This window comes from Vibrio sp. 1S139, from assembly GCF_041439475.1.
In the GTDB taxonomy this organism is placed as follows: Bacteria; Pseudomonadota; Gammaproteobacteria; order Enterobacterales; family Vibrionaceae; genus Vibrio; species Vibrio crassostreae_C.
This window is the reverse complement of the sequence record NZ_JBGOOD010000037.1, coordinates 1-49519: the sequence shown is the minus strand read 5'-3', so window position 1 is coordinate 49519 and position 49519 is coordinate 1. Positions and strand designations below refer to the sequence as shown.

Below are 49519 nucleotides of genomic sequence, written 5' to 3'. Positions count from 1 at the left end.
GCGCGATGCTTTACAGCATCATCGAGACCGCGAAAGCCAACGGTCTTATCCTCTAAGACTACATGGTCAAGTGCATGAAAGAGCTGGCGAAAGCAGAGCCTGATATCGACGCACTTCTACCTTGGACCTCTTCGGGTCAAGTCAAAACAGACCTCAACAATATTGGCTTTGGCCTCGAAACTTACGTTTGGTGCTAACTATGCCATCAGACTCTAATAACATATTTGGGTTCTTTGATGAGTTTGAAGCTTCAGAAGGAGAGTCACAGCAACCCCCTATAGAGCTGTTTCAAGAATCCGTTGAAATTTTATCAACCCTAGATAGTCAGCCAAATAAGGTACAACAAGAAGTCTTTGTGATAAATAAAAAGCGACATCCACTCACGGTAGTGAATATATGTAGGGTCACGTCCTGCATAAGCGATTTATTCAAATTTAAAGAGTGAATTAATATCGCACCTTAAAGAAAAAATACTTCAAATACTCCAGAAATGAGCATGGCTGAGCATAGGGATTCTCAGGTTTGATTATACCAATATCAGGTCAGATGGCCGAACACATTTATGGGTACAACCATGAATTTAACGCATCGCTCACTCATGGTTATCGCTATCACTGTTGCTCTTTCTGCGTGGGGTAGTGATGAAACCAGCTCACGTCCTATTAAGCCAGAACCGCTTCAGACATTACCAACAGAGCAGGTTTCAGTATCCATCGGGGACGCGACTCTTTTCGCAAATAGAGAGTCTGTTGTGATCAATACCTTAGCAGGTGACGAGCAACGCGTATCCATTGAAGTGTTTAAAGGAATCACTTACGCCGATCAACAACGTTTTCAGCACAGTCACTCCGTCAATTAGAAGACAATGCTGATAGCGCTATAGATGCGACACAATTTGGCGCCGTGTGCCCACAGCTTAAAATAACCCAGCAAGAGCAATCTGAAGATTGCTTTAATCTTAATATTTGGCGTCCTTCGGAGATCAATGGTTCAGAGTCATTACCCGTGTATGTCTTTATTCATGGTGGGGACTTTGAATATGGCGCAGGTTCTGATACCGACATTAACGGTGATACCGTCGTGGCTAAAAGATACCATTCGATATACGGGTGGCGTTGGCGCTGGAAAGGCGAACCTCGATATTTTCAAAGAGTTCAGTATAGGTGCGTCGTACAACAAAACGATTCAATTCGGCACAAAAAACTCGGGAGTCGCTGCGCTTCAGCAGCTCCAGTTTCGAGTGGCAAACACACCATTGATGCTGGGTGTGAAACAGATTATTGGCCAGAGCTCGGTAGAGTTTGAGACCAGTAATGAAGATGTGAATAACGCTATCAATGGCGTTATTCAATATTTTATGGGCGAAAGCTCGGTGACCTCTGGGCTGGGTGTTGTCGCGGAATACGATAATGCGATTGATAATCGTTGGACCGTTTCTGCGTTTTATGGCCTGGGTAAAGCGACAGTAGAGGGCAGTCTGTCAGACGATGAAAGTGTCGATGCGTATGGTGCTGGATTTCGCTATCAGATAGCTTGCCGATATGGGTTACACATGGGGGTAGACCTCGCTTTTAGTGACGTTGACAGCGCGTTTTATATAACGGTTGGCAGTGGATTCTAATGATGGAAAGGTGGGTGTTAGTCAATCGATTGATTTTTCTACATGCAGCATAGTTTTCATAGCAATCATGAACTAGTATTTTTTTACAACAAACATAACAGGTATCAATATGAAAAATTACGACCCAAATGAATTGGACGCTACGCAAGTATTACTTGATGGTGTCGATACAGATAAACGTTCGACTTTGACTAAGTTAGCGGTTGGGGCTGCGGCACTGCCTTTTGCCTCTGTTTTACATGCAGCCCCTGAAAAACTGGTTGGCCAAAACATCAAACTGATGCCTAACGAGAAAGGGCCATTTGATATCGTTATCGAAAATGGCCGTGTTGTTGATCCTGAAACTGGACTCGACGCAATTCGTCACGTCGGTATTAAAGGTAAGCGTATTGCTGCAATCTCAGACAAAAAGCTGCAAGGCAAAACAATCATCGATGCTGAAGGTCTCGTGGTTGCACCTGGCTTTATCGATATGCACGCTCACGGACAACAACTTCCTGCTGCCCGTGCTCAAGCATTCGATGGCGTAACCACCGCTCTTGAGATGGAATCTGGTCTATTCCCAATCGGAACGTACTACGATATTACTGCTGCTGAAGGTCGCCCGATTAATTACGGCGCTTCTGTAGCATGGACTTACGCTCGTATTCAAGCAAAAGAACCTACGATGCCTGCTCCTGATGGTACGATTGTTTGGTTCCAGAAAGCTTTTTCTAAAAACAATTGGCAAAATACCCTAGCAACCCCAGATGAATTAAAACAAATTCTGGGCTCGGTTGAGCAAGGTCTTAAAGAGGGGGGCTTAGGCATTGGTATTAACGCGGGTTACGCACCAGGTTATGGCCACAAAGAGTACTATGATCTTGCTAAACTAGCAAAACGCTATGAAGTACCAACCTACACTCACGTTCGTTACCTAAACAGCGCAGAGCCACAATCAAGCTTTGAAGCATACCAAGAACTCATTAGCCTGTCGGCGACAACGGGTGCACACATGCACATTTGTCACCTCAACAGCACGTCAGTACAAGATATCGAAGATTGTGCCGATTTAGTTCAATCCGCCATTGATCAAGGTTTAGCCGTTACTACTGAAGCTTATCCTTATGGTGCTGGCTCTTCCGTTATTGGCGCAGAAGTTTTCCGTGGTGACGATTGGTTACAACGTTGGGGTGTACCAAGCGCTAGCTACATGGAAGCGAATGGTAAAGCACTAAACCAAGAAAAAGTCACTGAACTACAAGCATCAGCGCCCGGTACCGTGGTTGTCATGCACTTCTTAAAACCCGATGAGAACAAAGAAGATCGCGCTAAAATGGACCGTTCAGTATTGTTCCCAGGTGCAGCTATCGCTTCAGATGCAATGCCTTGGATGGATGATAAAGGCGTATTAATTGAAGGTGATGTATGGCCACTTCCAAGCAACGCAATAGCTCACCCTCGCTCACTTGCTTGTTTCTCTCGTTTTATTGAAAAATATGTCGAGGAATACAAAGCGGTAACACTAGTAGAAGCGATGGAAAGAACTAGCTTAAACGCATGTCGTATTCTTGAGGATGCTGTGCCACAAATGGCAAATAAAGGTCGTATTCAAGTAGGTAAAGATGCTGATTTAGCTATTTTCAAACTTGATGAAGTAAAAGCCGTTGCAACATTTGATAAACCAAATGCCCTTTCTACAGGCATGAAATACGTACTTGTAAACGGGACACCTATCATTGAAGCTGGTGAAATGTTGTTAGATTCAAACCCAGGTGAAGCGGTTCGCAACAAAGTTACTGGCTAAGTTATCCTGACTTAAAAGGTTGGGCATTAGCTCAACCTTTTTTATTGCTTACCGAGTAAATATAGACAACGAAAATCGAAAGAGAGCATGCTATGAGCAAGAAGCCTATTCCAGTAACAATTTTAGCCGGATTTTTAGGAGCAGGGAAAACGACCCTACTAAACCATATATTAACCAATGCAAATGGAATGCGCATGGCTGTGATCGTCAATGATTTTGGATCAATCAATGTTGATGCGGAGTTAGTTAAATCTGAAAGTGAAAATATGATCAGCCTAGAGAATGGCTGTATCTGTTGTAACCTTGCAGAAGGACTAGTCGTTTCGGTAATGCGTTTACTCGCATTAGAGGAACGCCCAGACCATATTATTGTTGAAACTTCAGGTATCGCAGAACCCAAAGAAGTGGCACTTCAATTTGAAGATCCGGAACTGCAAGCACACGCACCTTTAAATGCAATCGTGACGACGATCGATGCGGAAAACATTTTAGGGCTAGAAGGCCCAATGGAGACGTTGTCGAAGCAGCAAATTCAAGTGGCTGACATTGTTCTGGTTAATAAAGTTGACCTAGTCGATGCTGATAAACTAGAGCAAGTCAAAGCATGGTGCCGAGTACAAGCTCCGTTTGCTAAATTGATTGATATTTCATTCGGCGAAGTGGATTTACCTATCTTATTTGATGCCCCTGAAAGTACGCGCTTTGTCACTAACAAAATAGCGGGTGATCAAAGGGAATGCCAGCACCATGATTGTCATGATGAGCACTGTCATCACGTGAACCATGATTTCGAAACATTCAGCTTTGAAACTGATCAACCGCTTAATCTACAAAGTTTGTATCCTCTATTGCAACAGTTTTCAATTGATGCTTATCGCATGAAAGGTATTTTAAATTTAACCGATCGTCCTGATCATCGCTGTGTATTTCAGTGCACGGGCCAGCGAGCCAATGTGACGGTTGGAGATGCATGGGAAGATGATGAATCTCGTTCGTCACGGTTAGTCTTCATTGGACCTAAAGGTGGCCTTGATAAAGAGAGTATGCGTAAAAAACTGAACGCACTGGTGGCGTAGTTAGAACGGAAATGGAGTAGATGGCAAGCCTATCAACCTAGCGCTTGCCTACACCTAGCTTACCTCTGCCTAGTTTGCATTGACTCATCCTAAGCATCCTTATCTTATTGAATTATTGGCTACTTTCGATTCTATTCGGTTTTTCCAAATCCATATTGCTCATTCCCCTCGCCATCTGAAACAAAATAGTCTTATCGATTTTCGAGACTCTGTTCATCAGTACCTTCTCAGAATCGGTTAACGTCAAAAAGCAGATAAAGACTCAATCGTGGGTTATTGGGGCGTGTTGATCAGCTATTGTTAGATCGATGGTTATTCCTCAATGATGGAATCAAAATGACGACTAAATATAGAATAAACCATGATTTGTCCCGCCATAATCGCGCCAAACATCAGCAAGGCGGACAGACCAATATTCGGAATGGGTAAAATGGAGGTCGCAAAGAAGGACTCACTTGCTCCGACAATGATTCGACTACCGGGGACAAGAATGATGATCCCTTGAATAATGTATATGAGTGGTGGAACGTGACGCAATTTTCCCATCCCCAACCCGTAAAGCGTAATGAGTATTGTGCTTACCCATGTACCTACAACCCAATCGGAAGTAAACCAATGTGGCCCCCACATGCCAATTGCCGCGACAGGAAGGCCTAAGAGAATTTCTGTCATACTTGCGTTGAAAATAAGGCCAATAGCGACAGAAATCCCGATCAGTGCGGTGACATGAAGAACGAATGGGATTTCATCAATAAATACCGGTACCGATAATGGTTGATTGATTATGTTGGCTAAGCCTAACCCCATAACAATGCCGATGAATATTTTCATTACTATGAGTGCGCTTTGTGCAAGCAGTTCGATACCTGACCGAAAGTCATTGAGAGCAAGACTGGCTAAGCCGTTGGTGACGGTTAACCCAGGAATAAAAAGGACAATGGAAGAAATGCACAGTGCCAATGTTGGTAAGCCGGGAACCTGTGCCGCTATCATACCGGTTAAAAAACTGGCTACTAAGGCGACAAAGAACTCGACAAGAATGCTTCTTGGTCCAGTCAGGAAAATTTGTGCTAGCCAGGCTATAGCGCCCAGAATAATGGATAAACCGACCGCCAGATAAGTACTGCCAACTAACATTAAATAACATGGCGGAAGCAATAAATTGGCAAAGCACAAGGTACGATTCGAGTAGGTTTCTGAACCTTCGTAATGGGAATGAGTCGAAAACCCTTTAAGCGTTGCGACTAAATCACGTAAGTTAACCGAGGGTGGTTTTTTGTTTTCCATCACGACTTTTTGCGTGGGTTGCTCAAAAATAGTGATGACTTTTGTCGGGGTCACATCAATAGAGACTTCAATGTTCTGGCGTTTTGCATAAGCTTGAGTGTATTGAGCTACCGAGTAAGGCGCACAACCAGATTGATGTAATCGGTCAGAAAAGCTCAAAATTTCTTGCTGGCATTGTTCGATATGATTTGTTTGTTTCATTCTGTTTGTTTCTCAATCAACAAGGCGATATATGTTTGAGGGGCATTCTAATTCAATAGTATCCTCATTCAAGCGTAACCAATAGTCGTGTATAGAGGACGGGCCCCTACAAACGAACAAGGCAATGGTTAAAAAGATAGGATTCATTGAATGAGAGGTTATCAGTTTATCGTTGAGGTAAATCAGTCATTGTTGAAGCTGCAACCTCAAAAATAGATCCGCTCACGCAGCTATTTGAAGGCGTAAAACTCCAAATCCATGAGGTGATTGATTTAACTCTGAGGCTTTTAGAAAAGCTCGGTAATGAGTAAAGGAAACTAATATTTAGGAAATGGAAGCCTAAATAAGATTGATGATGAGCGTTAGAATCACAACTAGAATGGAACCGACATAAGCAATTTCAATAATGTTTGAATCAATCCAGTTGCAGTATGCTTGAATTGCTAAACTCAGTTTGTTTTTCATAATGGCCTTTGGAAAATTAACCGAAATCTACTGTAAATAATAGCTTATTATGAGTGAGCTTTGATGACGGTTTCAAAGGTTCCTTAGCGCTAACAGTGTGATTGCGGCGCTCACGTATTAACAATATCGTCCCGTGGGTTCATGGGGCGGATACAGTCGATAAGGTTTAAGAGCAGAAAGTTGGGCTAAAAAAGAGGTTCATCGCGGCTTTCCGGGGAAAGCCGCTTTTATCTTCAAGAAGAAGTAGTCGGTATCTCGATACCCATACCCGATTCGCTTGATTAGCTTTATCTTGTTGTTTATCCCTTCTAGGGTGCAGGTGTTTAGCGGATAACTTGCCGATGCGATAATACCGTGAAGATAAGGACTCAGTTTTCGTGCGAACTCTTTCAATGGCTTAATTCCACTCTCTTGTACTTGTGCCCACCAAGCCTCCCAGAGCCCTTTAGCATGTGCTTCTGATTCACAATACCAAAGCTCTTTGAGTTGTGCCCCGAGTATATAAGTGGTCATTAAGTCCTTATTGATATTCAATATTTCTGTAAGATAGCTGTCTTGCCGTGGATTTAAGTTGCCTCTATTTTTCAACAACACCCAGCGTGAGCGCTTGACCCATTGCCTCGCTTTTTTATCTTGCTTGAGTTTGTTGGCTTGGTCGACTCTGACTCTATCCATGACCTCACGACCGAACTTAGCGACAACATGGAATAAGTCGTAAACGATTTTTGCGTTCGGGCAATGCGCTTGAACTTCAAGGTCAAAAGCCGTATTCATGTCCATCGTGACCGCTTCGATATTATTGCCATGCTTGCCTAACAGCTCGAAGAACGGTCGTATGTCCTTGCGGCTACGGCCTAACCCTATCCAAATAACTTGGTGAGTCTTAGCGTCAGCGATGACCGTGGCATACCGATGTCCTTTAAAGATAGCGAACTCATCCATGACGAGTTGCCTTAGCCCCTCCCATTTCACTGACGGTACCACTTGGCGAAGTCGGCGTTTATCTATCTCTTTAATGGTGTGCCAATGTACGCTTGTTAACTGGGAGATATGCTTAATGGGAAGAAGAGGCAGCAGTTGTTCTATATAACTTTTTAAGCGCTTCGTGATGCGAGCATAAGGCTCTAGCCAAGATAGAGACTCTGTTTTTATGCCGCAGTCACGACACTTGATTCTTCGTGTTTGAACGGAAAGTTCAACAGGAACACCGAGCAACATGGCCTCTTTTACATGACGCCATTGATACTCATGAATAGCCTCGGCCTCGAGACCACAAAGGCACTTAGCCTCAGAGTTAGGTTTAAGAGTCAGGGTAATAAGTGATGCTGTCTGGTGAGACTTTACTATTTGAAAGCCTTCCCAGAATGAAGATAGGAAAGTATGATTCGGCATGAAAACGGTAGTTTGTGTATGATTTTTGTTTGGCGACTAAACCATATCACTTACTACCGTTTTTGTTTTTAGTTCCCGCTAATCCGCGATGAACCTTTTTTTTACGTGTTTTAGATAGCAACACAGTGTATTAGCACAGAAACGTCCAACCGACTAAGCCTAACTTAGCAAGCGACAAACAAGCGCACCCGGCTCCCTTAACGCATCCACGTTGTAGCTAAGGACACGTCCAGCAGACGGCGCGTGATAACGGCGACACTCATTACCAAAAGCGTCATATTGAATAGCCAATAAATCATCTTGTTCTACGCTCTGCAGAAGCTCAACCTGCGGCAATACGAAACCACCAATATCAGCGCGGATAGAAACCACATCATTACCCTCTATCCAATCCATACTCGGCAGCTGCATTTTCTCGGGATGATTTATTTCAACCTCGAACATTTCATAATAAGACAGCATGTTAAAAACACCGTCTACCGCTCGTTGAATCATGTCAGGCTGAGTAAATTTCCCCATCCCAACTTCCACCGTGATGCTCGGAATTCCACTTCGATTCCAAACCGTTTCCAAAATACCTGGGTCACCAGGGTCATTCAGAACACAATCGGGCTGCATCAGCCTCGCCATCTCCAAACATTGTTCTATGCGGTAATCAGCAAACACATAAAGTGGATAAACTGCGCCACGAGTTTGAGTGTGGAGGTCAACGGCGAAGGTGGCATTATGCTTAAGCAAACGCTCCCACAAAGACGCAACAAAGCGCTCTGCCGCTAAGCCATTCGCATCACCCGGAAAGAGTCGATTAAGGTTGGCAGGGCAAGAGCCCGGATCCGAAGAGATAAAATCGCGGCTGTGGTTAAGCAAACCCGACAAGTTCACAGTAGGCACTATCGTGACCGTGCCTTTGAGAGTTTTACCGACTAAGTCTCTGATAATTTGCTGAGCAGCCAACACACCGTTGAGCTCATCACCGTGGATACCAGCGGTGATCATCAACTTAGGACCTGCTTGACTGCCTTTGAAAACAGAAACCGGCATGTTCTTGGGTTGCCCTAGCCCATCACTGGTTACTTGAAACCAAAACTGGTGCTCTCCAACGGGTAGGTCTTCAACATTCAAGGAGCCAATAACCTGCCTACCTTGTAAAACATCGCCTAAGTACTCTGTTTTCATCCAACGTCTCCATCTTGTTGAGCAAAATCTATTCTCTTCTAAGTTTTTGCATCATAGAGGATATCTTAATCAGTACAAACAGTTAATAAGATGAACAAGCTCTGACTTTCCCATAATACTCACGCATATCATCATCACTTCCCCTAAATAAAAGCTTGTGAAAGTCTGCACTTAAGAACCGATAAGTTATATAACCATTCACAAACCACTCAGTCTATTGAAATGAAAGTGCAATAAAATCAACACTTAAAAAGTTTCCTATTCACGAAAATGTAATTTTATAGAAATGAAAGCTTAATTTAGCTGCTCTAAATTAGCTTCATATCGAAACGGAGAGCACATTGCTCACGGATTTTAAAATACAAGGTAAGTGATTATGAAAAAGGCAGTTCTAGCTTCTGCAGTGGTAGCGGCACTAGTTTCAGGTTCTTCTCTAGCAGCAACAGTTTACAGCTCTGATGGTACAGAACTTAAAATTGGCGGTCGTGCGGAGGCTCGTTTCAACGTATCTGACAACAACGAAAGCGCATCTGACAGTTCTTTCAAAGACAAGTCACGAGCTCGTGTGAATATTTCAGGTAAATCTGAACTTTCTGATGGTTTATATGGATTCGGTAAGTATGAAGCAGAGTTCACTAGCGCATCAACAACAGAGTTCGAAGACGGAAGTGGCAATACTGTAAAAATTGAAAATGAATCTCTTACCAATCGCTACTACTACGCAGGTTTAGGAACCAAATTCGGTGAGTTCTCATACGGTAAGCAAGATTCTTCACAGGTAATGCTGACTGACATTACAGATACAATGGCAACATTTGGTGCAGATGCTGCTGATGCCGTTGATGGCAACAAAGATAAGCGTGAGAATAACTTCCTTTACTCTGGCGAGTTTGACGCGTTGACGGTACAAGCTAACTACATCGCTGCAAATGAAAAAGATGCAGATAGTTTTGGCCTTGCTGCTATGTATAACCTAGGCGCTTTTGACCTTGGTGCGGGTTATGTTTCTCAAAAGAATGGTAACTTCGATGACGATCAAATCAACCTTGTAGCTCAATTTTCTATGGATGCGTTTACGGTTGGTGGTCTATACACAATGGCTTCAGTTGCAGATAAAGATTACACAGGCTACGAGCTTTCAGCTATCTTCAAAGCAACTAAACAGCTATCACTAATTGGCGTATACAACTACGGCGAGTTCGATAAAGCGGCTGACGAAGAAGCAAATAACTTTGCTATTGAAGCGGTGTACAAGTTTAACGGCCACATTCGCACATATGCTGGTTACAAGTTTGAACAGCGAGACAATAAAGATGACCAACTACAAGCGGGCATCCGTTACGACTTCTAATCTAAATCGACTTTAGATACAGACTAAAAGGTTGGGCAATAGCTCAACCTTTTTTCATATTCAAATATTCTGACTGACTTCATCAATGCTTTTTCTGGTTAAGTGGTGCTAAATCCGTATCATAGGTGTACCACATCAAATAATTAGAAGCATCATGTCACAACACCATCCGATCCAAGGCGCTAGCTGGATGCTAACCGCAGGCCTAGCCTTTGCCGTTATTAACAGCCTAACTCAAATTGCTAGCATTCATTTCGGACTTACTTCTACCACCGTCGCCGTCATTCAATACGCTATCGCGTTGTTCGCTATTCTTCCTTATCTGACAACGCTGGGCATTCGTCGCGCGCTAAAAACCGACAACCTCAAATTGCACGTATTTCGTGTCTTCTTGTCTGTTATTGGTATTCAACTTTGGATATGGGCACTGGCTTACCCAGTACCAATTTGGCAAGGCATTGCCCTTCTCATGACGTCGCCACTATTTGCAACCATAGGTTCAGGGCTTTTCCTCAAGGAGAAAGTTGGAGCTGCTCGCTGGAGCGCGACCTTAGCCGGTTTCGTAGGTGCGATGGTGATTCTAGAGCCGTGGGCTGAAGATTTTAACTGGGCAACGTTATTACCAGTCGGTGCCGCTTTCTTCTGGGCATGCTACTCACTGATGGTGAAAAAGCTCTCTTCACAAGACAGCCCTTCAACCATGGTGGTTTACCTGCTGCTATTAATCACACCATTTAACATCCTGCTTGCCGCGCCAGATTGGCAGACGCCAAGCGGCGGCACAATTTGGGCTATCTTGATTGTTATCGGCGTTATGACGGCACTCGCTCAATGGGCGATTGTAAAAGCCTACTCAGTCGCTGATGCTTCGTTTGTGCAACCTTTTGACCACGCCAAATTACCGCTAAACGTTTTAGCAGGTTGGATTGTGTTTAGTTGGGTTCCACCGGGTCGTTTATGGCTAGGGGCTGCTATTATTATTGCGTCAGTTGCATTTATAACGCACTGGGAAACTAAAAAACCTTCAAAAGTGAAGAAAGTTTAAGGTTGGTGAAATAAATAGTTCAACAGTCCGTTCTATATAGATAAGAGAATTCAAACGAGGCCGTAACCATGAAGAAACCAGTCAAGATTACACTATACCGTTGGGCAGGCAGCTGGGGTCCATTTAAAGTTAACATCCCATGTGGAGAATGTACCCTTACCAAAGACATTCTGAAGGATACTTTTGAGAATGAGTTGGCCGATGTCGATGTCGAACTGGAAGTGAAAGATTGGTTGTCTCACTGGTGGGAGCCGCTAAAACTAGGCTCTTGGCATGCTCCAATCCTTGTTGTTGAAGGCAAAGTGGTCAGCCAAGGTGAAGCGCTGAATCGCGGTGTGTTAATCCAATCGGTGATCAAAGAGTGGACCAAACGAGACAGCCTAAAAGGCAACATCGTTTATGGTAAGGCGACCTGCCCATTCTGTGTTAAAGCGAAGAAAATGCTGGATGAAGCGGGTGTTGAATACCAATACCACGATGTCGTAAAAGACAGCGCCGCTTTGTACCGTATGATTCCAGAGGTAAAAGCACACATTGGTGAGAAAACACCGGTCACCGTCCCGCAGATCTGGCTTGATGGTAAGTACATCGGTGGTGCCGATAACTTAGAAGCGTGGATGAAAGAGAATGGCTTAGATAGCATCCCTAATAATGTGGTCGACTTATCCAATCAATCTGCTGGCTGAGTTCATTAAAAGCCATTAGTCAGAAGCTTAATTGGTATTTTTTGTGTCCATCCACAACAAAACAAAGCGATAACTTTCACCAATCGCTAAAACGAAAAAGGCCTTAAACTTCATCGAGTTTAAGGCCTTTTAAAATTCCGTTTTTGAAAATGCTTATTTAGCCATTTTCTTCATCATTCGCTTAAAGAACGATGGTTTCTTTGGCTTTGAAGTGCCGTACAATGCTTCGTGCATCATGTTTTTTGCTGCCATTTGACCAAGGTATGCGTGGTCTAGTTCGTAATTCATGCTTATCTCCGCACATAATCAACTTTCTTTAGCGCGGATTCCACACTTAAAACGCCCAAAAACAAGATCTAAATCACACTTTAATGCAATATTAAGCATTCATTTGCAATTAGCCTAATTTTGTCTCTGTGCTAATCAGCATTGTTTTTGTATATCAATGAGTTAACCTAAATTCTGGTTTGAGCTTAATGCTCCATTCCTAATAACAACCCAAGACATTGATTTAGACACTGATAAAAAAAGCAGCTCAATAGAGCTGCTTTCTAAAATGCTTTACTGAGAAACCTAGCTGCGCTTTGGCTGTCTGTAAGTTTTACCGGCAATTTGGTATGTGTCTTTTTGCTTCAATTCAAACATCGTTTCAAAGAACCAAGCTGCAAATTTGATTAAGTCATCGCCTTCATTCATGACATGTTCGATGTACTCTTGCTCTTCGCCTTGTTCATTTTCTTGAAGCGTCACGTGGTAAATACGCTTTTCGCCTTCCACTTCAGCAAGTGCAAATTGACCAGTCAGTGATGCAGCAGCCTCAGCGACTTCTGTATCCTCATTGGATTTCAATAGCTCAAGCGCTTGAGGCAGGCCATCTAGTGCGCAGATAGCTTTTACCAGTACTTCAAATTCATTTTGCTGCATTTTGTTCTTACCTATTCAATGGACCGAAGCATTGTAGAAAACCATCAGCACAAATACAACGTATTAACGATGGTGCGTTAAACGATAGTGAATTTAGTGTTTAGCTATATTCCACTTCAACAGTATCGCCTTTGTTGTTCATTTCGGTTGAAGACCAAAGCACTCCGCCCATGGCTGCGCCAATAATGAGGTAGAACACGCCTAACTGTAGATGAGTCGTGACCCAACTTTCTACCAGATACCCACCCAATAAACCCGCTAAACACATCTGAATTGAGCCAGACAATGCCGACACTGCGCCCGCTTGTTTCTTATGAGGTTCTAATAACATGCTGATTGATAATGGGAACGAGATGCCTTGTGCTATCGCCAACCAAGTAAACGCCCAAACTAAGTTAAAGATGGATAACTCATGAGTAAGAAGCCAAGTTCCCGATGCCAAGATAATCAAAATAGCTAGGCTCATCAGTTGGGGCGTACTAAACCTACGATTGAGTAAGTTTAAAGCGACGCTACCTATCAGTAAGCCTGCCGAAGGGACAATCATTAATGAACCATATTCAGCGGCGGTCAGCCCCAATTGCTCTTGCATTAAGAATGGAAACAACGATAGCGATACCAAACTCGCCATGTAGCTCATCCAGTTGTAACTGGCACTGGTCAACACTTGGCGATTGGTCAACAAGCGTCCGTAGTTCTTCACCACTTGGCACGCATCAAAGCGGCTCTTTCCGTATGGCAAAGTTTCATGCAGAACAAAGTAACCCAGTGTGAATATCGCTAGTAGATACAATAAAACGAACAGGAACACCGCCTGCCAACCGAGGTGAAATGAAATCCAACCACCGAATACCGGCGCAATGATCGGCATGATCGAAGCGGTCAGAGAAATATAAGACAAGGCTTTAGTTAGCTGAGGGCCATCATAACTGTCACGAAGCACACTTCGCCCAAGAACCGAGGCACTACCCGCCCCTAAACCTTGTAGCAAGCGACCAACTTCTAGCGCCGTCATATTGTCAGAAAACACAACACAAACGACTGTACCAATCAAATAAACACCCTGACCTAACAAGAAAATAGGTCTTCTTCCCACCGCATCGGACATCGGTCCGTAAAATAGCTGAGACAAGCCAAAACCCACCAGAAACAGCGTGACGAGCAGCTGTACATCTACTTGAGTAGCACTTAAGTCAGAAGCAATTAACGGCAATGCTGGCAAGTAGATGCTCACACCCACCTGCCCCGTAGCAATAATCATCATTGCTAAGAGTAACGGCGTTTTTTTAAAGGTCGATTGGCTCAAAAAATTCCCTATTCGTTTGATATTTGTTCATTAGATGAGTTTACATTCAAAACCAATAATTGATAATTAGCTAAATTGGAATTTTATTAAGTCCTAACAGGAAATAATATGGATTGGATTCTTAACGTAAAAAGCTATGTCAGAGTAGTGGAAGAAGGTAGCTTCAATGGTGCTGCTCGAAAACTTAACACCACCAGCTCGGCGATCAGCAAAAGAGTGAACTGGCTAGAAGAGCGCATAGGCACCCAACTGTTAAAGCGCACCACGCGATCAATTAGCCAAACCGAAGCAGGTGCGCTCTTTTACCTGCGAGCCAAGGATCAGCTCGACAATTGGCAGTCCATAATTGATGAGACTCGCTCGGTTAACCAAACCCCAGCAGGCCTATTAAAGATTGGCGCTACGATTGCGGTTGGCTCTAAGTTTCTGGTGCAATACATGGACGACTTCTTAGAAAAGTACCCTGATATTAAGGTACAACTCATCACCACTACGCCCGGTCAATTACCCGAGCTTGGCTTGGACTTGGTAATCAGTCGTGAACTAGAACAACTCAACTCATTAAGCTTCAAGAAAACACCGCTGTTTGAACACAGAGCCAGCTTCTATGCAGCACCAAGCTATCTTGCCAAACACGGCTACCCCACTTGCGAGCAAGATTTGGAGCAACACAACTCGTTAATTTGGGGAGAGCGTCCGACCCGTGAAGTAGCACTCACCAAAGGGCAGCGAATAACGTTAAACGGTAACTTTGCGACCACTAATCCAGAGGCTTTGTTTCATGCTGCGAAGCGAGGAATGGGCGTACTGTTAACCATCAAAGCGATGATCAAAGAGGATCTAAAGCAAGGGACATTAGTTCCAGTATTGCCAAATATTACCGCCGACGAAGTGATGGTTTACGCGTACTACCCTAAGCTTGATTACTCGCACACGCGAACCAAGCTCTTTTTGGACCATCTGAAAGACAGGCTAGACAAAGAGCGTAGCACGCAAGCTCTGTGAAATAAGTCACATTTTAATTTGAAAAGTTATACAACACGGCCAATAATAAACTTGACGCATATAGATTATACAAGTCCGCACATATACAAGATAATACGTATACCGCTTACACAGTGAATCTGGTTAACTAGGGGTAGTGGCTATGACTCAACATACGCACAATAGCATGATAGACACAGAGCGCATTGGCCGTTTGCTGAAATTGGAAGGTATCGACCTTTTAGAGTCAGCTGTGCTTACTTTACATCAGACCTTTGATACTCAATACACTAGCATCATTGAGAAGAAGTACTTCCCTGACCAAACCGTTCCTTTGGTGATCGCCCATTCTGATCATGTATTACATGACAAAATCAATGCGCGCCATGGTCACATCTACCAACAAGCCGTCAATCAAAGACACCCAGATTGCTCATTTGCTCATTACATCGTCCAGTCATTGCCAACATCGGCATTTAGGCAGGAAATCACCTCACAAAACTCCATCGCGATCCCGACTCGAACTCAAAGTGGCGAAGTGATGGGCGTGCTGTTTTCAACGTTCACCTCGCCTCTTAGCCCTGATCAGCAACAAGACGTGGTAAAGCACCATCAATTGTTCGCCGACATCATCATCCACACCTTGCGTGAAATGTGGTTTAACGATCGTTCCGAACAACTTGTAAATCAGCTTAGTTATGAGGTGTCACACGACAGCCTAACCGGGTTACTCAACCGAAGCTGTTTATCAGATACCTTAGAGTCGATTACTCAACAGAGCGTCACTCCGTTTACATTGGCTTTACTCGATATCAATAGCTTCAAAGCCATTAATGACATGCACGGCAATTATATTGGCGATAAAGTACTTCAATTTGTCGCAGAAACCTTGCGGAGAACCTTACCCGAAAGCAACCTGACTTTCCGGACTGCTGGCAACGAGTTCGCCTTCATCACCTACCATTCTGATCCGATAGCCGTGTGCGAACAAATACTGGCCAAAATTAAGCAGGGCTACAGTAGCGTTGATATCAAGATAGATTTCGACGTCAGCATCGGTATTGCCAGTTCGGATGGAGACAACAAAGACGTTGAGCAAATCATCTTCAATACCAGCTTGGCGCTTAAAGAGTGTAAACACAGCCAAGATACTCATATTCAATGTTATGACACTCACTTAAGAGTTCGTTACCAAAGAAAAACCGAGCTAGTCGCAGCGCTACGAAGTGAGCTGGAAAACCCAATTTCACAAAGCTATATCCCCGACAGCAATGGAATGTACGTAGTGGTACAGCCGATTGTGGGTCAAGGTGAAACGCAATGGGAATATTTCGAGGTACTGACTCGCTGGAAAACCGCCAGACATGGAGACATCTCACCCGTAGAGTTTATTCAAGTGGCAGAAGAGTCAGGGCTAATTGTCGAATTAGGTGAACGCATTATTGAATTGGTGTGCCGCGCTAAAACCACACTAGAGCAAGGCTTGGGCTACAAGGTTAAACTTGGAATCAACTGCTCTGCGCACGAGCTTACTGATTCGAAACGTTATATATCCTACCTGACTCGAACCATTGAACAGCACCATTTTAAGGCGAATGAGTTTGTTATCGAGTTAACCGAAACCGTTCTGTTATCGCCAACACAAGAGACAAAATCCGCGCTTAACTTTCTGAGAGGACAAGGCTTCACGATTGCACTCGACGACTTTGGTACAGGCTACTCCAGTTTGAACTACATCCACAGCTACCCTATCGATTGCATTAAAATTGATGCGACCTTTATTCGAGACTTGTTAACTAGTTCGACCTCAGAGAGCGTAGTATGGCTGATTGTTCAACTGGCCCATAGACTCGATGTATCTTTGGTTGCGGAAGGTGTTGAGAAGCGTGAGCAATTAGAAAAGCTGCACGCGATGGGATGTGACAAGATCCAAGGTTACCTCTACTCACCTCCAATGCGACCTGAAGCTATCGTTAGCTATGTCGCGCACTCAGAGCCTTTAGTTTAAACCCTTACCGAACCTTCTATTGAGAACTAAAAAGCCGCAAGAGCATCACTTAACACTGACTGTGCTTTGTGATGCTCTTGCGGCTTTAAAACAGTTTAATGGCTAGCTACTTACTAGCATTATTAACCATTGCTAGATTGCGCGTTTCTAACGCTGCCTTCAATAGCTTGTCGGCTTCATCTCTCGCGGCTGTGAATGTCGCTTTTTCCTTTTTAGGCACAGAATCGGCCATTGGGATATTCGCTTTCATCGCATCAACAGGGCGACCACGTTCGATCAGTTCATAGTGCAAGTGAGCACCTGTCACTCGACCCGTTTTACCCGATAGGCCAATACGTTGACCACGAGATACCGTTTGTCCTTTACGAACAAGGATCTTGCTTAAGTGCAAGTAGCGCGTTTTATAAGTGCTACCGTGTTGAATCACCACATAGTTACCCGCATAAGGGTGTTTACGCGTCATGATCACTTTGCCATCACCCGTTGCTTGAACAGGTGTGCCAATTGGTGTCGCGAAATCCGTACCGTTGTGCGGTGAGATTCGGCCAGTCACAGGGTGTAGACGTTTAGGGTTAAATTGAGAACTCTGACGCCAGCTACTGCTCACTGGGTAACGTTGGAAAGCACGTTGAAGGCTATCGCCATTAGCATCGTAATATTGTCCGTCGGTGTGTAAGTATGCTGACACAACGCGGTTACGATTCATGATCTTAATTGCTTCAATTTCACGTTTTCCGGTTGCAACACCATCAACATATTGCGCTTTTTGAAGCACTTCAAACTGATCGCCAGCACGTAGGTCGCGGCTGAAGTTCAGCTTGTCTTTAAGAAGAGTCACAATATGGTCAATCTCAAGGCTGTTCAGGCCAGCTTTATTCGCCGACATTGAGAAGCTGCCATGAATATCACCCACGAGAGGTTTTTGCTTCCATTCACCTGGAATAGAGATGTCTTCGAATTCGTAGCTGCCGTCATCAAGTAATCGGTAAACCACTTTGTCCGCGACGCTAAATTGAAGTTCCATTTTAGAAAGGTCGCCGGTCGCTTCATCACGCCAAAAGCGTAATGTATTACCCGGACGAAGCGTATCTAAAGCAAGGAAGTTCAAATCAGTTTCCATCACGCTCATCATCGATTTGTAAGAAAATCCAAGCTGAGTGAAGATGCTACTCAAGTTATCGCCAGATTGAATTTGGTGCTCAAACGTTGGCGGTTCGATAACAGTAACAGAAGAAGGTGACAGAATTGACTCAATCACGGTTGAGTCGGGCAAATCAAGATCGATCGTTTTCGTCAGATCCGATTGTGACGATTGCAAAGCAACACCAATCGCAGCAATAAGTGGCAGTCCCAAAATAGCTACTTTTTTTACAGGTGAAAGCTCAGCAAACGGAGAGGGAAATATTTTTGAATACACGGTAAACAGGTCTTTCTACGATATAAAGGCATAGGATATGCTTTTCAAACGCATAAATCATCAATGCATTGTCATAATATGATGTGAATCTTCCCAACTTAGCCTAAGTCATTGAGTTGCCGTAGATGAAGAGCCACTAGATAAGAAATAAAATTAACCGCTAAATTTAAAAATAAAAAAGCAGAAACGGCTAGTTTCTGCTTTCTATTGGTTGACGTTATTCCGTTTCGAATAATTAATAAACGAAGCGAATTAGTCGCTGGTTTTAAGAAAAGATTATGCGTTTACCGTCGACACTAGGCAGTTGTCTTCACCAAATTCATTTGGGATGTAACGATCGGCATTCGCATCGTTCACCCATTGTTGGTCATCAACTAGGTAGCGGAATTGAAACTCGCCATCTTTAGGTAGGCGAGTTTTAAACTTGTAAACCTTACCTTTGGCCAGTTTTTTCATTGGGGTGGCTTTCCAATCAAGAAAGTCAGCAACGATGGATACAGAGTTCGCTTCTTGAGCTTCTAGCTCGAAGGTCACTTCAACTTCATCTTTCGTCTTAAAAAAACGTTTATTAATCATTCGCAAGCTCCATTTGTAAAAATAGGCAGACACCAAGCATAAGGAGTGTCTAAATTTCATTCATCTAATTAAGATAATATGTAATTTAGCTCACATAAACAACAGATCCTTACATTCACGAAAACGTTATTGCTTACCAATTGATTGCGTATCAAAAGAAAAACTCATTAACACCTTTTCAGAAGGGGGTTCTGCAAATGATTGTTCCGCAGAATGCTGAGTAAAGCCGATAAAACCTTCCCCAGTAAGTTTATTCTGTGATTGCGAACCTGGCTGCTGAGCTACCTCCAATGTCTGAATTTGTATACGATCACCCAGTAAAAGTTGGTCGACTAACACCACACGGCTTCGTTGCTGGTCATGCTTAAACAGGCCTAGATAATAGAAAACACCGCTGCCTTGGTTAGATATCCACATCGGCGCGACAAAGAAACTCGCCTTGCCCAACGTGGCGGCTGAAAGATTATTGGTGTCTACCGTTACCACACCGCGCTCAACACCTGAGTCATAGCGTCCAAACGCGATGGCTCTAGGCTCATCAACTTCATTGATAAAAGCGTAGGCGTTAGTCTCAGGAACTTTAATTATCCATGGATTGGTCGTCTTCAAATCAAAAACGGTTTCTACGACTGGGTCATAACTCACTTGAGAAGAAGGAAACTTCGCCAAGATCTCTTCATCACTTAAGCTAAAGCGATAAATACCCGCTACTATCACCACAACCAGCATGACAATTGGAATCAGTAGAATCAGAGGGATAGGTAAGATTTTCTTTTTCATGGGCAATTATATTCTTTTGTTTTCATCCAGTTGTGCAGACCATAAAGGGCTTTAGTATAATTATCAATACAGGGTTAACCAGAAGTGGAGCATGGATGGATATCAATCATATTAAAGACAGAAATATCAGAAGTTGCGAATGCCGCTGTGGAGCAGTCAACCTAGTATGCCGAGGTGAACCTCAACGTACATCTGTCTGCCATTGCTATGAGTGTCAGAAACGCACCGGAAGTGTGTTCGGCGTTCAGGCTCGGTTCCCAATAGAACAAGTTACACTCAGCGGTGAAGTGACCTCTTTTTCACGCATCAGCGATACGGGTAATGAAGTCACCTATCAGTTTTGTCCCAAGTGTGGCACCACCATGCTTTTGCAGTCGGTTGCCGCCGCTGATTTTTATATCGTCCCGCTCGGATTATTTAAAGAGCAAGACTTCCCACTGCCGAGCTTTTCGGTTTATGAAGAACGCAAACACGGTTGGGTTAAGTTCGACCACCAAATGAGCCATTATAACTAGTTCGTCATTGAGCGTTATCTTTATCTCGTTATTGACCGTTATCTTTATATAGCAACAGTATTAAAACAAACTGCAATACTGTTGCCTAAGATCAAATATCACCGCTTCACAGCGCTAGCGTATCTTTTGTCTAGCGTTATAATCTTGCTCCTCTATTTAACCCAGGGTGAACCACATGATTTCTAAGTTACCTCGCTGGGTTGAATACGGCGCCCTTTTGTTAGCTGGTCTTGCTGGCAGTGTTAATGCTATCGGCTTACTTGGCTTCCAACATCAAGCTATCTCCCATATCTCCGGCACCATGTCTTTGCTAGGCAGTAGCCTGCTTACACCGACCTCGGCTTCTGTTCACCTCCTATTGGTGATCATGAGCTTCATGTTAGGTGCGGCGTTCAGCGGGTTCTTTATTGAAAACCAAGCATTGAAGTTAGGACGCCGTTACGGTGTTGCACTATGTATTGAGGGTGGATTGCTGTTTTTGGCGCTGTGGACACTGTTGCAAGGCTATACTTCAGGTCAGTATTTCGCTTCAGCCGCGTGTGGTTTGCAGAACGCGATGATCACCACTTACAGCGGGGCAATCATTCGAACAACACACATGAGCGGGATCATTACCGATCTTGGGATCATGATTGGCGCTCGCTTAAAGGGGATGCCTTTTGACCGTCGTAAAGCCAAACTGCTGATGTTCATTGTGGTTGGCTTTCTGTTTGGTGGTTTAAGCGGTGCTTGTCTGTTCCAGCGCTTTGAAATTTTGGCTCTGGCTTTTCCTGCCTCTTTCGCCTTCATTATCGCATTTAGCTACTGGCTCTACCTGACCTATCGAACTGAAACGCCAGTCAATTTATAAATATCTGGCAAGATATCCTCAAATTACGTAACATCCGCAACACTTTATTCTAAACTATTAATGAGTTGCAGAATAACCAGTGTGAATAGTTAGCGATATTTGATGAATAGTATTGCAAGCACTATCAATACTGGGTAATCTTGCAGCCAATGAGAAAATACGGATGTTTAGAGAATAAAAACGCCAAGGATGTGGCTTTTTTACATGTAGAAATACGAGAACAATTAACATGTCTAACAACACGAATACTGCTCAACCAGAGAAATCTAAAGGCAGTTTCTGGGTTTTCTTAATCCCATCTCTGATTGGTTTATTCCTTTTCATGGCACCAATCAGCTACCAAGGTGATCTAACGATCCCTGTCGCTATTCTAGCTAAATCAATTCAAGCGGTTTTCGGTGAATATCTAGTCCCTATCATCACTGCGATCGTTGCTTTCATGTCTGTAGCTTCAGTTTTAAGCACCATTTTTAAGCCTACATTCATTACATCAAATTCATTTTTAAACGGCCTTTTCAACCCATCTCCACTGTGGTTGCTGGTTCGTTTAATTGGTGGTGCTGCAGCCGTTATGGCTTTCTTCCAAGTTGGCCCTGAGGTTATTTGGGAAGAAAATACTGGTGGTCTGGTTCTAGAAGGCCTGCTTCCGACACTGTTCTCAGTATTCATCTTTGCTGGTTTGCTACTTCCGCTTCTACTTAACTTTGGTCTACTAGAGCTGTTTGGCACGCTACTAAGTAAAATCATGCGTCCAATCTTCAACCTACCAGGCCGCAGTGCTATTGACTGTATGGCTTCTTGGTTGGGTGACGGCAGTGTTGGTATCCTGCTTACAAGCAAACAGTACGAGAAGAAATTCTACACTCAGCGTGAAGCTGCGGTTGTTGGTACGACTTTCTCAGCAGTATCTATCACATTCAGTCTTGTGGTTATTGCTCAGGTAGAACTAGAGCACCTGTTCCTACCTTTCTACGCAGCAATCTGTTTAGCGGGTATTGTGGCAGCGGTGATCATCCCTCGCCTTCCACCACTAAGCATGAAGAAAGATACTTTCATTGATGGCAGCAAGCCGCACAAAGACGCTGACGCGATCCCAGCAGGTCACTCAACGTTCTCTTGGGGTCTTGAGCTAGCGGTAAATAAAGCATCTCAAGTAAAGTCGGCTAAATCTGTATTTGGCGAAGGCGTTCGTAACGCCGTAGATATGGTATTTGGCGTACTGCCTGTTGTTATGGGTTTAGGTACAATGGCACTGGTTATTGCGGAATACACGTCTGTGTTCTCAATCCTAGGTCAGCCTTTCATTCCATTCCTAGAGCTACTTGGTGTTCCTGAAGCGGTTGCAGCATCTGAAACGATTGTTGTTGGTTTTGCGGACATGTTTATCCCAGCAATCCTTGCGGCTTCTATCGACAACGAGATGACTCGCTTTGTTATTGCAGCAATGTCGGTAACTCAGCTGATCTACATGTCTGAGGTGGGCGCTCTACTTCTAGGCAGTAAGATTCCAGTGAACATCTTAGAACTGTTTATTATCTTTATTCTACGTACGTTAATTACGCTTCCAGTTATCGCTGGTGTAGCGCATCTAATATTCTAAATTAGATACTACTTATGTAACTCAATAAAGATTCAGTTTATAAAGCCTCACTTTTGTGGGGCTTTTTATTTGCGAAATATATACACAGTATTATTTGGAGTTCAATTAATTTATAAGCTCTGCATGTCATTTGATTTCATATCGTTTGTTCACCCCGCCTCTTTTTAATAGAAAACTGAACGCATAACTATCAAATTAATACATTCTTAATTCCTCCTTAAACTCCGTCTAGCCCCATTCCCCAACTTATTGAACCAAATACTAAAAGCAACAAATATGCGCTTTAGTGAATTTTGCATTGTTTAGGTTGTTGTATTTTTGTAGTCTATTTTGTGAAATTACATTCAAGTAAAATCCAATCTAGTCGATATATATAATTACAAAAACACGATTAACTTTAGTCTTCGCAAAGCCTGTGAGAAGGGGAAAACTCAATGAAATTTAGCCATAAGGTGGTTGCTGCATCATCAGCCTTGCTGCTAGTGACAGTATCATTGCTTTCAATACAACAACTTTACACTGTAAGAAGTGCAGTAGAAAACCACGTCAATGCGAGCCTGAAAGAGATGGTCTCGGGCGTGAAAAATACCGTCGTATCGGAGATGAACGCCAAGAAAGCGTTGGCTCAATCGACGACTGAAGTCATCGAGATCAACCCTGAAGATCGCGCTTACGTTAAAGAAATCTTAGAAAAGCCAAAGCTTAAAAACAGCTTCCTAGCGGTTGGTTTTGGTTATGAAGCAAACGGTTTCGTTATTGAAAATGATGATGGTTGGGATGCCGGTCCAGACTACGACCCACGAATTCGTCCTTGGTACATTGATGCTAAATCCAAAAACAGTTTAGTTGTTACCGCTCCTTATGTGGATGCATCAAGTAAGAAAGTCATCATATCAGTAGGTACTCCAGTTAAAGACAACGGCCGCTTTACTGCGGGTATGTTCTACGACCTAGAATTGACGAACCTTGCTACCTTGGTCAACCAAGTGAACTTGTTTGATGCGGGTTACCTGTTCCTAGTAACAGCCGACGGCACCACGATTGCTCACCCAAATGCGAAAAACAACGGTGAAACGCTATCAAGCTACATGCCACAAGCGACTATTCGTGAAGGCTCTCAAGAAATTGAAGTCGACGGCAAAATGTTCCTAGTTAATTTCACCCACATCCCTAGTGAAGATTGGTATATAGGTGCCATCCTGGATGAAGAGATCGCGTTCCAAACCGTTGAAGAATTGAAGAACAGCTCAATGATCTACTCGTTGATTGCAGTTATTCTCAGCATCATTGCACTGACTGTTCTGATTCGTGTGTTAATGCGTCCACTGGATGCGCTTAACCAAGCCATTCAAGATGTGGCGAGCGGTCAAGGTGATTTAACTAAGCGCCTAGATACCAACACAGACCAAGAGTTCTCTGACCTAGCGAAAGGTTTCAACACCTTTACTGAAAACCTGCAAAATCAGATCATTCAATCGAAAGCGATTGGTGTTGAAATTAAGCGTGGTACTGAAATCACGGTTAAAGGTGCAGGCGAATCAGCGAAAGCGATGAATACCCAACTGGAAGAGCTTGAACAGTTAGCGACTGCAATGAACGAGATGGCGGTTACTGCAACTGAAGTTGCAAACAATGCTCAAGGCGCAGCAGCGGCAGCCCGTGAAGCAGACGAAGCAACGCTAGACGGCACATCTGTCGTAAGTGACACCACTCAAGCGATTGATAACCTTTCAGCACGTATCGACCAAGCGGTTGCCGAAGTACAAGTACTTGAATCAGCAACAGCCAACATCGAAACAATTCTAAAAGTAATCAACGATATTGCAGACCAAACCAACCTACTGGCATTGAATGCGGCTATTGAAGCGGCGCGTGCTGGTGAATCAGGCCGTGGTTTCGCAGTCGTTGCCGACGAAGTTCGTACTCTGGCACAACGTACTCAAGAATCAACTACGGAAATCCGCAACATGATCGAGCAGCTCCAAGCGGGTGCAAGCTCAGTATCGAACGCGATGAACCAAAGCAAAGACACAGCCACTGACGCCGTTGAACGCGCTCAGCAAGCGAACTCTTCACTTGACCGTATCCGTGACGCGATTCAACGCATCTCAGATATGAACATCCAGATTGCTTCAGCGGCAGAAGAGCAGAGCTTAGTAGCGGAAGAGATCAATAACAACACTGTTAAGATCAAAGACCTTTCAACACAAGTATCAACAGCGGCCCAAGAAGCGAATACCGCAATGCAGCAGCAAACTGACAATGTTCGCCAACAAGACGAGCTATTGAATAAGTTTACGGTTTAACCAAGGTTTGGCTCAGTTGCCGTTTGGCTGAGTCGCCATTTGGTTTAGTTACCGAGCAATAGCTTAAAATAAAAAACCCCGATTACTGATTGCCAGTAAGCGGGGCTTCTCTTTCTAGTCTATCCAAGTTAACTCGTGACAGGCTTCAATTCATTCGTCGTTAACATCATGCATTGGTTCGATTCCACCTTGATGGTTAAATCCTTACCAACACATTCAAACACATCATCCGACAGTAAATCGGTTACCGCACCAGTCCAATTTAATGAGGCTGTTTTGCTTCGCTTCGACTTGTTGATCACCACAATGCCTTTATCGCCACGGACAAACACCAACAAATCATCATTCGCTTCAACCACACGCATCGCTTCGCCATGAACATGGTTATGGAATTGAATCATGCTTTTCATGTAAGGCGCTTGCCAGTCGTTAAGCCAACGAGGCTGACCGCTCTTGTCCAGAATACCGCTGGTGCTCAGTTCACTGTAAACAAGCGGCACACCGCCGTCTCGACCAAGAATGAAAGCATGAGCCAATCGCTCATCCACTTCATCCATCACATGCTCCAAAAACACCTCGTTATTGGGAATATCATGAGTGACCGCAAACGTGATCGCTCGCATATTCGACAGAGCCTGACCAAAACAGTATGGGTTAATCAAAGACTTAAAGCTGCCCTGCTCTTCAAATGCTTTGAAGATGGTGTTGAACAACGGGAAATCGTAAGCGCCTAAGCGAGTGTGTTTAAGATAAGGCTCAAGGAACAGCTCATACTCTTCTTCTGTCGCGCCGCCATCGGTAATGATCTCACCGAAGATGTGCATTTCTTCGCAGATGTCATCCGTCCACACCTTGCGTAGGTGTGCCAGTGTCATATGCTTTGCCGCATCAATGCGAAATCCTTTCACACCAATCTCTTTCAGTGCTTTTAGGTAGGCTCTTTGTTGTGCCACCACATTATCGTTATCGAGTAGCGTTGGCAGGCCAGGATCGCTGGCGCCACCGGTAATACGCCCGTTTTGCACTTCCCACGTGTCTTTCCAGTTCTTGATACCAAACGCTTCCACGAAGTCGTTCTCATCAAAAAGAGGCTCAGAAAGGTCACCAAACAAACGTATGGATTCATAATAGTCAGCATCTTTTTGATAAGACGCCATGTCTTGCTGATTGGGATACGTTAGATCACCGCGGATACCCGATTCGTTGGCCATGTGGTTAAACACCACATCCACATAAGTACGAAGCCCATGTCGCTTTAACGTGTCGACCATCGCTTTAAAATCTTGTGTGTCACCCAACTGATTATCGATCACACGATAGTCTTGGGGCTGATAGCGTTGCCACCATTGAGTACCAGAATTTCGATCGCAACCTTTAGGGCCGCGCAGCGATTTCATCGCCGGTGATACTAAAACAGATTTATAACCCAACTCTTGGATCAGTGGGGCGTTCTTCATTACGTCAGCGTAGCACCAGTCAAAGGCATGCAATATGACATCTGTCGCTGGTTTGCTTAACATAGCTGAACTCTCCATGTTGTTCTCCTACCAAACTCGTTTACAGCTTTTTAGAAAAGGCAAAGGCTAAAAGGCAAAGCTGCAATAAATTTCCTCAAAAATGGCATTTATTATATGAGTTACTCATTAAAAACCCTCCTCCTCCTACCAATTACTCACGGTGGATGGTTGAGGGCGTAGCACCAATTATCGCATAACGTCTGGGATGAACACTCAACCGTAGTGCTTTAAAACGCGCACAAAAGTCACAAAAAAGGAGCGTATATACGCTCCTTTTATTCAATCTAACACATATTTATAACTAAGTTCTGTAAAGAACCTTCACGACGTGCCAGCCAAATTTTGTTTTCACAAGGTGTGGTACAAGCGTCTCGCCAGAGAAACAAACCTTATCAAACTGAGGCACCATTTGACCTTTTTTGAACTCACCTAGGTCGCCGCCCTTTTTACCAGATGGACAGGTTGAATGTTTCTTCGCTAGCGTTTGAAATTTAGCGCCCTTTTTAAGCTGCGTCATGATGTCTTCTGCTAGTTCTTTATGCTTCACCAGAATATGAAGCGCTGCTGCTGTTCTTGCCATGATAATTCTCAGTTTGTTGCTGTCTGCTTGTCGACTAACCATCGACAACGAGTATTTAGCGTGATTTTAACCCAAGAACCGCTATTCTTCACTCTATAACCGAAAACAACTGCCTTAAAGGCCATTAAAAACCGCATCGCGACTTGCTGCGGCTTCCATTTCCCTTTAAATTAATCCTTATAAATTAAGCGCGTATTAAGTAGGAGCCACTTATGGCCAAACCGATCAGTAAAGCGAGTCAGTCACAGGGAATGTTGATGTTCAAGTTGTCCCTCACTCAAAGTTTTGCGATTGGCACGCTTAAGGTCAGAGAAATCGTCCCTTTTCAGCCGATGACTCAGATCCCCTACTCCCATCATCACGTGATTGGTACAGTGACTATCCGCGACCTTACAGTTCCTGTGATTGATATGTCCGCTGCGATTGGCTTCCGTCCGATAACACCCGCTGAATACCAAGATTGTGTACTCATCGTTACTGACTGTTTGAGAACAGTTGTGGCGTTCTTGGTTCGTTCAATTGATAAAATCATTGAATGCGACTGGAAGAGCATTGAATCTCCACCCACCAGTGTGGGTCGCAATGTGTTTGTAACGGGTATTACACGTTTTGAAGACCGTATTGTGCAAATGCTCGATGTGGAACTGCTGCTTTCTAAGATCTACCCAGCTTATGAGAATGCTCATATCCCGATGCTGACCGATGTAGAAAGGGAACGCCTCAAAGCATTGAACATCTTATTAGTGGATGACTCTTTGATTGCACGTAAACAGTTATCTGATGCCTTAGACAGTATCAACATCCCTTACAGCATATGTAACAACGGCTTAGATGCCATCGACCTAATGCGACGCCAAGCCAGCGCTGGCAATGCCATTGATCTTCTGGTGAGTGATATCGAGATGCCGGGATTAGATGGTTATGAGCTTGCATTTGAAGTGCAAAACGACAGCGCTTTAAGTCACGCTTACTGTATTTTGCATACCTCACTGTCCAGTGAGATCTGTGTCGACCGTGCTAATCAGGTGGGGGCGCATGAAGCGCTTGAGAAGTTCAACGCGGGTGAATTAATCGAAGCTATGCTACGCGGCGCAAAAGTCTTAAACGGCGCCTCTACGGCTGCTTAGGCTCTGTTATAGAAGCTAAACCTGGCATAGTGCTCAATGGTTTAGCTTCTTAGTCTCTTCTTTCTTCAAATCTTAATAAGAATAGAGCTAACCGTTAGTCTTTGTTTTCTGGCATAGACTTTTTCGGCATAGAGTAGCTCTTACTCACAAATTCCACTTCCTCGACTTCATTCACATGATTGGTAAAAGAGGCCAATGCATAGAGAGTGTTCGCGACTAGGTTGGCGTATTTAAAAAGAATCGGGTCTGGCGACTTTTTGCTTTCATGATGTTCAATACTCACCAAAGCTCGCACAACTTTCTTAGCCTGACAACGACACAAGTGAAGTTCACTAGACACTCGGTGTCCACCGGGTAAGACAAAGCCTTTAAACCCCCCTTCTAACTGCTCACGGATACGATGATAATCTTGCTTGAGCTCGACCAATTCAGACTCGGTGATGGCAAGCTTACCGCGCACAGAGCCATTCAAATGGTAGATGTTTGGCTGCAAGCGTTGCAGGATCTCACGAACCTGAGGCTCTAGCTCTAAAGACAACACCAATCCAACTCGGCAACAAAGTTCATCCGACAAAATCTCAAAATCACAGATAGGACTGTCTTCATAAATAAACGGGTAACAGAACTCGTCCCAATCTCGACTTACTGGTTTCACGTACCGATCCTTACATATAAATAGTCATCAAACGCCAATATACCAAACTCTTTGATTTAGACATAAAAAAGCCCTCACATTGGAGGGCTCCTAAAGAAATCGATTAAACGAGATTACTCGTTAGATACTTTTTTGTGACCTTCTTGTAGGTGAACGAAATCCACCAGATCGTCGCCTGACACTTGGTATGCCTGACCAAAGCCTTTAACGAACAGGCCGTTCTCAGCTTTAAGGTTAAACAGAGAGAAGTCTTGAAGTTGGCTCAAACCATCAATGATTTCACCAAAACGCTCTTGCATCTGGCCAATCACTTGAGTCCAAAGTTCCGTTTCACGCTCCACAACACTTGCTTGAGCATCAAACGTTAAACGCTTACGTGCGTAAAGCTGCTTCGAGCTCTCTTCGTCTTCAATCATCATCAAAGATACCTGAGGGTTCGCTTTCAAGTTACGAGCATGACGAGCAATATCAGAAATTAGAACAAAGTAACCTTCTTGGTTCTGAACGAACGGTGCGTAACTTACGTTCGGGCGACCTTCTTCATCAACCGTTGCAAGTTGAAGGGTACGGCGCTCTTGGCGAAACTCTTTAATTTCTGGACCTAGGCGACCTTGTAGACGTTCTTGTTTTACTTGCTGTTCCATGGGTAATTCCTTTCTTCACTTTCTCTGATTTATTATTTTTGCCCAAGGTTGAGCGATCATTAGCGAACTAAACGATCCTCGAGCATTGATGTCTTGTTTAAGCCACTTGGCAACCCTATGTAAGATTGCTGCTGATTATTTACTGTAAATTGAACTTAAGCTTGTTCTTTTAGCGCTTTGAAGCGTTCTACTTGGTCGGCAATAAGCTCACGCTTTTCGTTACGGCCTAGGTAAATCTTAAAAATGTTCTCACCGGTTTCACTGAAGAAGCCGAAGTAATGACTTTCACGACCCATGAACGCCTTGCTCACCAAACCGATATGTTTAACGTTATCAAGTTTAAGGTGACCATGAAGCTCGCCCTCTTTGCCCATTAGGTTGTAGTAACCACGCGCTACCTTACCTTTCGGGAATGGCGCTTTAACTTCAAAGATAGAACCAAATGAATGCACGATAGTGGTCACAGGGCCCCAACCCACTAAACCTTCTAGAATCTCTTGAGCACGGCTGCCATCTAGCATTACCGCCATGTCGTTTGGAAAAGCAGCAACCACTTCAACCTCTGAAACACCTAGCTTCTCAGCAATTGCTGTTGGCAGTAGTTTTGGCTCTTCTTCTAAAATTAGAGCTACGCGTTGTTCTAGAGTTTCTGTCATTTCTAATGTTGTATCTGTCATTGAATATGTTCCGTATAAACGAGTAAGTTATAAACTAAAAATTCGATATTAAGCGTGCTTCAAACTTGCATGCGGGTGTACGCCCGAACCTGACGCTTTAGGCGCTGGGTGCATAGCTTGGTATTCAGCGTTAAGCACTTGAATCACACTCTGCGCTAGGCTTACCGCCCAAAAGCTGCCAGCAATAGTCAGGCTCAGATAATCTTCCGAAAGCTCAACTAAACCGTTCTTTTCCCAATGCGCGAACAAAGGCTTGAGGTAGTCGAACGTATCTTGCCCCATAAATCTCGGTAGCGTACTTCTTCTAACAACACCAGAATCGAAACCTGCCTTTAATGTTGAGAAGATAGGCTCTAATGAGCTTTGCTTAGTCATCATGGCAATAGGTAATTGACCTTGCTTTATAGACTCCATGTAGCTGTCTAAAGTTCGATGCTGCATCACACCATGACCGCCGATGTTGCCACCAGCGCCACAACCAATGGGTAGAACTTCGGCATAAGTTTTCGCTAAGCTGTTGTAAATGCTGCGTTCGCGGTTATCACGAGTCCAGTGGTTTACGCTCAGTTGCTTGACCTTATTTTTTGCCATGAACTCCACAGCCGCCAAATACATGCTCGCCTTATCTGGCGTATTCGCAGGCGGTGGGATTTTTCCTTTCTCAACAAGATTAAGCATAGGTGCATTGCCCGCAACAATCAGTTGGTAGAGGTCAATGCCGTGTGCGCCAGTAGACATGTAGTCTTCTAAATCTTGTTGGAACACTTCCATAGATTGGTGTGGTAATCCGTATATCAGATCAAGAACGATTGGCGCTTGCTCGGTGCGGCTTAGTGAACTGATACGTTCTAGCACAACCTCTCGGTCATCTAGGCGCTTAGCACTACGTCGAACCTGAGTATTGAAACTTTGAATACCGAACGAGAAACGATTGAAGCCACCTTCAAGCGCACGATCAAACATCTCGTCACCAAATCGATTGATGCGCCCTTCCAATGTCATCTCAACATCGTTTGCTAGTGGGAAATATTGACGAATCGCTTTACCCAGCTGCTCAACTTGTTGAGGCGACAAATCGGTGGGAGTTCCGCCACCAATATAGACAGCGTGAAATAGTCCAGACTGAGCCCAAGGTGTTTTGGCTTTCTGCTTTAGCTCGACCATCAGTGCATCGAAATACTCATCCACCAATTTACGGCTTGCGGCATTTTGGAAGAAATTGCAGAACGTACAACGCACACGACAGAAAGGAATGTGGATATACAAGCAACGCTTATCCTGTTTTTTCCCTTCACTCAGCATCAGTTCGTCAAAGAGTTCTAACTTCTTACTGGGGTCGACCGGAATTGAACTTCCTCCGGCGTGTGCAGAATGCTTTTTCGCAAACGCAAAACGAAGCGGATCAGGGCTAGAAATGCCCAAGATTGATTCGTCAAATTTATAAATATCAAGACTCATATAATCTCTCTAAACACTTACATAGCAAAGTCTGGAAGACTATTCGCTAAAAACTGAGAGAATCATAAATACACGCAAATGATAATGCAATTGATAATTGATCTCATTTAGATTCTAAGCAATAATCCGATACAGAATTTTGATTTGGTAAAGGATTGATTGTGAACGTTCCTAGATATGTTATTGCAGGCGGTGCATCGTTAGTGATTCATGCCGCGTTGTTGTTTGTCGCTCAAGAATCCAAAGTATTTGCGATGCCTGCAGGTAGCCAATCGAACACGGTATCGATCAACTTCACTCCTAAGAGCGTTCCTTCACAAGCTCAGCAAAAAACAATCACAGAGCCAGTTAAACCTGAGCCAATAAAAGAAACCGTCTCACAAGCCGAACCAAAAACGGTTGAGCCAAAGCAAGCTAAGCCAACCCCAAAGAAAAAAGCGATCACCAATAAACCTCAACCAAAGAAAGTTGAGAAAAAAGTGATTGAGCAAAAGGTTGTCGAGAAGAAGCCGGTTCAAAAGAAACCAGTAACTGAGAAAAAGGTAGTTAAGAAAGAACGCCCAAAACCAGCCACTCAACCAGAGAAACTGGCCGACAAGAAAGTCGATAAGAATATGGACGAGTCTGCCAACCAGCCTCAGGAAGTAAATCAAGGCGTATCAAACCAAGAGCCGGTTTTGGTCACTAAACCTTCGTTCTCTGCGCGTCCTACCCCACCGAATTACCCTCGCCAAGCAAGACGCCGTGGCGTTGAGGGTGTCGCAACGTATGAGATCTGGCTAGACGCTGAAGGCAAACAAATTAAACAAGCATTAGTAAATTCATCAGGCGCGCTAATGCTCGATAACGCCGCATTAGATGCCATTAAACAATGGAAATTCTCACCTCACACTGTCAATGGTCGAGCGATTGCTCACCGAGTACAAATACCTGTTCGTTTTAGGTTGGATTAATCATGCAACAAATCAGTTACTTACAAGATCAACTTGGCTTAATGACTTGGCCTCTTCTTATCTGCTCAGCATTAACAACAATGATCATCGCTGAACGTGTCTTCCAAGTCATGCTCAGCATTGGTGTGGGCAAACGTGCTATTCGTCGTGAGCTTAACCAAATTTCACCAACCAACAGCAAAGAGATTGAAGCGCTTGCTCAGTCGATTTCAGGTAAACGCCCGCTCTTGTACAAGGGCGTGTCAATGTTGCTTGCTCACCACTCTTTCTCAAAAGGGTTACGTGAAGATGCCGCTGGGATCTGGCTACAAGAAAAACGCCACCAGCTTCATGCAGGTTTAAGACTGCTTGGTTTGATCGGCGTGATCAGCCCACTCATCGGCTTGCTTGGTACGGTACTTGGTCTTATTGAGATGTTTAAAGGCGTTGCCGCGACAACAGGCAGCATCACGCCTAATGATTTGGCAGACGGTCTTGGATTAGCAATGCGAACCACAGCAGCAGGTTTGATGATTGCGCTTCCTGCTATTTCTGGTGCTCAGCTACTAGGGCTATGGGCCGATCGAGTGCTGGCTCAATTGGAGCATACATTGAACTATGTGAATGTGTGGCTAGAAGGCATGTCGATTCAAACCAATCAGTCTTATGATACTCAAGGTAAGCCTATCAACAAAACCTCTATCGGTGATGTGAGTCAAGCATGATTAAAACGCCCCACTCATCTCACACACAGAGCCTAGCGCCAGACTTAACACCGCTGCTCGACATCATTTTTATCGTGATGGTTTTTCTATTGCTTACGGCATCAGTAAAGCTGGAGTCACTGGAAGTTGAGCTGCCAAGCTCGGATGTCAAAAACGTTTCTGAAGTCCACAAGGATTCGATTAGCGTCAATATTTTAGACCGCGAACCCTACTGGGCAATTAACGGCCAAGAATACATCGACTGGGAAAATTTCAAGATTGCCCTGTTAGAAGAGACTGGTTCAACGGATAAAAAACCGATCATCATTGGCGCAGATAAAGCCGCTAACGTGGAGAACCTAGTGAAGTTGCTTTCATTCCTTCAAGAGAACGGAATACCAGCGACTCAATTGCTCACGGACGATGGCTAGAGCGACACTCAATTTTCACGAGGTTTGGCTTCTGGTTGATAAAACTAAACAAGCAGACTAAGCCTCTCTATCGATTCGAACTCACAATGCGAACGGACTGCTCACTGAGTATCTTCGCGATACAAAAAGAAAATATAAAGAACTTATTATGAACAACTTAAACGTGCTCAATAAATTAAAGACCAAGACACCTCTTCTTTCATTAGCTGCAATCAGCCTGGCACTTAGCGCACCCGCAATGGCCAACGACGCTGAACAACCTCGAATCATCAGTGCTGGTAGTGCCGTTACTGAATTGGTTTTGGCATTAGGTGCCGAAGAGCAGTTAGTCGCGATTGATGTGACCAGCCACTTCCCTCAAGGAGAAAACCTGCCAAAGATTGGTTATCACCGAAACCTGTCTGCTGAAGGTCTACTCGCCCTAGAGCCAACCACATTGATTGGCTCGGATGAAATGGGACCAGACAACGCTATCTCTCAATTAAAATCGGCAGGCGTCGATGTAGAGATTGTTAACACTGAAGCAAACGTGGAAGGGCTATTAAAGCGTATCGACCAAATCGCAAAGATCACCCATACCGAAGACCACTCGCAGCAAGTGAAAACCGATGTGAATCAAAAGATCGCAGCACTGAAAGCGAACCAAGTACCAAGCAACGAAGCGAAGAAAGTACTTTTCCTGTTGCTGCACGAAGGTCGCCCTGCGAACGTTGCTGGCGGTGAAACTTCGCCAAACGCAATCATCGAGTTAGCTGGCGGTATCAACCCTGCAGCTCAAAGCCTAACGTCTTACAAGCCACTGTCGATGGAATCACTGGTAGAAATGCAGCCAGATGTGATTTTAGTCAGTGGTCGTAGCTACCAAAAAATGGGCGGTGCTGATGCCATCCTGAAATCGCTACCTATGTTAGCGGCAACGCCTGCAGGTATAAACAAGCAAATCATTACCGTAAATGGCAGTGCTTTGGTTGGCGGACTTGGTCTCGAGAGCCTTTCAGAAGCTAAGCGATTAAACGCTCTTATCTATCCGCTATAACTTATCTACCCGCTATAACGCGACTACCCTATTTTTACTGTTGCTAGTTCAATGCCCGTCACCAGCCTACTTTCGCAATGTTGGTGATGGATATTGAAGTTAGTGACGGACATTGAGGCCCTTTATGTTGTTACGATCCGTCCCGCTGAAAACATCGATGTTAGGCCTAGGTGCTACCCTAGTCTTCGTCGCACTGTTTTCAATCACCGTTGGGCCAATGAACATTAGCTTGGCTGACAGCGCAGCGAGCTTACTTCAGCCAAACAATGATTTAGCCCCCCACATCAACTTGGTGATTCAAGAGATTCGCTTACCTCGAACCATTTTATGCATGTTGATTGGTGCGATTCTCGCGTTATGTGGTGCTGTTATGCAGGGCCTATTTCGAAACCCGCTTGCTGAGCCTGGGATCATCGGTGTGTCTGCTGGTGCGGCATTAGGTGCAGCGTTGGCTATTGTTCTTTTCTCTGAACTCTCATTGCAATACCCGGCCTTCATGAATTTTGCGGCCGTTCCTGTGTTTGCCTTTTTAGGTGGCGCTTTAACCACACTCTTGGTCTATAAACTGGGCACGGGTAAATTCGGAACCTCAGTAACCATCATGTTGTTGGCGGGTGTGGCGATCAGTGCGCTCTCTGGGGCTGGTATTGGGTTCTTGAACTTCATCGCTGATGACCAAATGCTGCGTGATCTTTCGTTATGGTCGATGGGTTCACTAGCAGGAGCGAAGTGGTCAGGCATTTTGCTTGCTGCAGTTACGCTCGTTGGCTTGTTTGTTGTTTTCTACCGCCAAGCGATGTCTCTAAATGCTCTATTACTGGGCGAGTCAGAAGCGCAACACCTTGGTATCCCAGTTCAAAAGCTGAAACGAAAGCTGATTCTACTGACGGCTGCGGGCGTTGGTATCACAGTTAGCCTGTCTGGCATGATTGGTTTTATTGGATTGGTTATCCCACATTTAGGTCGTATGTTAGCAGGCCCTGACCACCGAGTTCTGTTGCCACTATCAGCGGTACTAGGCGCACTGCTGCTAACCGCCGCAGACATGTTCTCACGTGTGGTACTTGCTCCGGCAGAGCTACCTGTAGGTATTGTCACTGCGATTATCGGTGCCCCATTCTTCTTATATCTACTATTTCAACAGAAAGGGAGAATCCTTTAATGTTTCCTTCAGCTTTAAAAGCGACCGATATCGAAGTGAAGTTCGGCAGTAAAGTGATATTAGATGGCGTTTCTATTGAGATTGAAGCGGGAAAGGTAACTACACTGCTTGGGCCAAATGGCGCAGGTAAAAGCACGCTGCTTAAAGCTTTATGCCAAGAGATATCAAGCAACGGCGATATTCAATACTTTGGACACAGCAAAGACAAGTGGCCTTCTCACAAGTTAGCTAAGCACCTTGCTATGCTTCCTCAACACAGCACCTTGACCTTCCCATTCTTGGCACATGAAGTTGTCGAGCTTGGTGGGATTCCTCTGCAAGAATCCAACAAAAAACTAACTAGCATTGCTAGCCAAAAAATGGATGTTGCTGATGTGACTCACCTGAGTGAAAGGCTTTACCCTTCACTATCAGGCGGTGAAAAGCAGCGAGTGCACTTGGCTCGAGTATTAACTCAGCTTCACCACTCTGGTGACCAATGTATTTTGATGCTTGATGAACCAACCTCTGCACTGGATCTTGCCCACCAGCACAACACCTTAAAGATTGCGAGAGAATTAGCCGATAACCACAATGCCGCGGTTATCGTGGTTTTGCATGATCTCAACTTAGCCGCGCAGTATTCCGATCGATTGGTGGTATTGAAAGATGGCAATTTGGTGTGTGATGGCAAGCCTTGGGATGCACTGAAACCTTCGATGATAGAAGATGTGTATGGTTACAAAAGTATCGTAGAAAAACACCCAACCATGAGCTTCCCTCAGGTTCACCCCGCACAATAAGTCCGATTAAGGAGCGACTCGTTTTGAGTATTCGTTCTTGATAACAATGACGTAATCCTAAGCCTCGATTTGTTCGGGGCTTTTTATTGGCTCACAGCCACTCTCTCGGCTTAAACTCAATTTTATTAATAACCACAACAGCAAGCACCAAAACGACTCACCTTGAGCATTTGAGGCTCTAGAAATGAACTCTACTTGTTAGGGTTACTTAGCTTTTAACACTGAAGAGAAAAACGCACAAGAAGTGAAACGGCAGGCACAAAAAAAGCCCCCGCAGGAGCTTCTTTTATTGAGTGCTGATTATTGGCTCATACGAATCAATGATTTACCAATCAACCACTCTAGTTCTTTACCGCTAGTATCGCCAAACTGAGTTTCAGTCAGCTTGTATAGACGATCAATACCGTTTGCAGCGAACTCATGTGCGCTCTCAGCAGTAACGATATGATGGAAAAGTAAACGTAAGATTGCTAGGAACTCAGCGTCTTCAAGTGCTGCAACCCAGCTAGCTGAAAATGCGTCAAGGCCATTTTCGAAGTCAATGTGTTCCATGAACATCTTGAAAATACGACCGTCTAGAGCAGCAGTAAAATCCGTTTTCTTTGGAAAGTGATGACTTATACCTGTACGAGAAACACCCGTTTGTTGACTCAACGTCGTGTATGACATCTTGTCGTAACCCAATCTCAATAGCTGGTCTACAACGGCATCCATGATCTTCTGGATCGTGATTTCTGTATCTTCTTTACTACGCTTTGGCATATTCAGGCTCTTCTCTTTGTAAATCCATCTAACTCAATCAAATGAAGTCAGAATGAAAATCGTTATCAGCATTATGTGAGCAAGATGTTTTTTCGCAAGTATTTAGAACTAAATGCACACAAATACTATGTACGAACAATTTTACAGTTATATCTCTTTGGACACTTTGTCTAATTATTCTTCGAAAATCACCTTACAATCCTAAGTCGATAATTTTAAATAACGACTTCGAATATGAAATACCCAACGAAAAATTCATTGTATAAATACCTATCAAGCGATAGATAGTCTTATAAAATCATTCCTGACGCAACTAAGTGAATGATATTCTGACAAATTAATAACATTCCTTTTCAACAAAACGCGAGGTAAATCACATACATATTTATCGGCGCGAATGTAGATATTCATTAAACACCTTAACAAACAACATAGCATACCAGTATAAATTAGTTCAAAGGTTTTAATTTTTGTAGATACAGTTCAAATTGCTCGTTAGAATAACCTCAGACTTTGTAAGAGGATTATTTATGAGCCAAGATATTGGTAACAACGATGTATGTGAGGCTTGCGGCTGTGCAGGCGAAATCGGGTTCATCATTAAAGAAGGCGACGATGTTGCTGAAGTAACGGTTTACGGAAACTCAAAAGCACTGATTGAAGCTGAGTTTGCTAAGTATGTTGAACTTGCTAAACAAGTGTCTAGCAACGTTGAGTTCGAAGCATCAGAGATGACTGAAGAAAGCACAGAGTTGCACGCTCGCTTTAAATTTGAAGTTAGCGCTGAGAAGATTATTTTTGAACTTAAGACTCGCTCTCTAGCGCGTTAATATAAGCATTTATATGCTTATTAAAAGACGAGTGAATTACTCGTCTTTTTTTAATTGAACCCAAGCCAGTGACCCATTTTGCTCAAAATCGTTTTCTGCAGCGCACTGAATCACTACGCCCCCCACCTCTAACACTGCCCCAATGCTATAAGCCTTGTCATCGTAATAACAAACTCGTTGCTGTTGACCGCCTTGTGTCACCACCACCGCAGCTTTACCGGGCGTTGAAATTACTTTGTTGGCACTCGCAGACATTGAGCCAAACACTGAAGCGGCTATCAGAAAGACCTTAATAATTCGTATATTTACTCTAATCATTAATTTACCTATCATCTTTGCTCCATTCCTCGTTAATCTACCGCCAAATGGGTAAAACACTATGCGAGATTAATTTTTCCATTATAGTGTAAGCGTCTATCGTAATAAGAAGCCTGTTATGCTCAGAATAATTGCACTTATTATTGGTTCCTTAACCATAACAAATGTCAGTGCTGAACCACTCGATCACTATCAAATATTGAACCATCTCGATAATTACGGAAACTTATATCTACGAAATAAGCCTTATACATCACTTCCAACTGGCTTGGTGGTAGATGGTAATCTCAATATAGAGAATACTGCGATCACACGCCTACCCAAAGGGTTAGAAGTGAACGGCAGCCTTAAAGGCTCTAACAGCCAACTCGCTCGAGTCCCGAGCGGGGTTAAGATAAAAGGTTACGTCGACTTGATTGGCAGCCAAATCACCAGCTGGCCAAGAGGTGTAAGAGTGGGCGGCTTTATCAACCTCACCGACACTCCACTGGAAAGGCTACCGAATGGCTTTAGAGTAAAAGGCGATCTGAACGTGATCCGCACTCCTTTAACCGAGTTACCCAACGGGATCGTGATTGACGGCGACCTTTATATAGGTGGTTCTGGGATTACAACATTCCCCGAGACCATGACAGTCAAAGGCAACATCTATCTGGGCGGCAACACCGTAACCAAATGGCCAACCAATCTAGATCTCGGTGGTGCAGTCGCTCGCTAATTCAGGCTAATGCTCTAATGCTCTAATGCTCTAATGCTCTAATGCTCTAATGCTCTAATACGTTAATGCTCGATCGCAGCAACAAATGGTGATTCAGAAACAAAAAAGGAGCCCAAGGCTCCTTTTTCAATTCAATCAAGTTGCTAATCAACTAGCAAGCTAACTAACGCTCGTTAACCAATGTTCTTCACTGGGTTGGCGTAGCTATCGATCAAATACTGACGCGCACCTTGTGGCAGGCTCGACAGTTTAGCTTCAAACTCTTGTTTAACGGCCGCTGTAATCGACTCATCTTCTTTTTCTGCTGCCAGCAAGTTTACTGGGAACAGTTTGTAGTTATCGTGGATCTGACGATCGATCTCTTCAGCAAGCGCTTCAGGCGTATCAAAATCTTGGTCGATAACCTGACCGAAACCAACGTGAACGCGTCCTTTATCACCGATGATGCCTTGAATGATACTTTCGATATCTTCAAACTCACCCTTTTCGTAACTGCCGTTTACGTCTTTTTCGAAAAGCTCTATCGCTTTAGCCGTGTCACATGGGTCGTTCTCGTAAGAAATAGCCACAGGAACAATCTTCAATGACTTCACGTATTCAGGGAAAGCAATTTTTTGCTTACGTCCTTCAACGTGGAACATTTTCAAAATTGCTGGCTCAGTAAAATCGTTACCGTCTTTCGCACGACCTTCCTTTTGAGCGATCCAGATTGAGTTGCCCGTTTCTAGAGAGTGCTTAATGTAAGAAGACAACTGCCCTAGCGCTTTCATCATCTCACGCGGTCCTTTCAAAGAACGCTTTACGATGAAGCTCTTGTTTAAACGCATCAATTCAGTCGCACATGGCTTTTTCAACAGGTTGTCTCCGATAGCGATACGACAAGTCTGATGATTATTTTGATGCAGAGCGTAATTTACTAACGCAGGATCCATAGCAATGTCACGATGGTTTGATACAAACAGATAAGCTTGGTTCGCATCCAGTGACTCGATACCAGTGTACGTCACACCGTTAGTGGTTTTCGCTAACGTGTCGCGTAAGTACTTTTTCACTTCAATCTGAATGGATTCAACGCTAGTCAGCTTGCTCCACTTCATTTTTAAGTACACACGCAAAATCGGGCTCATTAATGCTTTGAACCAAGACGCATGGTTTGAAAAACGGTAGTGCAAGATTGCACTGATAAATTCTTCATCATTAATAAGACGGTTTAGTGCCGCTGGAATTTCATCATCGCCGTAAGGACGAATATCAACATATGGATCGGTTGGAGAGGTCATTTTTTAATTCATATAATAAAAAGCTGGCTCATTCTACGCGTTGTTTTGACTTCTCGCAGCTACAGAGCCCATACTTTTGACAAGGTCAGACCAGAAACATTGAAAATCCCCTGTTATTGTTGGCATTCTTTAAGATTAACGGTAATCTTGACGCCCCAAAATTAAGGTACTATCTATGAACTTCGCTATTGAATATACATCGGCTTACTTTTCACACTTGGTGATCACACCACGCAAGAAAGTACTTAAACATAGCCTTGTATCGGTTCAAAGTGGCTTGGTTTTGATTAAGTTAGGCAAACAAGAGTATGCCGTTGAACCAGGACAAAGCGTCTGGATTCCACACGACTGCCTAACGTCACTGACCTACTTTCCAAACACTCAGGTTAACCGTGTCGATTTTTCTGTTCGTTTGACGGATTCATTCCCAAGACAAGCGGGTTACATTACGCAAACCAACCTCTCTTCGGCACTACTAGAAAAACTAGAGCAAACCAAAGCTCGCGCTTCCAATGCCAATAATACGGAACAAGCGTTTAAAGATATGCTTTCTGTATTGAAGCAAGAAGTGTTGTCGTTTAAACCACTGCTTTGTGAAAGTGCTCTTTCTCAGCGATTCAATCAATGGAACATTGATGATTCAAACCTGCCACAAGAGCACACTCTGGTGATGGTGATGCGAGAAGCGAAGAAGCGCATGCAGTCAGGTCAAAAACGTTCACTTGTGATTGATGATCTGTTCTCAGGTAAAGAAGAAGAGTTCGAGCAACTGTGTATGCTTGTTTTTGGTGAAGATTTATAGCTTGCCGGAAAGTGAGTGCTGGTATTAAAACTCGCAAGCCAGATACTAAAAAGCCGCAAAAACTGAGTTTTTGCGGCTTTTTTAATTCTTACTATTTAGACGTAGATAGCAATCTATCTGTGTATCTGCCTGTCTAAAATGGCAACTCAACCTGCATCATTAGGTCGGCGTCACGTGAGTCGTGCCAACGATAATCAAAGCGCATACGCGGCTGCCCTTCGACTTTCTCGCCAAAACCGATGCTGAGTTGAAGACCATGATTCATCAACCACTCTTCAGTCGACATATCATACTGCTCATCTTCAAGGTCTTCTGGAAACCACATACCCAAGCCAACATAGTTTGACTCAATGCTTTGTGTCAGCAATGGCGAGTCTTTGGTTTGAAGAACCCAGTCAGACCAATAGTCCGGTGTGCTTTCCGGTTCATCATCGCTCAGCCCACTGATTTCCATCATACGTTGGCCAAAAGACTCAATGCTGGTCGAGAAATCTAGACAATTGTCATCTTCATCAGAAGTCAGCATGATTGAATCTAAGCTAAAAAAATCACACTCAGCATACGCAGGCATACTACATGCTGCCATGATCAACGTCGCTGGTATCGCGCTCTTTAGCATAGTCCTCTGACCTCTTGATTAGTGAACTTACATTATCTGATACAGTCCACTATCTTGCAACATCTTTGTAACTGACTTTGTACTCAGTTTTGCCACATCGCTTCCACTTATCAGTGCATTACGTATGTCTGTACTGCGAATTTTCACTTTTTCAGGGCAAGCCATTACAGACCACTGCTCAGTAATCTCATCTGATTTATAGAAAGATGAGAACTTAAAGAAGTTATCTGGGCCAATAACAAACGTCAGTTCAGCGTCACGATGTAACTTTTGCAGTTCACTGAGTACAGCAAAAGTCGTCACGCTTTCGCCGGGTGTAAATAAGCTCTTTTCGATCAACGAAAGCTCAACTTGATCCAGTGAAAGATCACTGATAAATGCATTAACTAACTGACATCTCGTATCAAAGTCTAGCATCTCTTTTCCCCAAGCATGGGCAATACTTGGAACGAGTAGAATTTTGTCAAAGTGAGCCAACGAATCAATCACACTTTTATGCCCTAGGCTCGGTGGATTAAACGCACTACCGAAAATGGCTATTTTTTCCATTGTTTATTACTGCCTTCTCTTTCTAAGCTTGTGCAAAGAGGTTTTTAAATCGGATGATTTAGGTATGATAACACTAGATTTTTAATTTGCTTGCAGGAAAGGAATACGAATGGAACAGTTAATTCGTGACGAAATGCGCGTACTACCTTCAATTGACCCTCACTTCGAAGTGACTCGTCGTGTGGACTTTATTAAAACGAAACTTCAGCAGTCAGGCTGCAAGTCTCTGATCCTTGGTATCAGTGGCGGTGTAGACTCAACGACCTGTGGCCGCTTGGCACAAATGGCCGTGGATAGCCTGAATGAAAACTCTGGCAGCAACGACTACCAATTCATTGCGGTTCGCCTACCTTACGGCGAACAAAAAGATGAAGATGAAGCACAACTTGCTCTCTCTTTCATCCAGCCTTCTCAATCTGTTTCTGTAAACATCAAAGCGGGTGTTGATGGGCTTCACGCAGCATCTCACGTTGCACTTGAAGGTACAGGTTTACTACCAACAGACTCAGCAAAAATCGACTTTGTTAAAGGTAATGTGAAAGCTCGCGCTCGCATGATCGCGCAATACGAAATTGCGGGTTACGTTGGTGGTCTTGTGATTGGTACTGACCACTCAGCAGAAAACATCACTGGCTTCTACACCAAACACGGTGACGGTGCATGTGATTTAGCGCCTTTGTTTGGCCTGAACAAGCGTCAAGTTCGTGAACTTGCAGCAACGCTAGGTGCGCCAGAGCTATTGGTTAAGAAAGTGCCTACTGCCGACCTAGAAGAGCTTGATCCACAGAAAGCCGACGAAGCAGCATTGAACCTTTCTTACGACCAAATCGATGATTTCCTTGAAGGTAAAGAAGTCCCTCAAGACGTGTCAGACCGCTTAGTAGGCATCTACAAAGCAACACAGCACAAGCGTCAACCGATCCCAACGATCTACGATTAATTGTTTGAATTAATCTTAGAATCAAAAAGGCCGGAAGTTCATTTCAGTGAACTTCCGGCCTTTTCTATTCAATGTGCTTTTCTTTCTGGCCTTCCGACCTACCGAGTTAGTCTACAACTTCGATATCAGTTTGAGGCACACTGCAACACGCCAGTATTTGCCCCATGTTGCGTTCATGCTCTTGCAACGCCGGTACATCAGGTTGATGAACTTGCCCAGACTCAAGGGTCACTTTACAAGCACCACAGAAACCCGCGCGACAGCTTGATGCGATAGACACACCTGCCGACTCAGCTTGCTCTAGTAGTGTTGATTGGTTGTTGCCTTCGAACAGGTAGCCGTTAACGCTCAACTGCAGTTGCTTCACCGCTTCTTCCGTTGATTGAGCAACACCAAACGCTTCTTGATGATAATGCTGAGGATTCAGCCCCATTTGAATCAGCAATTTCTTGGCATTATCCATAAAGCCGTCAGGGCCACACACGAATGCTTGGCGCTTATGAAGGTCCTCAATTTTGGCGACATGAGACACACTCAAACGACCTGACAAACCATCCCACTCTTTCGTTGGTTGGCTTAGTGAATAAATCACACTTAGACCAGCATGTTCGCGAGCGATCTTATCAATCTCAGCTTGATAAGGGATATCTTCTTCACTGCTGCATTGGTGATAGAAAACCACATCATCAATTTGACCATGGTCTGCCAAGTAACGAAGCATCGACAACATAGGGGTGATGCCGCTTCCCGCTGATAACAGCAGTAATGGATGTGTTGGGTTATCTTCTAAGTAGAATGCGCCATCTGGATTCTGAGCAACTAGCGCGTCACCTACTTGGAAGTGATCATTGAGCCAGTTTGAGATTTGACCATCGTCCACTCGCTTCACGGAAATCGCCAAACGACCTGCGCGTGAAGGGCTAGAAGATAACGTGTAACGACGAGACACTTTCTCGCCATTAATTACCATTTCAATCGGTAGATGTTGCCCTGGCTGATAGCTTGGTAATGCGTGGTTCTCTTTCGCTGGCTCTAGCCAGAACGTCGTAAAGTCTCGAGCGATCTCTTCACGCTCAACGCAAGTTAAGTGTAGCGATTCTACCCATGTATCTTGGTAGTGCTCTTTTTCTTTAGTTTCTAATACTTCAACAACATCACCGGCTTTGACTAAGCCTTCATTTTTAGCCACAAGGTTTTGGCCAAAGAAAACGCCACCACGTTCATTGGCTCTGAACGTAGAAAAGGTATTGAGTGGCTCTTTTGTTGCTCTGAATTCGCCGCTCTCAACATCGACTGTCGTTAGGATACAGCGCTCACAAGGCTTCACCGCTTCGAATTCAACCTCACCAATTCGAATGCGCTTCCAACCATCTTCAGCAAACGCTTCAGTGTTTGAGACGACAAAATTGGTGCGGAACTGATCCATGGAATGCGTTTCAGGACTACGGCGATTCAACTCATCAAGCGAAGCTTGGCTGATGATTAACATCGGGTAACCATCGGCGAAACTGACATTCTGACCAAGCTTTTCTCGAACACGATTAGATTGCTCACCACAGAACAGAAGTTCTACGCGAACACCAAGCACATCGCTAAACCAATCATCCGCCTCGTCGTTGGTGGTATACGCAGTGAAGCTATCTTTCCACACTGTTGCAGGCGCTTCTTGCATCTTGAAGTTTGCATATTTTAGGCGCAGCGGTTCTTTGCCTTCGTAAGTAAAAATCAAACCGTCTGGCTGCAAGCTAGAAGACACCTTGACCATTTTAGGGTACTTACGCGCCGTCACCATTGAGCCGTCAGCCAAGGCCAACATAAAACGTCTGTCGAAGGTAAGGCCCTGTTTTTCGACCCAAGCAGAAGAGAGTGCAATCCCACCTACTGATTTAACCGGAAACACATTAATTTGAGATAAGGAGGGCTGTTGACCTGAAAGCTCTTGCTCCAAAGCCTTTTGATCCAAAGGTGACTGCGACATAACGATTCCAATGTTTTGTTGTTTGTCCCAATGCTAACAAATGGTTATAAATAGATAAACTGGCAGGCATTAAACACTTGATACTAAGTAGGCATGATTAAACTAATAGAATGGCATTATGTTCCGGCAAACCTAAAACTCTTGAAACTAACGATGATGCTTTACACACTAAAAGTAACCCGAATTTATTCACGCTATTTTTAAGTAGATCAGCAATATGCTGCACCTTGTTTCGACAATTGACTCAATGAGCCAGGTTTGCCTAAGTGATAGCCCTGAAAATAATCTATGCCCTGCGATTGTGCAAAACGTAAATCTTCATGGTTTTCTATACCTTCAGATAACAATTCAATCTGATACTTCCGAGCTAAAAATCTAAGACGCTCCCAAAAGGTCGAATTATCACTCCGGTTTCTCATTAACGACCGATCTATTTTCACTATGTTCGGTTTAACAACCCTAATCAGTGCTTCACCAGTGTTATAACCACTGCCATAGTCGTCTATCGCGATTTTAATTCCAAGACCACGACATACTCCAAACTGGGACATCATCCTTTTCTCGTCAATGCCAACCGGGTATTGTTCATTCTCAGTAAGCTCAATCCATAAGGTTATACCCAACTTATTACATGCTTGCCAAATTGGGGAAATATCACGTAGAAAAGTGAAACTTAAAACGTGATCAGGGGAGATATTAATAGTCAGAAAATCAATCATTTTCTTCTGAGACAATAATTCCTCGGACACTCTTAACAAGAATATTTGAGTAAACCATGCAATCTTCTTAGAGTCTAACAGACAGCGAATTGACGATTCAACATCGTGCCCTTTTTCCCAACGTAACAAAACCTCAGCACCGACAGTTCCATTGCCATTAGTTATCGGTTGAAAAACAGGATAAAACAATCCCTGATTAACATCGTCAATAAGTGCTTCGGCTTGTAAATTTTCAGACAACATATTCGTATTCATAAACAAACCTCTTTTTGTGATTAATCCATACTACAGATCAATAACTAGCAAGGATTAGCATGAACAAATCATATGTAGCTTTACATGCCTACTTCTTAACCGTGAAGACAAACTGCATAAGTAGTTAAACGAACTCCTGTACAAATACACAATGCCGTTTCAAAACGGTAATCTCGAGTCTGTTACTTTTAGATAGGTTATTAAAAACGCCATAAACTATCATAGATGACTATACTTCAATTAGATCAAATTACGCTTAGGGATAATGTATGTTTGGTGACTATTTAAAGGAATTGAGAGTCTCACTAGGTCTTACTCAGAGTGAGCTTGCTGTTAAGTTAAACCTTGCAAATGAAGAGTTTCGCTCTGTAGACGTGGTAACTCTCAGTCGTTGGGAACGAGGAAAAACCAAACCAACACTTGCAAAATGCCTAAGAATCTTGCGTTGTTTACAGGTTGACCTGAGTGACTTTTATGAATTAATACCGAATCCAAACGAAACAAAGCTACTAGACGAGATTGAACAACTTCGTTTTAATAACAGGGTAACGAAGCTTTCATCATTAAGTTATGAAGAGCCACAATCAGCTTTAATTACTGAGATGCCACTTCTTTTGAAAGATGATGACAAGATACTATCTAGCCTTAAAATCTTTTACGAAACAGCCATCCATACACCGAAGGTTTTTTTCGACATTAATCTATATGACTACCAACAAAACAAACGAGCTATTTTAAAAAGATTTATAACAGAAAGCGGGCAGTTGGTAGGTCACTCACTTAGTTTTATATTCGAAAGTGACTATTTTGACAAAGTTACTCATTCAAAAATCATTGATATCGACCTGACAAAATCTGTCAGTTATAAAAATTCGACTAAGTTATCGGTTTGTAATTATAATCGTTACTCTTCTAATTTCCAGATATTTCGATGTATGTTAGTTTCTCAATTTATAAACCTAATTCACTATTCAAATGTTCAACGTTATTATTTCTTTAATACATGGCCTGAAAGCGGACAAATTTTAGAGCAACTTGGATTTAAGAAAATAGCATTTGATATTGAGTCAGAAAAAGGAGGTTTTAAATTAGGCAACCGCTCATTCGAACATTGCTTATACGAAATTGATACAGCGACACTTCTTTCTCAACCCGAAATAATAACCCTCATAAAAACAACCCAGTGGGATAACCAATACTCAATCAAAAATCATTAGGCATAGCCAAACAGCCTTTAACTTAAGATGCCTACCATCTTAAGTTTCTACACATAATAATACTTCGCCTTATGCAAAAGATTGGAGAAAACTACTGTGTTTGGCGAATACTTAAAAAAATATCGAATCGCGAATGAACTAACACAAAGTCAAGCAGCTACAAAGCTCAACTTACTCGGAGGAGATCTATCGAACATTGATACCGTTACACTTAGTCGATGGGAAAGAGGAACAACTAAACCAACTCTTAGCCGTAGTATTCGTGTTTTGCGAGAATTTACCAACGATCTTGAGCCTTATCTATCTAAAGTTAGTCATTTACAACATCAAGACCCTAGTTCTAAAAATAGAGTTGATCAATTCAATACTCTGATGGAAGAGAAATACCGTAGTTTAAATAACTTGATCGCCAGAGCAAATTATCAGTCAACATCGATGATCGAACACAATCCTGTTTGTGAATATCCGATTGGAAATTCTAATGATAGTGAGATTGTAAATTCTGTACTTGTTTTTCATGAGAAAACCTCTGATGAGAATATTAAGCATGGACTCTATAAAATCGATTTTTTAAACTATTGCAATGAAAAACGTTTCATTGCCTATAAATATGTCGACAGCGTCACAGGGGAGCTATTAGGACATAACATAGGCACTATATTCACGACTGAAGGTATGATCTCCGAAATTGAAACACTTTCTCAAAAGTCGATTAATGAAATAGATTTAAGAAAAACCGTTCCTTATAATAAAAGCCGAAAATTAGCTTATTTTGCGGTGAGCCAGCATTCGCTGTACGAGCGACCTTTTCGTCTACAATTAAATAGAGAATTCAGGTTTCTAGCAAAACACGCTAACATTACCGACTACTACACAACAGTTGCTATAAAGAGCTCAGCAGAAGTACTCGAAAAAATGGGATTTTCTGTTGTTTCGTACGAGAAAAAATCAACCAACGGTGCAATCAAAATTGGTAAACACTATTATTCTAAAGCTTTAATGCACATAAAAACAAGCCAGCTATTTACTCAACCCGAGTTCTTGAACTTGCTTACAGGCTGTCAAACCTGTTCAAACCCATGCTAAATTAGCTCTCAGTGTTGCTAAGCGGTCTCTTTCCGCGCACATTAACAGGAGTACCAATCCATCGAAAGATAGTTCTGATGGATGAACTCCTGCTTGCTTCAATCTTTCAAAACACAGCTCTACAGTTTTGACATTCGTATTCGATATTATTGAACCAATATACCTCATTATTTTCCCACTTAAATTATCAGTACAATCTATATACTATGTAATTAAGCGATTGAGTATTAAAGCATATGGTAAAAAGTTAGAATCTAATATGCTATGTTCGCTTGACTACATGTCAACCTCACGAACAATTACATCATCTACTTCATTGTTTAGTAATGTTACATAACGGCGTTGTTGCCTAAATCAATTGAACCTTTTTCGAGTCCTGCGATCTGATC

The 49519-nt window shown here is 43.4% G+C and carries 48 protein-coding genes and 2 pseudogenes; 28 read left to right on the top strand and 22 right to left on the bottom strand.

The features are described 5' to 3' along the window. The 6 genes and pseudogenes from ACED46_RS13705 to ACED46_RS13680 all read left to right on the top strand — a co-directional run. A pseudogene (locus tag ACED46_RS13705) lies at window positions 1-197 on the top strand (transposase domain-containing protein); the annotation flags it as partial. 377 nt (window positions 198-574) lie between these two features. Further along, entirely contained in the window at window positions 575-859 is a 285-nt protein-coding gene (locus ACED46_RS13700) for a hypothetical protein (protein WP_371721700.1), read from the top strand. A gap of 44 nt (window positions 860-903) precedes the next feature. Continuing rightward, a pseudogene (locus ACED46_RS13695) lies at window positions 904-1026 on the top strand (carboxylesterase family protein); the annotation flags it as partial. Continuing rightward, the gene (locus ACED46_RS13690; RefSeq protein WP_017064692.1) at window positions 986-1621 is read left to right on the top strand and encodes a hypothetical protein; all 636 of its coding nucleotides are present in this window, start codon (window positions 986-988) and stop codon (window positions 1619-1621) included. The pseudogene ACED46_RS13695 and the gene ACED46_RS13690, both read left to right, overlap by 41 nt. A gap of 109 nt (window positions 1622-1730) precedes the next feature. Then, the gene (locus ACED46_RS13685; RefSeq protein WP_017062008.1) at window positions 1731-3407 is read left to right on the top strand and encodes an amidohydrolase family protein; all 1677 of its coding nucleotides are present in this window, start codon (window positions 1731-1733) and stop codon (window positions 3405-3407) included. 92 nt (window positions 3408-3499) lie between these two features. Further along, window positions 3500-4483, top strand: a complete 984-nt coding sequence (locus ACED46_RS13680; RefSeq protein WP_108202790.1) for a GTP-binding protein — start codon at window positions 3500-3502, stop codon at window positions 4481-4483. 312 nt (window positions 4484-4795) lie between these two features. Here ACED46_RS13680 and ACED46_RS13675 read toward each other — a convergent pair whose 3' ends face one another. From ACED46_RS13675 to ACED46_RS13665, 3 genes are all read right to left on the bottom strand, one after another. Then, window positions 4796-5971 carry a threonine/serine exporter family protein gene (locus ACED46_RS13675; RefSeq protein ID WP_371721699.1) on the bottom strand — a complete coding sequence of 392 codons (1176 nt, stop codon included), beginning with the start codon at window positions 5969-5971 and terminating at the stop codon, window positions 4796-4798. Between the two features lie 663 nt (window positions 5972-6634). After that, the gene (locus ACED46_RS13670) at window positions 6635-7828 is read right to left on the bottom strand and encodes an ISL3 family transposase (RefSeq protein WP_371721698.1); all 1194 of its coding nucleotides are present in this window, start codon (window positions 7826-7828) and stop codon (window positions 6635-6637) included. Window positions 7829-7987: 159 nt separating this feature from the next. Beyond that, window positions 7988-9004 carry a succinylglutamate desuccinylase/aspartoacylase family protein gene (locus tag ACED46_RS13665; RefSeq protein WP_371721697.1) on the bottom strand — a complete coding sequence of 339 codons (1017 nt, stop codon included), beginning with the start codon at window positions 9002-9004 and terminating at the stop codon, window positions 7988-7990. A gap of 376 nt (window positions 9005-9380) precedes the next feature. Between ACED46_RS13665 and ACED46_RS13660 the strand changes: the two genes are divergently transcribed. The 3 genes from ACED46_RS13660 (at window position 9381) to ACED46_RS13650 (ending at window position 12086) form a co-directional block, all read left to right on the top strand. Further along, the gene (locus ACED46_RS13660; protein WP_017064330.1) at window positions 9381-10355 is read left to right on the top strand and encodes a porin; all 975 of its coding nucleotides are present in this window, start codon (window positions 9381-9383) and stop codon (window positions 10353-10355) included. Window positions 10356-10509: 154 nt separating this feature from the next. After that, the gene (locus tag ACED46_RS13655; protein WP_371721696.1) at window positions 10510-11400 is read left to right on the top strand and encodes a DMT family transporter; all 891 of its coding nucleotides are present in this window, start codon (window positions 10510-10512) and stop codon (window positions 11398-11400) included. A gap of 68 nt (window positions 11401-11468) precedes the next feature. Next, a complete protein-coding gene (locus tag ACED46_RS13650; RefSeq protein WP_017062739.1) occupies window positions 11469-12086 on the top strand; it encodes a glutaredoxin domain-containing protein in 618 nt (205 codons plus the stop codon). A gap of 153 nt (window positions 12087-12239) precedes the next feature. On the opposite strand, the gene ACED46_RS13645 is transcribed toward ACED46_RS13650, so the two are convergent. The 3 genes from ACED46_RS13645 to ACED46_RS13635 form a co-directional block, all read right to left on the bottom strand. Then, window positions 12240-12374: a hypothetical protein gene (locus tag ACED46_RS13645; RefSeq protein WP_371721695.1), complete on the bottom strand. Its 135-nt coding sequence runs from the start codon at window positions 12372-12374 to the stop codon at window positions 12240-12242. Window positions 12375-12659: 285 nt separating this feature from the next. Then, window positions 12660-13010 carry a hypothetical protein gene (locus tag ACED46_RS13640; protein ID WP_017057980.1) on the bottom strand — a complete coding sequence of 117 codons (351 nt, stop codon included), beginning with the start codon at window positions 13008-13010 and terminating at the stop codon, window positions 12660-12662. A gap of 100 nt (window positions 13011-13110) precedes the next feature. Beyond that, the gene (locus tag ACED46_RS13635; RefSeq protein ID WP_371721694.1) at window positions 13111-14316 is read right to left on the bottom strand and encodes a multidrug effflux MFS transporter; all 1206 of its coding nucleotides are present in this window, start codon (window positions 14314-14316) and stop codon (window positions 13111-13113) included. 108 nt (window positions 14317-14424) lie between these two features. Here ACED46_RS13635 and ACED46_RS13630 point away from each other — a divergent pair, with 108 nt between their 5' ends. Together ACED46_RS13630 and ACED46_RS13625 are read left to right on the top strand one after the other, a co-directional pair. Further along, window positions 14425-15321 (top strand): LysR family transcriptional regulator, encoded by an 897-nt coding sequence (locus tag ACED46_RS13630; protein WP_017068382.1) that lies wholly within the window; start codon window positions 14425-14427, stop codon window positions 15319-15321. A gap of 142 nt (window positions 15322-15463) precedes the next feature. After that, window positions 15464-17308 carry a putative bifunctional diguanylate cyclase/phosphodiesterase gene (locus tag ACED46_RS13625; RefSeq protein ID WP_371721693.1) on the top strand — a complete coding sequence of 615 codons (1845 nt, stop codon included), beginning with the start codon at window positions 15464-15466 and terminating at the stop codon, window positions 17306-17308. A gap of 106 nt (window positions 17309-17414) precedes the next feature. Here ACED46_RS13625 and ACED46_RS13620 read toward each other — a convergent pair whose 3' ends face one another. The 3 genes from ACED46_RS13620 to ACED46_RS13610 form a co-directional block, all read right to left on the bottom strand. Further along, window positions 17415-18725, bottom strand: a complete 1311-nt coding sequence (locus ACED46_RS13620; RefSeq protein ID WP_371721692.1) for a peptidoglycan DD-metalloendopeptidase family protein — start codon at window positions 18723-18725, stop codon at window positions 17415-17417. Window positions 18726-19001: 276 nt separating this feature from the next. Beyond that, window positions 19002-19301, bottom strand: a complete 300-nt coding sequence (locus ACED46_RS13615; RefSeq protein ID WP_009845720.1) for an isoamylase early set domain-containing protein — start codon at window positions 19299-19301, stop codon at window positions 19002-19004. 126 nt (window positions 19302-19427) lie between these two features. Beyond that, a complete protein-coding gene (locus tag ACED46_RS13610; RefSeq protein WP_371721691.1) occupies window positions 19428-20081 on the bottom strand; it encodes a hypothetical protein in 654 nt (217 codons plus the stop codon). 32 nt (window positions 20082-20113) lie between these two features. On the opposite strand from ACED46_RS13610, the gene ACED46_RS13605 reads away from it, so the two are divergent. The 4 genes from ACED46_RS13605 (at window position 20114) to ACED46_RS13590 (ending at window position 25352) form a co-directional block, all read left to right on the top strand. After that, on the top strand, window positions 20114-20596 hold the full coding sequence (locus ACED46_RS13605; RefSeq protein WP_170926836.1) for a GFA family protein: 483 nt from the start codon (window positions 20114-20116) through the stop codon (window positions 20594-20596). A gap of 175 nt (window positions 20597-20771) precedes the next feature. Further along, window positions 20772-21446: a YoaK family protein gene (locus ACED46_RS13600; RefSeq protein ID WP_048610715.1), complete on the top strand. Its 675-nt coding sequence runs from the start codon at window positions 20772-20774 to the stop codon at window positions 21444-21446. A 229-nt stretch (window positions 21447-21675) separates the two neighbouring features. Beyond that, window positions 21676-23046, top strand: coding sequence for a YjiH family protein (locus tag ACED46_RS13595; RefSeq protein ID WP_371721690.1), 1371 nt, complete (start codon window positions 21676-21678; stop codon window positions 23044-23046). 434 nt (window positions 23047-23480) lie between these two features. Further along, window positions 23481-25352, top strand: a complete 1872-nt coding sequence (locus ACED46_RS13590) for a methyl-accepting chemotaxis protein (protein ID WP_017062748.1) — start codon at window positions 23481-23483, stop codon at window positions 25350-25352. A gap of 128 nt (window positions 25353-25480) precedes the next feature. Here the strand turns inward: ACED46_RS13590 and ACED46_RS13585 are convergent, their stop codons facing one another. Both ACED46_RS13585 and ppiC read right to left on the bottom strand, forming a co-directional pair. Further along, window positions 25481-26887 carry an alpha-amylase family glycosyl hydrolase gene (locus ACED46_RS13585; protein ID WP_017062749.1) on the bottom strand — a complete coding sequence of 469 codons (1407 nt, stop codon included), beginning with the start codon at window positions 26885-26887 and terminating at the stop codon, window positions 25481-25483. A gap of 283 nt (window positions 26888-27170) precedes the next feature. Beyond that, the gene (gene ppiC / locus ACED46_RS13580) at window positions 27171-27491 is read right to left on the bottom strand and encodes a peptidylprolyl isomerase PpiC (protein ID WP_017630085.1); all 321 of its coding nucleotides are present in this window, start codon (window positions 27489-27491) and stop codon (window positions 27171-27173) included. Window positions 27492-27661: 170 nt separating this feature from the next. Between ppiC and ACED46_RS13575 the strand changes: the two genes are divergently transcribed. After that, a complete protein-coding gene (locus ACED46_RS13575; protein WP_017062751.1) occupies window positions 27662-28576 on the top strand; it encodes a chemotaxis protein in 915 nt (304 codons plus the stop codon). Between the two features lie 94 nt (window positions 28577-28670). On the opposite strand, the gene ACED46_RS13570 is transcribed toward ACED46_RS13575, so the two are convergent. From ACED46_RS13570 to hutW, 4 genes are all read right to left on the bottom strand, one after another. Beyond that, window positions 28671-29231, bottom strand: coding sequence for an ATP--cob(I)alamin adenosyltransferase (locus tag ACED46_RS13570; RefSeq protein WP_048610703.1), 561 nt, complete (start codon window positions 29229-29231; stop codon window positions 28671-28673). A 113-nt stretch (window positions 29232-29344) separates the two neighbouring features. Beyond that, a complete protein-coding gene (hutZ, locus tag ACED46_RS13565; protein WP_004731858.1) occupies window positions 29345-29875 on the bottom strand; it encodes a heme utilization protein HutZ in 531 nt (176 codons plus the stop codon). Between the two features lie 155 nt (window positions 29876-30030). Continuing rightward, window positions 30031-30552, bottom strand: a complete 522-nt coding sequence (gene hutX, locus ACED46_RS13560) for a heme utilization cystosolic carrier protein HutX (RefSeq protein ID WP_016784265.1) — start codon at window positions 30550-30552, stop codon at window positions 30031-30033. 48 nt (window positions 30553-30600) lie between these two features. Further along, entirely contained in the window at window positions 30601-32010 is a 1410-nt protein-coding gene (gene hutW / locus ACED46_RS13555) for a heme anaerobic degradation radical SAM methyltransferase ChuW/HutW (RefSeq protein WP_371721689.1), read from the bottom strand. 161 nt (window positions 32011-32171) lie between these two features. Here hutW and ACED46_RS13550 point away from each other — a divergent pair, with 161 nt between their 5' ends. The 6 genes from ACED46_RS13550 to ACED46_RS13525 all read left to right on the top strand — a co-directional run bounded on the left by ACED46_RS13550 (window position 32172) and on the right by ACED46_RS13525 (window position 37057). Next, window positions 32172-32963, top strand: a complete 792-nt coding sequence (locus ACED46_RS13550; RefSeq protein ID WP_017062754.1) for an energy transducer TonB — start codon at window positions 32172-32174, stop codon at window positions 32961-32963. Between the two features lie 2 nt (window positions 32964-32965). Next, window positions 32966-33667, top strand: coding sequence for a MotA/TolQ/ExbB proton channel family protein (locus ACED46_RS13545; protein ID WP_371721688.1), 702 nt, complete (start codon window positions 32966-32968; stop codon window positions 33665-33667). Beyond that, entirely contained in the window at window positions 33664-34077 is a 414-nt protein-coding gene (locus tag ACED46_RS13540) for a biopolymer transporter ExbD (protein ID WP_017062756.1), read from the top strand. The genes ACED46_RS13545 and ACED46_RS13540 overlap by 4 nt, the downstream gene beginning before the upstream one ends. Before the next feature lie 148 nt (window positions 34078-34225). Then, on the top strand, window positions 34226-35113 hold the full coding sequence (locus ACED46_RS13535) for a hemin ABC transporter substrate-binding protein (RefSeq protein ID WP_371721687.1): 888 nt from the start codon (window positions 34226-34228) through the stop codon (window positions 35111-35113). Window positions 35114-35237: 124 nt separating this feature from the next. Further along, window positions 35238-36275 (top strand): iron ABC transporter permease, encoded by a 1038-nt coding sequence (locus ACED46_RS13530; protein ID WP_048609731.1) that lies wholly within the window; start codon window positions 35238-35240, stop codon window positions 36273-36275. After that, window positions 36275-37057 (top strand): heme ABC transporter ATP-binding protein, encoded by a 783-nt coding sequence (locus ACED46_RS13525; RefSeq protein ID WP_050620596.1) that lies wholly within the window; start codon window positions 36275-36277, stop codon window positions 37055-37057. Before ACED46_RS13530 ends, ACED46_RS13525 begins: the two co-directional genes overlap by 1 nt. 300 nt (window positions 37058-37357) lie before the next feature. On the opposite strand, the gene ACED46_RS13520 is transcribed toward ACED46_RS13525, so the two are convergent. Next, window positions 37358-37819: a TetR/AcrR family transcriptional regulator gene (locus tag ACED46_RS13520; RefSeq protein WP_004731875.1), complete on the bottom strand. Its 462-nt coding sequence runs from the start codon at window positions 37817-37819 to the stop codon at window positions 37358-37360. A gap of 530 nt (window positions 37820-38349) precedes the next feature. Here ACED46_RS13520 and ACED46_RS13515 point away from each other — a divergent pair. Further along, window positions 38350-38649: a YfcZ/YiiS family protein gene (locus ACED46_RS13515; RefSeq protein WP_017062761.1), complete on the top strand. Its 300-nt coding sequence runs from the start codon at window positions 38350-38352 to the stop codon at window positions 38647-38649. A 36-nt stretch (window positions 38650-38685) separates the two neighbouring features. Here the strand turns inward: ACED46_RS13515 and ACED46_RS13510 are convergent, their stop codons facing one another. After that, entirely contained in the window at window positions 38686-38982 is a 297-nt protein-coding gene (locus ACED46_RS13510) for a YnjH family protein (RefSeq protein ID WP_017067955.1), read from the bottom strand. Between the two features lie 103 nt (window positions 38983-39085). On the opposite strand from ACED46_RS13510, the gene ACED46_RS13505 reads away from it, so the two are divergent. Then, window positions 39086-39685 (top strand): hypothetical protein, encoded by a 600-nt coding sequence (locus ACED46_RS13505; protein ID WP_371721686.1) that lies wholly within the window; start codon window positions 39086-39088, stop codon window positions 39683-39685. A gap of 173 nt (window positions 39686-39858) precedes the next feature. On the opposite strand, the gene ACED46_RS13500 is transcribed toward ACED46_RS13505, so the two are convergent. After that, window positions 39859-40965, bottom strand: coding sequence for a 1-acyl-sn-glycerol-3-phosphate acyltransferase (locus ACED46_RS13500; protein ID WP_017062764.1), 1107 nt, complete (start codon window positions 40963-40965; stop codon window positions 39859-39861). Window positions 40966-41140: 175 nt separating this feature from the next. On the opposite strand from ACED46_RS13500, the gene ACED46_RS13495 reads away from it, so the two are divergent. Further along, entirely contained in the window at window positions 41141-41767 is a 627-nt protein-coding gene (locus ACED46_RS13495; RefSeq protein WP_017067957.1) for a hypothetical protein, read from the top strand. Between the two features lie 133 nt (window positions 41768-41900). On the opposite strand, the gene ACED46_RS13490 is transcribed toward ACED46_RS13495, so the two are convergent. After that, on the bottom strand, window positions 41901-42386 hold the full coding sequence (locus ACED46_RS13490) for a hypothetical protein (protein ID WP_017064306.1): 486 nt from the start codon (window positions 42384-42386) through the stop codon (window positions 41901-41903). Between the two features lie 27 nt (window positions 42387-42413). Further along, on the bottom strand, window positions 42414-42935 hold the full coding sequence (locus ACED46_RS13485) for a nicotinate-nicotinamide nucleotide adenylyltransferase (RefSeq protein ID WP_017064305.1): 522 nt from the start codon (window positions 42933-42935) through the stop codon (window positions 42414-42416). A gap of 109 nt (window positions 42936-43044) precedes the next feature. Here ACED46_RS13485 and nadE point away from each other — a divergent pair, with 109 nt between their 5' ends. Further along, window positions 43045-43875 carry an ammonia-dependent NAD(+) synthetase gene (nadE, locus tag ACED46_RS13480; protein WP_017062768.1) on the top strand — a complete coding sequence of 277 codons (831 nt, stop codon included), beginning with the start codon at window positions 43045-43047 and terminating at the stop codon, window positions 43873-43875. Window positions 43876-43981: 106 nt separating this feature from the next. Here the strand turns inward: nadE and ACED46_RS13475 are convergent, their stop codons facing one another. Next, window positions 43982-45853 (bottom strand): MOSC N-terminal beta barrel domain-containing protein, encoded by a 1872-nt coding sequence (locus tag ACED46_RS13475; RefSeq protein ID WP_371721685.1) that lies wholly within the window; start codon window positions 45851-45853, stop codon window positions 43982-43984. A 209-nt stretch (window positions 45854-46062) separates the two neighbouring features. Beyond that, window positions 46063-46827: an EAL domain-containing protein gene (locus ACED46_RS13470; protein WP_017062770.1), complete on the bottom strand. Its 765-nt coding sequence runs from the start codon at window positions 46825-46827 to the stop codon at window positions 46063-46065. A 269-nt stretch (window positions 46828-47096) separates the two neighbouring features. Here ACED46_RS13470 and ACED46_RS13465 point away from each other — a divergent pair, with 269 nt between their 5' ends. Next, complete coding sequence (locus ACED46_RS13465; protein WP_371721684.1) at window positions 47097-48044, top strand: helix-turn-helix domain-containing protein; 948 nt, start codon at window positions 47097-47099, stop codon at window positions 48042-48044. 96 nt (window positions 48045-48140) lie between these two features. Continuing rightward, complete coding sequence (locus ACED46_RS13460; protein ID WP_371721682.1) at window positions 48141-49130, top strand: helix-turn-helix domain-containing protein; 990 nt, start codon at window positions 48141-48143, stop codon at window positions 49128-49130. Window positions 49131-49519 lie beyond the last annotated feature (389 nt).

Excerpts from the sequence above, each read along its gene's own strand:
- ACED46_RS13700 (WP_371721700.1), top strand. The coding sequence starts at position 575 with ATGAATTTAACGCATCGCTCACTCATGGTTATCGCTATCACTGTTGCT.
- ACED46_RS13690 (WP_017064692.1), top strand. The coding sequence starts at position 986 with ATGGTTCAGAGTCATTACCCGTGTATGTCTTTATTCATGGTGGGGACT.
- ACED46_RS13685 (WP_017062008.1), top strand. The coding sequence starts at position 1,731 with ATGAAAAATTACGACCCAAATGAATTGGACGCTACGCAAGTATTACTT.
- ACED46_RS13680 (WP_108202790.1), top strand. The coding sequence starts at position 3,500 with ATGAGCAAGAAGCCTATTCCAGTAACAATTTTAGCCGGATTTTTAGGA.
- ACED46_RS13675 (WP_371721699.1), bottom strand. The coding sequence starts at position 5,971 with ATGAAACAAACAAATCATATCGAACAATGCCAGCAAGAAATTTTGAGC.
- ACED46_RS13670 (WP_371721698.1), bottom strand. The coding sequence starts at position 7,828 with ATGCCGAATCATACTTTCCTATCTTCATTCTGGGAAGGCTTTCAAATA.
- ACED46_RS13665 (WP_371721697.1), bottom strand. The coding sequence starts at position 9,004 with ATGAAAACAGAGTACTTAGGCGATGTTTTACAAGGTAGGCAGGTTATT.
- ACED46_RS13660 (WP_017064330.1), top strand. The coding sequence starts at position 9,381 with ATGAAAAAGGCAGTTCTAGCTTCTGCAGTGGTAGCGGCACTAGTTTCA.
- ACED46_RS13655 (WP_371721696.1), top strand. The coding sequence starts at position 10,510 with ATGTCACAACACCATCCGATCCAAGGCGCTAGCTGGATGCTAACCGCA.
- ACED46_RS13650 (WP_017062739.1), top strand. The coding sequence starts at position 11,469 with ATGAAGAAACCAGTCAAGATTACACTATACCGTTGGGCAGGCAGCTGG.
- ACED46_RS13645 (WP_371721695.1), bottom strand. The coding sequence starts at position 12,374 with ATGAATTACGAACTAGACCACGCATACCTTGGTCAAATGGCAGCAAAA.
- ACED46_RS13640 (WP_017057980.1), bottom strand. The coding sequence starts at position 13,010 with ATGCAGCAAAATGAATTTGAAGTACTGGTAAAAGCTATCTGCGCACTA.
- ACED46_RS13630 (WP_017068382.1), top strand. The coding sequence starts at position 14,425 with ATGGATTGGATTCTTAACGTAAAAAGCTATGTCAGAGTAGTGGAAGAA.
- ACED46_RS13625 (WP_371721693.1), top strand. The coding sequence starts at position 15,464 with ATGACTCAACATACGCACAATAGCATGATAGACACAGAGCGCATTGGC.
- ACED46_RS13615 (WP_009845720.1), bottom strand. The coding sequence starts at position 19,301 with ATGATTAATAAACGTTTTTTTAAGACGAAAGATGAAGTTGAAGTGACC.
- ACED46_RS13610 (WP_371721691.1), bottom strand. The coding sequence starts at position 20,081 with ATGAAAAAGAAAATCTTACCTATCCCTCTGATTCTACTGATTCCAATT.
- ACED46_RS13600 (WP_048610715.1), top strand. The coding sequence starts at position 20,772 with ATGATTTCTAAGTTACCTCGCTGGGTTGAATACGGCGCCCTTTTGTTA.
- ACED46_RS13595 (WP_371721690.1), top strand. The coding sequence starts at position 21,676 with ATGTCTAACAACACGAATACTGCTCAACCAGAGAAATCTAAAGGCAGT.
- ACED46_RS13590 (WP_017062748.1), top strand. The coding sequence starts at position 23,481 with ATGAAATTTAGCCATAAGGTGGTTGCTGCATCATCAGCCTTGCTGCTA.
- ACED46_RS13585 (WP_017062749.1), bottom strand. The coding sequence starts at position 26,887 with ATGGAGAGTTCAGCTATGTTAAGCAAACCAGCGACAGATGTCATATTG.
- ppiC (WP_017630085.1), bottom strand. The coding sequence starts at position 27,491 with ATGGTTAGTCGACAAGCAGACAGCAACAAACTGAGAATTATCATGGCA.
- ACED46_RS13575 (WP_017062751.1), top strand. The coding sequence starts at position 27,662 with ATGGCCAAACCGATCAGTAAAGCGAGTCAGTCACAGGGAATGTTGATG.
- hutZ (WP_004731858.1), bottom strand. The coding sequence starts at position 29,875 with ATGGAACAGCAAGTAAAACAAGAACGTCTACAAGGTCGCCTAGGTCCA.
- hutX (WP_016784265.1), bottom strand. The coding sequence starts at position 30,552 with ATGACAGATACAACATTAGAAATGACAGAAACTCTAGAACAACGCGTA.
- hutW (WP_371721689.1), bottom strand. The coding sequence starts at position 32,010 with ATGAGTCTTGATATTTATAAATTTGACGAATCAATCTTGGGCATTTCT.
- ACED46_RS13545 (WP_371721688.1), top strand. The coding sequence starts at position 32,966 with ATGCAACAAATCAGTTACTTACAAGATCAACTTGGCTTAATGACTTGG.
- ACED46_RS13540 (WP_017062756.1), top strand. The coding sequence starts at position 33,664 with ATGATTAAAACGCCCCACTCATCTCACACACAGAGCCTAGCGCCAGAC.
- ACED46_RS13535 (WP_371721687.1), top strand. The coding sequence starts at position 34,226 with ATGAACAACTTAAACGTGCTCAATAAATTAAAGACCAAGACACCTCTT.
- ACED46_RS13530 (WP_048609731.1), top strand. The coding sequence starts at position 35,238 with ATGTTGTTACGATCCGTCCCGCTGAAAACATCGATGTTAGGCCTAGGT.
- ACED46_RS13525 (WP_050620596.1), top strand. The coding sequence starts at position 36,275 with ATGTTTCCTTCAGCTTTAAAAGCGACCGATATCGAAGTGAAGTTCGGC.
- ACED46_RS13520 (WP_004731875.1), bottom strand. The coding sequence starts at position 37,819 with ATGCCAAAGCGTAGTAAAGAAGATACAGAAATCACGATCCAGAAGATC.
- ACED46_RS13515 (WP_017062761.1), top strand. The coding sequence starts at position 38,350 with ATGAGCCAAGATATTGGTAACAACGATGTATGTGAGGCTTGCGGCTGT.
- ACED46_RS13510 (WP_017067955.1), bottom strand. The coding sequence starts at position 38,982 with ATGATAGGTAAATTAATGATTAGAGTAAATATACGAATTATTAAGGTC.
- ACED46_RS13505 (WP_371721686.1), top strand. The coding sequence starts at position 39,086 with ATGCTCAGAATAATTGCACTTATTATTGGTTCCTTAACCATAACAAAT.
- ACED46_RS13500 (WP_017062764.1), bottom strand. The coding sequence starts at position 40,965 with ATGACCTCTCCAACCGATCCATATGTTGATATTCGTCCTTACGGCGAT.
- ACED46_RS13495 (WP_017067957.1), top strand. The coding sequence starts at position 41,141 with ATGAACTTCGCTATTGAATATACATCGGCTTACTTTTCACACTTGGTG.
- ACED46_RS13490 (WP_017064306.1), bottom strand. The coding sequence starts at position 42,386 with ATGCTAAAGAGCGCGATACCAGCGACGTTGATCATGGCAGCATGTAGT.
- ACED46_RS13485 (WP_017064305.1), bottom strand. The coding sequence starts at position 42,935 with ATGGAAAAAATAGCCATTTTCGGTAGTGCGTTTAATCCACCGAGCCTA.
- nadE (WP_017062768.1), top strand. The coding sequence starts at position 43,045 with ATGGAACAGTTAATTCGTGACGAAATGCGCGTACTACCTTCAATTGAC.
- ACED46_RS13475 (WP_371721685.1), bottom strand. The coding sequence starts at position 45,853 with ATGTCGCAGTCACCTTTGGATCAAAAGGCTTTGGAGCAAGAGCTTTCA.
- ACED46_RS13470 (WP_017062770.1), bottom strand. The coding sequence starts at position 46,827 with ATGAATACGAATATGTTGTCTGAAAATTTACAAGCCGAAGCACTTATT.
- ACED46_RS13465 (WP_371721684.1), top strand. The coding sequence starts at position 47,097 with ATGTTTGGTGACTATTTAAAGGAATTGAGAGTCTCACTAGGTCTTACT.